Genomic DNA, 53630 nt, shown 5'->3' on the forward strand with positions numbered 1-53630 from the left:
AGTTCATGGACTTCACATCCAGCACTTCGGGGCTTTGCGCCTCGTGCGGGTGTTCACCGCCTGCGTAGACGCGCAGGTTGGTCATTTGCTTGCGGGCCAGACGGTTGCCGGGCAGCATGCGCTGAACGGCTTTCTGGACCACACGCTCGGGATGCGCGCCTTCGAGGATCTGTTGCTTGGTGCGGCTCTTGATGCCACCCGGGTAGCCGGTGTGCCAGTAGTAGTTTTCCTGACGCTTGTTGCCGGTTAGCTGGATCTTGTCCGCATTGATGACGATGACATTGTCACCCATGTCCATATGCGGAGTGAAGGACGGCTTGTGCTTGCCGCGCAGGCGGGTGGCGACGATCGAAGCGAGACGACCCAGAACGACGCCCTCTGCGTCGATCAGGATCCATTTCTTGTCGATGTCTGCCGGTGTTGCAGAATAGGTCTTCATCGTGGGATGTCCCTGACGTTTGATGTTGGTGCAGGGCGCAGCGCACCCCGAATATCCGATGCGCGGGTTATAAGGATTGCCAAATCGCAGTCAAGCGGCGTTTATCGTAATAAATTATGCAAAATCATATACTTCAAAATAAGGTATTAATATACCCCAATGCTTGCGAGGTCTTTTCACGCCGCCTCGAGGTCCAGTTTGCGGTAAACGAGGTATTTGTCGAGTTCTGGCGGGTTCCCATTGCCGTTGTAGCGCGGGGTTTCACCGAACCCGAGCCGGTCGTAAAGCGCAAGCATAGAGCTGTTGCCGCGCACGGTGTCGGCATAGATCGTGGTGGCGCCCATCTCTCGCGCTTTTTCGATGCGCATCTCGATCAGCTTGCGCCCCAGACCGAATCCGCGCGCTAGATCCCGCACATATAAACGTTTCAATTCCGCACGGTTCGCGTCGAGCATGCGCATGAAACCACAGCCCAGCAGGAAGCCCGAGCTATCCCGTGCGAGCAGGATTGCACCGTTGGGCGGCATGAACTGATCAAGTGCCGCGATGCTGGTTTTCACTTCTTTATCAATGGAAAGCCGCGGTCCGCCTACGTTCATCAGGCGTTCCTGAATCTGGGCATAATACTCGGTCAGAAGCTCGGACAACTCGTCCACGTCCGGCTTCGTGTCGGCAAATGTCAGGGACAGATCAATCGGCATAGGGCGGTTTCCGCGGTGAGTCGCGCGGCAAGCCTAGCAACGGTTCACGAACCCGGCGACAATTTTTTAATCAATGCGCGGAAAATCAGACACTTATCTGCTCTGGCGGGTGCTGAAGCAAATCCCGCAGCTCGTGCATGGCGGTTTCGAACTGCGCAAGCGGGAGCTGCGCGTTGACGGCAATCCGCACTGCATGCGGTGCGCGGCCTTCGCGCCCGACAAAATCTTCGGCCGGCCGGATCTTGATGTTCAGCGACTCCGCCGCTTGGCAGAAGGCCGACGCCCGCCAGCCCGATGGCAGCTTCAGCCAGAAGAACGGCACGTCCTCGCGCCAGCCCAGATCGAATTGCCCCAATGCGTTGACCGCCGCGCGGATATAGGGGCGCATATAGGCAATCACCTGATCGACAAGGTCATCGGCACGCGGATCGGTCAGCAATCGAGTCGTCAGGTCGGCCAACGGCGTGGCGAGGCCGAAAAAGCCATGCTCCGCCGCGCGGCGAAGTCCGGCACCCTGACCATGCGGGGCAACGGCATAGCCGATGCGCAATGCCGGTGTCAGGACTTTGGAGATGGACGAGACGTACCAGCCACGTTCATTCGCCAGCATCCGGTAGGTCGGGGCGCGCGCTGTGCCCATGCGATAGCAATCGTCCTCAAGCACTTGCAGATCGCAACGTCGGGCGACGTCGACGATCTCTCGCCGGCGCTCCAGCGGGGTAAATCCGGTGGTCGGGTTGTGCACCTCTGGGCTTGTGCAAAACACCTGCGCCGCGTGCGTCCGCGCCAGCTGTTCCAACGCGTCGGGCCTGACACCTTGGGCGTCCATCGGCACTGCCACGACCTTTGCACGCAGCAGTTCGGCGGCGCGGCGGAAGCCCGAATAGGCCAGTTCTTCCACAAGAATGACCGGTGACGGCCCGGTCAGCACCGTTTGCAACACCAGCCCGATTCCATTCTGGCCGCCATGGCTGAGCACGATGTCGTTCTCTTCGAGCGGCCCAAGTGGGGTTCCACGCAACCAGCGCACGACCGCTTCGCGCGCCGGACGGAAGGCGCGTCGGTTCGGGTAATGCATAAGGCCGGAAGGCGGGTTCTGCGCCACCTCTCCCATCAGTTGCCGGATCAGACGCGCCTGACCGACATTGGGCAGGGCCGGCGAGATCAGGTTGATGTCACTGATGCGCCCGTCGCTGCCATGCGGCACGCCATCCACTTCGATCGGGTCAGGGTCCCGCAACCGCTTGGGGTCGGCCACGAAGGTGCCGCGCCCGACCTCGGCCACCGCCTCGCGCGCATTGACCAAGAGCGTGTAGGCGCGCGCGACCGTTCCAGGAGTGATGCCAAGTGACCAGGCCAGTTCGCGCACCGGGGGCAGCTTGTCGCCAGGTGACAGGGCTCCGCTCGCGATGGCGGTCCGCAGTGCATCTGCGACGCGTTTGTATTTCGGACCTGGGCCAGCCTGAGGCAGCGCGACGATCTGATCTGCAGAAATTGTATCGGGCACAATCTTTCTCTGGATTGGATGTTCCGGCAAATGTATCGCTTTTTGTATTGCGATGCTTTGATATGTATCGTGATTCTATTGGATTGTGTCAATACATTTGAGGAGTACACCCATGACACACGCAACACATGCCCCCCAGATCGCCTATCTTGGTGCACAGTCCACGCTGTCCCCACTGGCCGTCGTGGCGTTGCGCGTCGCGGTGACCCTCACGAAATGGTCCGAACGCCGCCGCACCCGGCTACATCTTGCGCAGCTAGATGATCATCTTCTGCGCGATGTGGGACTGGATCGTCAGACGGCGTTCAAAGAGGCGAAGCGGCAATTCTGGCTGGTGTAAATCCCTGCGCCAGTCAGTGACTGGGGGCGCAAAGACCGGCTTTGCGCCCCTTTTTTGTTTGCGCGTCCGTCGGTCCATCGCATCGCACACAAAAAAAGCGGTAGCTTGCGCTACCGCTTGTCGTCGTCTCGAACCACATGAGGGACATGGGTGGTTTAGTTGAAAGAATAGACCAGTGAGACGCCGATTGTGTTGTCCGTATCCTTGAATCCGGGCTCTGGATCCGTGTGATATTCGGTCAGAATGCTTGTCCGAAGAGCCAGAGTATCCGTCATGGAAACGCTGATCGCGAGATCGTTGTAGATCACTGTGTCCGACGAAGAACCGACAATGTCAGTGTCGTTTGTCAAATACACAGTCTCAGTCAGTTTCTGCGAATAATCCGACGAGATGCCAAAGGCTTCTTCGTTGATGTCAGCCTTGCCGACGTCACTCAGCTCTGCGAAGCGGTATCCCGGTCCGGCCTGAACCGACCATTGCCGATTGGGGTCGTTGAAGATGCGGTAGCCCGCGCCCAGAAGAAGGAATGTATCGGTCTCGAATGCCGAGAATTCGTCCACTGACCCCTGCAGTTTGGCAAAGCCAAAAACGCGCGGATTGAAGTCACGGGTATACTCAAGGCCGTAGAACAGGCTTTCTTCGTTCTTTTCGCCGTCATCTTCGCCATAGCTGTAGCTAAGCTGAAGTTCGTAGCCATTGACGCCCTGCACGTAGTTCAGATCGGCGCCAACTCCCAGATCAAAGCTGTCGGTATTGCCGGTGTTCGCGATGCCGCGCACTGCAACCGAGCCGGTAAAGCCCTGTGGACGGCCCTCGTTGCCGAACCGGTCGATATCCCGCTCTGCGTCGTCTTCGATCGCTTCGATGAGGTCTTCGTTGCGGTCTTCGGCGACGTTGGTGCCTGCAAACACGTCTTGTGCAGAAGCCGCTGACGCAAGGACAGACATGATGGCGAACGCGCTGACAGCAGCGCGAAGAGATGTTTCCATTTTTATTTTCCCTAGAAGGTGTGCACAGAAACATTCTGTGTTGACAGGTAATTAGCACTCTTGGCGACCAGTGTACGAAGTACTTGCAGTTGCGGTACGCGTCGCCGCGAAACTGTGCAGCGCCATCACATAAGCGCGTCTTGGCCGACGAATTGTTGTGCAATAACAATGGCAGCCGTTGGAGCATGTCGCGCGCCAATCATTTTGTTGAAAAGGGCCTTGTAAAGCACCCCGGTACGACATGGATCCCAGGGGGTCTTTTCATGCTGAAAAACACCCCGATACGGGCGCCTGCTTGCGCGTTACACCGACATCGAATTCCCGCGTCCCCGCCGGAGATGCGCCTTATCTGGCGGGCGGAATGGAATAGGTCAGATTGGCCCGCGCCACCGGGTCGGGCGATCCTTCGGAGTAAAGCAAGACCTCTGTCACGCTTAGCGTTTTGCCGAGCTTCAAGAGTTTCGCATGCGCCACGACGTCGACCCCGGCTGCGGGCTTGCGCATGAAATCGATCGAACAATTGGTCGTCACCGCAAGCGCTTCCTTGCCGATCCGGGCCATTGTCGCGACATAGGCGGCCACGTCGGCAAGACTGAACATGGCCGGTCCCGAAACCGTGCCGCCCGGGCGAAGGTGCTGCTCCGAGGCGTGCAGGCGCATGACCAGCAGGTCTTCATCCAGCCGGTCGATCCCGAACATGCCTTTCACCTGCGGAAAGACCTCGTCCAGAAATTCTGCCATCTCGTCTGCCGGAACTTTGATTGGCATGCTTTCCTCCCCTGCCTGCAGCCGTTAGAGTTGCGCCAAGTCACTGGGAGGACAAGATGAAAATCTTGGAACGTCGCGACACAAACGCGGTCTGTCACCTGCACCTGAATGCGCCAGAGCGGCTGAACGCGCTGTCGGACGAGATGCTGGCCGCGCTGCAAGAGCAGATTGACGCCCTGCACGAGGACAAGAGCATTCGGGTTGTCGTCCTGTCCGGCGCAGGCAAGGCATTTTGCGCCGGGCATGACCTCAAACAGATGACGGCAGGTCGCCAGGCCGAGGATGGCGGCAAGGCCTATTTCAAGGACTTGTTCGACCGCTGCGCGCGCGTGATGACCGGCGTTCAGAAACTGCCGCAACCGGTGATCGCGCAGGTGCATGGCATCGCGACCGCCGCCGGGTGCCAGTTGGTTGCCTCTTGCGACATGGCTGTTGCGGCCGAAGGCACACGGTTCGGGGTGAACGGTGTGAATATCGGGCTGTTCTGTTCGACCCCGATGGTGGCCTTGTCGCGCAACATCCCGCGCAAGCAGGCGTTCGAGATGTTGGTCACCGGTCAGTTCATCGATGCCTCCCGGGCCGAGCAACTGGGCCTTATCAACAAGGTTGTGCCCGAAGCCGATCTTGCCGACGAAACACAAAAGCTGGCAGAGCTTGTCGCCGGGAAGCTGGGCGTCGCCGTGAAAATCGGCAAGCAGGCATTCTACGAACAGGCTCAGATGACGCTGACCGATGCCTATGCCTATACCGGCGACGTCATGGTCGAAAACATGCTCTACCGCGACACCGAGGAAGGAATCAGCGCGTTTCTGGAAAAGCGCCCGCCTGACTGGACGCAATAAATCACATGCATCATGCACGTCTCCCCCTGCGCCCCGGCATGGCGGTGGGTCTGCTCGGCGGGTCATTCGATCCGGCGCATGACGGGCATGTACACCTGACGAAAACCGCACTGACGCGCTTTGGCCTGGATCGGGTGATCTGGCTCGTGTCGCCGGGCAACCCGCTCAAGGCCAAGGGGCCAGCGCCGCTGTCCACCAGAGTGACGCACGCGCGGGACATCATGCAGGACCCCCGCGTGCTGGTCAGCGATTTCGAGGCGCAGGTGGGTACCCGCTATACCGCTGCCACACTGGATGTGCTGCTTTCCGCCTATCCCGGGGTTCGGTTTGTCTGGCTCATGGGCGCCGACAATCTGCAGCAATTTCATCGCTGGGACCGGTGGGAGGATATCCTGAACGCCGTGCCGCTTGGCGTCCTCGCGCGACCCGGCTGGCGGCAATCCGCGCTGCATTCGCGCGCCGCGCGGCAGTACAGGGCCTGCCGCATCCACGCGCAGGCGGCGCGCCTTCTGGCACACAGTAGCCCGCCGTCGTGGTGTTTCGTCAACATGCCGATGACGCCCGTCAGTTCCACGCAGATCCGGGAGAACGGTGGCTGGACGACAGCTTGATCCACTCTGCCGAATTCCGGGCCAACCTCACCAAACCGTGTCCTTGTCTCGCGCCGGATCGTGGAGTTAGATCAGGTCATGTCACGACCTCTTTCACGGCGCGCGCTCCTCGGTGGGTTGGCGGCTTTCGGGCTGGGGCAATCAGCCTTGGCGCAGTCCACGCTGGCGCCTTTGACGTCGCTGCGCCCGACCGGGCGTGGGACGGACCTTCTCAAGGCGTATCAGCCGCCGCTCTCTGAACTTGTTGCTGCGTCCGGCCTGCCCGGAAAAGTCAGCGTGCAGGTTGCAGATGTGAATACGGGGTTGGTTCTCGAATCGCACAATCCGCTGCGCGCGCTTCCCCCCGCCAGCGTCGCCAAGGCATTGACGGCCTGCTACGCGCTTGATGTGCTGGGGCCCGGTTATCATTTCGAAACCCGCCTTCTCGCGTCCGGTCCCGTCGAGAATGGCAGGTTGGACGGCGACCTGATCCTCGCAGGAGGAGGTGATCCCACGCTGGACACCGACGCTCTGGCCGATATGGCCAAGCGCTTGCGGGAAGAGGCAGGCATTACCGAGGTGATGGGGCGCTTCCTCATCTGGGACGGCGCTTTGCCGCTGGTTCGCGAGATCGACCCGGAACAACCCGTGCAGGTGGGGTACAACCCTGGGATTTCGGGCCTCAACCTGAACTTCAATCGCGTCCATTTCGAATGGAAACGCGCGGGCGAAGGGTACTCGGTCACGATGGATGCACGGTCGGAGTCGCTCCGCCCTGACGTGCGCACCGCGCGCATGCGGATCGAGCCGCGCAGGTTTCCGATCTATACCTACGCCGATGCAGGAACCCATGACGCCTGGACCGTGGCGCAGGGGGCTCTGGGAAAACAGGGCGCGCGATGGCTGCCGGTCCGGAAGCCCGCACTCTACGCTGCAGAGGTGTTTCAGACGCTCGCGCGGTCGAACGGGATCGTTCTGAAAACCGGCGAAAAGATCGACGCCATTCCAGAGGGCACGACGCCCCTTGTCACACACCAAAGCGCCCCACTCCGGATCATTCTGCGGGACATGTTGCGGTATTCGACCAACATCACAGCCGAATGCGTGGGCATGACGGCGACGAACGCACGGGCCGGGTCTGTCACGACGCTCAAAGGGTCGGCGGAGGCCATGAATGCTTGGGCGGTGGAAACGCTCGGCATGTCCGCACCCGCGCTTGAGGATCACTCGGGCCTTGGGGATGACAGCCGTCTTTCCGCTCGGGACATGGTCAAGGCGCTGATTGCGGCACGCAAGGCAATGGGCATCAAACCACTTCTCCGAACGCATCCCTTGCGAACCGAAGAGCGTGAGATCATTAAAGACCATCCGATGAAAGTGCAGGCCAAAACAGGGACACTGAATTTCGTCAGCGGCCTGGGCGGCTTCATCGATTTGCCGGACGGGACCGAACTCGCCTTCGCCTTTTTCTCAGCCGATTTGCCCAGCCGAGACGCCCTGAGCCGTGAAGAACGCGAACGCCCGCCGGGCGGCAAGACTTACAACACCCGTGCGCGGAAGTTGCAGCAACGCATGCTGGCACGCTGGGGCATCGTCTACAACAGCTGAGCCCCAATGGTTGCCATTCAATTCTCCAGAGCATCGGTAATGCGACCACTTTGAGATTGTTCTAAGTGTCGCGAAGCCAGGTCATACAGCAGGATATCTTGCGCGAAATGCACCGAGAGCCTTTGACGGAGGTCGTCATCTAGAAATGCGTCAGGCGACAGGGTTTGGGCATCGTCTAAATCTGATGGAAGCACGTCAGCGACACAGTCTCTTGCGGTATCTGAAGACGCATAGCGCGCCCGGTTTTTGTGAGGGAGGTCGATTCTCTGCCCAACGTGCACGTCCAGGTCGGATTTCAAAACAGCAAGGTGTTCCGTCGTATAAACATGGGTGAACGGAATAGCCTTCAGCTGCAGCGATTGCGGTCGCCAGTGCGGGTCCAGTCGCGCCGGGTTCTCGCGCAGGATGTCATTTGCAAACGCTCTGAAAGTGATGCCGCGTTCATAATCTGCCGCGGTCAGGTCCCACACCCCTAGACTGCGTAACATGACCGGGTCGATGGTGATCCCGGCCTCTTTCACCATACGGTTTTTGACGAATTTTTCGACGTACACGCTGACCAACCTATCAACCGGATGTCGCAATACGACAAAGCGCATCCATAACGGGTCGAACAGCCGTTCCATGATGTCTTTTTCGGAACGGTGCAGAAACAAGAGATCGGTCGTCTCGGTGTCCAGAAGCCGATGAATGTCTTCGCCGGGCCTCTGCTCGGTGAGCCCACCGAGTTTTGCCATCAGCGTTTTCAGCGAAGAGCACGCGTTTTTTGCAATCGGCATATATATGACCTTTACGGGGTCCGCGATCATCGCCTGCTTCAACGGAAATCGCTTGAAACGCGGTGTACTTGGCGGGTCCTCGAAATGGTAATAGCGCCACGTTTGACGTCGGCGGAGCCTGTCATGGGCGGTCTTCAGAAAGGACATGTATCTTTTTGCGATCCGTTGATGCGATCAAAGCCGCATGTGACGGGCCCGCGATCCGCGTTCGATGGCGGCGGCGTGCAGGCGGTCGATTTCCAGCTCGTACCGGACTTCTTCCAGAAGGCGCAGCTCGGTTTCTTTCAGCGTCCCGTCCGCTGCCGCAACGTCGCAGGCCAGCGCGTAGGCTGTCTCGAACAATCGCGTGGGCAGATTGTCCCGGATCAGTCCAAACAAAGCGTCAAGACCGTCTTCCTGCTCGAACAGATCGAAGACCAGAGCGGACATCGTCGGGATACGCCCCTCATCGTATTCGGCGAAAACCGGCAGATTGTTCACCGCTGACTGGATCTTGACGAGTTCGGCCGTGCCGATGCTCTCGTCAGAGGCAGATACGGCAATCATCAGGGCCACAAGGCAATCCTGCGGGCTGAGCGGGTGGGGATCGGTATCGGGCACGGGGATCGCTTTCCTGGTCTGGGGCCGGTTCCATCCAACTTATTGACGCTCCCGCGCCCCCGCAATAGGGAGTGCCCTTTGAACGCCCTGACAGGTGCGTGAGTCAAACATCCGGAGTGAATGAGCAATGTCCGATCTGCGCGAAGCTGCAATGACCTCAAAGGCGTGGCCCTTTGAAGAGGCGCGTCGGCTGCTCAAACGCTACGAGAAGGCTCCGCCCGAAAAGGGATACGTGCTGTTCGAGACGGGTTACGGTCCCTCCGGCCTGCCGCATATCGGGACGTTTGGTGAGGTGCTGCGCACCACGATGATCCGACACGCGTTCGAGGTGATCTCGGACATTCCGACCCGTCTGATCTGTTTCTCCGACGATCTGGACGGTATGCGAAAGGTGCCCGGCAACCTGCCGAACCAGGAAATGCTGGCCGAGCACTTGCAAATGCCGCTGACCTCGGTGCCCGATCCATTCGAAGAGTACGAAAGCTTCGGCCACCACAACAACGCGATGTTGCGCCGGTTCCTTGACACGTTTGGGTTCGAATACGAGTTCTACTCGGCGACCGAGTTCTACAGATCCGGCCAGTTCGACGAGATCCTCCTCCGCGCCTGCGAGAAGTACGACGACATCATGGCCGTCATGCTCAAGTCTCTGCGCGAGGAACGCCAGCAGACCTATTCGATCTTCCTGCCGATCCACCCGGAAACCGGCCGCGTGCTCTACGTGCCGATGAAGAACGTTGATGCCGCCAAGGGCGAGATCACCTTCGACGACGAAACGGGTCGCGAATGGACGCTGCCGGTCACCGGTGGCAACGTCAAATTCCAGTGGAAGCCCGATTTCGGCGCGCGCTGGGCAGCGCTCGGCGTCGATTTCGAGATGTACGGCAAGGACCATTCCACCAACACGCCGATCTACGACCAGATTTGCCGCATCCTTGGCCAGCCTGCGCCCGAACATTTCGTCTATGAGCTGTTCCTCGACGATCAGGGACAGAAGATCTCCAAATCGACCGGCAACGGGATCAGCATCGATGAATGGCTCAGCTACGCCTCGACCGAGTCGCTCAGCTATTTCATGTTCCAGAAGCCGAAGACGGCGAAGCGGCTCTATTTTGACGTGATCCCCAAGGCGGTGGATGAATACCACCAGCAACTGCGCGCCTATCCGACGCAGGATGCCAAGGCGCAGGCGGCGAACCCGGTCTGGCACATCCATTCCGGCGACGTGCCGGAGTCTAAGATGGTGGTGCCGTTCTCGATGCTGTTGAACCTCGCCTCAGCCGCGCACGCGGAAAACAAGGATGCGATGTGGGGCTTTATCCAGCGCTACGCGCCCGATGCGACGCCCGACACGCATCCCGATCTCGATCAGGCGGCGGGCTTTGCGGTGAAGTATTACGAAGACTTCGTGAAACCCACCAAAGTCTTCCGCGCGCCGGATGAAAAAGAGCGGGCGGCGATGGAGGATCTGGCATCGCGGCTAGAGGCGCATGAGGGTCCGACCGATGACGAGACTCTGCAATCGCTGGTCTTTGCGGTTGGCAAGGATCACGACTTCGATCCGCTCCGCGATTGGTTCAAGGCGCTGTACGAGGTGCTGCTCGGTCAGTCGCAGGGTCCGCGCTTCGGTGGTTTCATCGCGCTGTACGGCGTGAACGAGACCGTGGCGTTGATCCGCAAAGGACTGGCGGGCGAATTGTCGTGATAGAAAGGTCGGACATATTTGTCCGACCTGTCCCGCGCTCTACCTCCTCTTCAGGAGGATGGATCATGCGCACTATCATCACCGGGTTAACACTCGCCCTGACCATGACGGGCTCTCTCTGGGCGCAAGATGTCCTTGGCCGCGAACCAGCGATCGAGGAAACGATCCAGAGCCAGATCGACGCCTTCTTGCAGGATGATTTCGAAACCGCCTTCACCTTCGCCAGCCCAAACATCCGCAACATGTTCCGCACGCCGGAAAACTTCGGCCGGATGGTGCAGCAAGGCTACCCGATGGTGTGGCGGCCCGACACCGTAACCTATGGCGACCTCCGGTCCATTGCCGGTGGGCTCTACCAGATGGTGATCGTCAAGGATGTGGATGGCAATCTTCACTATCTCGATTACCGGATGCAGCAGATCGATGGTGAATGGCGGATTGCCGGTGTGCAGATCCTTCAGCCGCCAGAGGTGTCAGCCTGACACGACGCCCAATTGATCGCGATCAACCATCGTCCCGCTGGGGATCGTCGGGGTTGCTTGAAAACAAGGCGATCTTGTTGCCCTGCGGGTCGCGCAGGTAGCCCACGTAGAACTGAGGGCCGTAAGACGCACGGAAGCCCGGCGCGCCTTCGTTAACCCCGCCAGCCGCAATCGCCGCTGCGTGCAATGCACGGACCTGGGCCTGATTGCGTGCTTCGAACGCCACCATCATGCCATTCCCGACTGAGGCCGGCTGCCCGTTGAACGGTTTTTTGACATAGAAATCCGGAAGCGCCGGGGAAGCGCCCTCGTCCCGCGGCAAGACATAGCTCAGGTCGCCATGATACTCTTCGACCGAATAGCCCAACGTCGGCAAAAAGGCGGAATAGAACCGCCTTGCGCGCTCCATATCGTCAGCACCAATAGTGACATAGGCGATCATCTCGTCTCCTTCCTGACGTGGTCAGATCCCGGCAAACCCTCACCCAAATCGTCCGCCGTCAGCGTGTAAGCTTTGCCGAACCCGCCATTCAGGTGCGCGCCAAGCGGTGTAAAGCGCACCAGCGCGAAATCGGCAAACCCGATGTAGAGTTTCGCCTTGGGCTGCCGGGCCAGAAAGGCCTTCGCCAAAGGCGCGTGCTCGGCCGTTCCGTGCCGCACGAAGACGGCTTTTGCCCGCAGGCTAAGGCGCGGGTAGGTCAGCGGATCGCCTTTTGCGCCCGGCTCTCCGATCAAAAGGGAACACACAGGATTTTTCTGCAGCGCGGCACTGTGATGGCTCAGATCCGAAATCAGACTCAGAGGCTGTCCACCCGGTCCAGACACCAGAGCCACACGGCTGACCATAGGCGTGCCATCGCTTGGGTCGACGTAGGAAAGCGCCGCATATTTGGACGTTTCGATAAGGTTTCGCGCCAGTTCGCGCGCCTCGCCATCTGTGGGACGTATCGGTGATTTCATCGCATCAATTCTAATCGCAAAAGCCGGTGTGGCAATTTTTATGCTGCACCTGCAAAATAACCCCAGTACCTTCTGATCGAATCGGGGGAACGATAAGATGACCGGACAGGTAATCACAGTCGCGCAGCAAAAAGGTGGCTCGGGCAAGACGACCGTGTCGGCCAATCTCGCCACCGGCTTTCTGCGTCAAGGCAAGCGCGTCGCTTTGGTCGATATCGACCCGCAGGGCAGTCTGGGCCGCTGGTTCATGACCCGCATCGAAGAAGAAAGCGGCCCGGTTGATGCGCTTGAATTCGCAACATCCTCGGCCTGGGGCATCACCTACGAAGTGCGCAAGCTGTCTGACAGCCACGACATCGTCATTATCGACACACCGCCGAAGGCCGACAGCGATCTGCGCCCCGCCTTACGCGTGGCCGATCTTGTTGTCGTTCCGGTCAGCGTCAGCCATGTCGACCTCTGGGCCACCGAAGGTGTCCTCGACCTGGCCCGGCGCGAAGGCAAGGATGCCCTTGTCGTGCTCAACCGGGCGCGCAAGAACACGCGGCTTGGGTCCGAAGTGGCCGAAGCCGCCGAAAAGCTCATGGCCCGGATTGCGGAGACGCAATTGGCCAACCGCGTGATCTATGCCGAAGCCCTGGGGCAGGGGCGCGGCGCCGCCGAAGGGCGCAAGACGCCAGCACAGGCTGAGGTCGACGCGCTCACGTCAGAGGTGGCAGCGGCGCTGGCAAACGGGTAAAGCCAGGGCAGACTTGCCGGAGCCCGAGCCATGACCGACCTGACCGCACTCAAGGATGCCATCCGCGCCGATGGCGCGTCGCGCGGCCAGACCTTGTCCAAGCTCGGCTATTTCTGCGCGCCGTTCCGCCCGGCATCGGGGCCTTTGTCCGACAAGGTCATCAAGGTCTATCGCGGTTTGCGCGACGACGCGGCACTTGACCGTCTGGCGCGGTGCCATGACGATTACGTCGGGGCCCTGAAACGGGCAGGTGTTGACCTGCCCGAGACCGAGTTCCACCTGCTCGATATGGACGGCACCCGCATTCCAGTGATCGTGCAGCAGGCCCTCCCGTCCGACAGCATGATGCGCCCGCAAATGCAAACCGCGTCGCTGGACGATACGCTCACGATGATGGAGGCCGCAGGCGACGTCATTGCCACCTTCTGGAACAATGCCGACCAGTTCGACACGCGCATCGGCTTTCACCCGTCGATCCGCAATTTCGCGTATCTCGACGGACGCGCGTTGTTTTTCGATACCTTCCCGCCGCTGATCCATTATTCCCGCGACGAGATGGGCAAGATGCTGCTGCTTTTCTCGGACAAGGCGCTGATGCGCTGGGTCGGGCCGCTTCTGCAGTCAAAGGTCACCGGCATTCAGGACGAATGGTACTCCGCCCCGGAAACACTGGTGGGCCTTGTAGGGTCGGCCTGCCGCCTGCGTCCGAACGATGCTGAGGCCTATCTCGACTGGGGACGTGATTTCACGAGCCGCCGCATGTCGCGCTGGGCGGATGAAGCGTTGCCGCAGCTTCAGGACCCGCCCCGCCTGCCGGGGTACTGGACAGGGTTCCGGAAACTGCTTGGTTTGCAGGGCGAACCCAACGTGTCGTGATCCATCGCTGATCTGATGCGGATCAAGGTGCCCTGCCGCGCAGCGGTCTAAGCTGACCCCGAACTGAGAAATGGAGGGGTCTCATGTACACGAATATTCTGGTTCCCATCGCACTCGACGACGATGACGTCCGGGCGTCCAAATCCTTGGCTGTCGCCAAGACACTTGCGTCGGAAAACGCACGGATCACGCTACTGCATGTCATCGAGTCGATTCCGACCTACGCGATCAGCTATATCGCGGCGGATATGCTGGCAGAGACGCGTAAGGGCATCATCACCGAGATGAACCGCCTTGCCGACGAAGCCGGCGCAAAGGCCGTGGTCATCGACGGCCATTCCGGGGCGTCGATCCTCGACTACGCGGAAGAGCACGGGCCTGACCTGATCGTCCTGGCCTCGCATCGCCCCGGCATGCAGTCGCTGCTTCTAGGCTCGACCGCGACGCATGTTGTCCGCCATGCCAAGTGTTCGGTGCATGTCATTCGCTGATTGACTTCCGCGGTCCTTGGCGCACCTCTTCCTCGCAGGAGGTGCCCATGACGGACAATTTGGCCCTTGAGGTGCGCGACGGCTTGCCGGATGCATTGCGCGTTCTGCTCGAAGATTACCCGCGCGAGACGTGGGAAACGCATGACAACTTCGCCGGGCTGGTGGCCTTCTGGCTCGACCGGCACCTGATGTTTCGCAAACTCCTGACCGCGCTGCAGGATGACGCCGAACTGGCGATTGACGGCAAACTCGATGCGCAGACACATGCCGCGAAACTGTCCCGCTACGGGTCGACGCTGTTGCAAAACCTGCATGGCCATCACCAAATCGAGGACCACCACTATTTCCCGGTCCTCAGCGCCCGTGAGCCCGTGCTAGCCAAGGGGTTCACGCTTCTGGATTCCGATCATCATGCGATGGACGGGCTACTGGACCGGTTCGCCAAAGGGGCCAACGCGGTCATTCAGGGCCAGTCTGAACCGGGACCGTTCCGGGACGAGCTGATGGGGTTCGAGGCCCTGCTCAACCGGCATCTCATCGACGAAGAAGAGCTGATCGTCCCGGTGATCCTGAAACACGGACCGAACGGGCTCAGCTGACGCCTTTACTTGGCCCGGACAGCCATGCCACATCTGCCGCCAATCACGGACGGAGCCGCGCATGGACATCGACGATCTGGCCAAACGCATCCTGGCAGGAGAGCGCCGCGCTTTGGCCCGGGCCATCACGCTTGTCGAAAGTGGCCGGGCTGACCATCGCCAGGACACGCTGCGCCTTTTCGAGGCGCTGAAGGGCCACGGCAAAGAGGCTCTGCGCATCGGCCTGTCGGGCACGCCCGGCGTAGGCAAATCGACCTTCATCGAAGCTTTCGGCATGATGCTTACGCGGCAGGGGCTCAAGGTTGCCGTGCTGGCCGTCGATCCCAGCTCGACCCGTTCGGGCGGGTCCATCCTGGGTGACAAGACCCGGATGGAACGCCTCTCGCGTGACCCAAATGCCTTCATCCGCCCCAGCCCGTCGCAATCGCATCTGGGCGGGGTCGCCCGCCGCACGCGCGAGGCCATCGACCTCTGCGAGGCGGCAGGGTTCGACGTGGTTCTGATCGAGACGGTCGGGGTAGGGCAATCCGAAACCGTCGTGGCGGAATTGTCCGACCTGTTCCTGCTCCTCCTGGCCCCGGCGGGCGGCGACGAGTTGCAGGGCGTGAAGCGTGGCATCATGGAAATGGCCGACATCATCCTCGTCAACAAGGCCGATGGCGACCTCAAGACGACGGCCATCCGCACCTGCGCCGACTATGCCGGAGCGCTGCGGCTGCTGCGCAAACGTCCGCAGGACCCGGACGGTTTCCCCAAGGCGATGACGGTCTCCGCGCTCGAAGACACAGGTCTCGCCACCGCGTGGGACACCATGCAAGAGCTGGTCGACTGGCGGCGGGACAACGGGCATTTCGACGCGCGCCGCGCCGCGCAGGCCCGCTACTGGTTCGAGGCCGAACTCCGCCAGTCCCTTCTGTCGCGTCTTGAACGCGAGCCCATGAAGGGACTTGTTACGGCCGCAGGGCGTGACGTCGAAAACGGCACGCAAACCCCCAGTCAAGCCGCCGAACAGGTGCTCGCACGGCTTGAAGGCCGCCTTTCCTGAACGGGAAGGCCACACAAGTAGGTGCGTTGCCCCTCTGACGCCTTTGGCGTCATTCACCCCAAGGTATTTTCGAAACAGAGAAGTAGCAGTCTGTTTACCAAATCAGGCGATGCTCGGCGGGCGGTACAGGCGGAGGCGCCGATGGCCGTAAACGGAGAAGCCCCTTGCCACCGTGCAAGGGGTGGACCGGCCAGCCCTTCTCTGTTTCCAAAATACCTCGGGGGAGGCGCGCGCAGCGCGACGGGGGCAGAGCCCCCACATGTCGGATTGCCGAAGGCAATTCGAAACATGCCGAGTTTCTGCATTTCGTGAACACCTGTACTTGACGCCTTTCCCGCATCCCTCTAAGGACAGCCAACGAGATTCCGGGCGCTGCCAGACGGCGCCCTTTCATATTGGTGGAGGGCTTGGGCCTCCCCTTTGACAAGACGAGGATGAACCCATGTCGCGTGTTTGCGAACTGACCGGTAAAGGCCCGATGACTGGCAACAATGTCAGCCACGCCAACAACAAGACCAAGCGGCGCTTCCTGCCGAACCTGAACGATGTGACGCTGCAGTCCGAAACGCTCGGTCGCGGCATCAAGATGCGCATCACGGCCGCGGCGCTGCGCAGCGTCGATCACCGTGGCGGGCTGGACAAGTTCCTGGCCAAGGCAAAGGACACTGAATTGTCCGCCAACGCCCTGAAGGTGAAGAAGGAAATCGCCAAGGCGCAGGCCGCGCAGGCGTAACACCCTTTTCCCAACCGGATTGATCAGCCCCGTCGGACGCTCCGGCGGGGCTGTTTCCATTTGTCACCTTGCGGTCGAACGACCCGGGCGTAGATCGGACACATGCAACGGCTTTCGCGTCAGATCACATCGCTACTGCTGGCACTGGTGATTGCGGTCACCAGCGTCCAGTTCGCCGCGGCGCGGGGTGACTCCACCGCCGTCGCGACGATGGTGATCTGCACCGGAAGTGGTCCCGTCCATATTCTGGTCGACGAAAACGGCGAACCGACAGGCAAGTTCATTGTCTGCCCCGATTACGCGACCGCATTCTATGCCAATGTCTGGACACCCCTGCCGGACGCTCTGCGGCATGGGCAATGGCGGGACATCTGGCTGTCGCGAACGGTCGGTCAGCTGTCTCAGGCCCTTGGTGTCCCGACACATGCCCGCGATCCACCACCTTTTGTTTGACGTCTCACGCACTGACATCAAACGAAAGATATCCAAATGTTGAAAAAACCTCTTCTCAGCGGGGCATTGGCCCTTCTTCTGGCCACGCCCGCCTTTGCGGAGATCAAGATCGAAGACGCCTACGCGCGTTCGGCCTCACCCATGGCGAAATCCGGCGCCGCCTTTCTGGTCATCAGCAATGAAGGCGGCACAGCCGATCGCCTTCTCGGTGCCCGTTCCGAGATTGCCGCAAGAACTGAATTGCACACGCACCTGTCCGGCGACGGCGGCGTGATGCGCATGGTGCATGTCGAAGAGGGATTCGAACTGCCCGCCGACGGCACGATCACCATGCAGCGGGGCGGCAAGCACGTGATGCTCATGGGATTGACGGAGCCGATGGAGCATGGCGCAACTGTCACGCTGACACTGACCTTCGAACAGGCGGGTGATCTCGTGGTTGAAGTGCCGGTCGATCTGGAGCGTCAGGATCACGGTGCCACGATGAAGGGCGATCAGGGCAGCTGATCGCGACCAGTCATGCCAGCAGACGGTCGACCCACGCGGGCACCGTCTTGCTGGCCGGACCGATGATATGCTCGTCGAACGCAAAACTCGTGTCGCTGTCCCGCAGGTTCAGCTCTATTGTCGCGGCGCCGGCCATCCGGGCTTCCTCGACAAACCCCGCCGCCGGATAGACCTGTCCCGAGGTGCCGATCGCCGCGAACAGGTCGCAGGACTGCAGCGCGTCGGCGATGCGCTCCATGTGGTAGGGGAACTCGCCGAACCACACCACGTCCGGGCGCGCCGCACCGATCCCACACGCCGGGCAAACCTCTCCGGTCTCCATGACGAGCGGTGCGTCCCAGCGGTGGTCACATGCGGCGCAGAGGGCCCGGGACAGCTCTCCATGCATATGGATCACCGACGCCCCGGCTTTCTCATGCAGCCCGTCGACATTCTGGGTCACCAGCGTGATCAGGCCGCGCCACGCCGCCTGCAACCGTGCCAGCGCCTCATGGGCGGCATTCGGTGCCGCCGCATGCGCCTGTTCCCGCCGGGCGTTGTAAAAACGGTGGACCAGCGCAGGATCACGGGCAAAGGCCTCGGGCGTGGCGACATCCTCGATCCGGTGCTGCGCCCATAGTCCGCCTTCATCGCGAAACGTGCCCAGACCGCTTTCTGCCGATATGCCGGCGCCGGTCAGGATCACGATGTTGTCTGTTCGGCGCATCTTGCCCCTTTTCTTCACGGAAACCCTGCGTTTAGGTGCAGTATGACGCACCGCATCCTCTTTGTCTGTCTCGGAAACATCTGTCGCTCCCCCACGGCCGAAGCCGTCATGCGCGCGAAGGCTGCGTCACTTGGCATCCCGGTTCAACTGGACAGCGCGGGAACGGCGTCCTGGCACACGGGGAAGCCGCCCTATGGTCCGATGCAGGTGGCGGCGCAGGCGCGGGGGTATGATATGTCGGCTTTGCGCGCGCGGCAGGTCCAGCCCTCGGATGCCAAGGGCTTCGACCTGATCGTGGCCATGGACGAAGAGAACCGGCGCGATTTGGCGCATCTGTCACGGCCCGTGACGCTCTTTACCGACTACGCACCGCATCTCGCGGCGACCGAGGTACCGGATCCGTATTACACGCGGGATTTTGACGGGGCCTTGGCCCTGATCGAAGCCTGTGCCGACGGGCTGCTCGCATCACTCAAACCGGGCTGACCTGCTCCGCAACCAAAACAAGACGCGTGCGTTCAAAAAATGGGGCAAGCCTCGGACGATCCGAGCCTGCCCCATATGGGTGGTTGTCAGTGCGTCACGCTCCCCGCGCGCACCTCCGGCATAACGCCGCTTCAGGCACCGCAACCAACCGTTCGTCCGAAATCGTCTCCCCACATTTCGGACAAATGCCATATGTTCCCTCTTCGATCCGTGCGAGCGCCGCATCGATCTTGCGCAGCTCCTCCAATTCGACGTTCCCAAGCGCCTCCAGAACCTCGTCGCCCTGCCGCTCCGACGCCCGGTCTTCCCAATCCTTCGGCATCGGATCGTCGAGCTTGTCCTCGATCTCCAACAGGTCGCCGGCCAGCTCGGCCCGGCGTTTCAGCAGGATGTCCTTGAAGTCTTGTGGCGTCACCAGTTCCCTCCTCGCATTGAACTTATGTCAAAGATGGCATGTGTTGCGGCACAGCACTTTGATTTGGCTCAAGCGAAATTGGCAACACTTCGGGGGGCGGTGCGGGCGGACTCGTGACCAGAGGCACACCAGATCATGCAGGGTACTACAGCCCATGGTGGCATCTGTGCCACTTTGGTCAAAATCTTGGGGCGGTGTTGCACGCGCACTTGATCGGGCTGCATCCCAGCGCTACCTCACCGGCATTAGGTGCATAGACGCGGTATGCAATTCTGACGCACGGGGCCAGGGCTGAGGGATCAGCGTCTGGCCTCGTCTTTTTCGAACAGGGAAAAAGTAGAAGACGTCAGGTGCTCAGACGCGGTCTTTGCAATATGGCCGAAGCCACAATCCTGACGCCTTCCGGAACATCCGGACCCGAAAGCCCTTCCGTTCGTTTGCCTCCACTCCGAAGAGCGTCGAGCATAGCGGGATCGACCCTTGCGGACCGTCCCCCCTACCGACCCCGGCTTGCACCGGTTCCGGCCACACGAGGGCTTTATGCGCTGCCTTCCCGGTTTTGCTTCAAAGAAGCGCGCCGTTTCGACCTGCGTCCTGACACTCTCAACACGGGGTCCGTTTGACTTGCGCCGCCCTTCTCCCGCTCCAGCCCCAGAAGACCTTCGCGTCCCGCTCCGGGTCTTGCGACCCCTTGCGTTAAGAAGAGGCTCACCCAGACACCCCGAGTCGCGCAACAGAAATTTCGCGGCTTCGTGACATTTCTTGGGGAGGAAATTGTTGATAAGTCTCAGGAAATTCTGTGTGCCGCACAGGTTTTGCGCGGTTTATGAACGGGTTAGGGGGGATGCCGCAGCGCCGCGTCGCGCAATTGGTGCGTGAGATCACGCACCCTACGGCACGGCTCGGAACTCGGGCAGAGGATGGCCGCGGACTGCCGCTCCAACCTTTGGTCACTGCACTTTATGGCAGCCAAATCCGAACATCCTCAACCGTCGCGCAGGTGTCCCCAAAGCGGCTGGCCGGGGGGCAGCCATCCGCTGCCCGAGGGCGCCTCGCGCTGTTCCTCGAGCGGTTTTCGCTGAACAAAACAGGTGTCAGGCAGCCGAGTCCGTCGCGCCGCGACCGTTCAGCAAAGCGGGGACCGAGATGTCCTCATCCAAACTCGGCCAATGCAGGCCGAATGCGCTGATCTCAAAATCCGCGCGTTGTTCCGGCGTTGCCTCTGCAAGGCGGGGGAACCACGCCAAGGGCACGCCAAGGACCCGCCCATCCTCCAGTGTCACCCACATCTTCGCCGAGTCGAACGTGATCTCAGTCGCCAAAGTGCTCATTCCACGCCTCCTCGATCCGTTCGGCTTTGTCCTCCACGATCCGCATAAGCGTTCGCAGCGTTCGAAAATCAAACCCATGATACCGCGCGGTCTTCACCGGATGAAGCCAGATCTTTGCTTCGCCGCCACCGCCCGTGACATGAATGTGAATGGGTTCGCGCGGGTCTCCCTCGTTCGAATAGAAGAAAAAGCGATACCCTTGCTGGCGGAAGACTGTTGGCATGGACCTGTGTGGCTCGAAGCGAACCGGCACCATCGCGCAATTTGGTAATCAATCCGTTAAGGAGTGGAGAGGGGTAGATTAAGTGAGGGCGCAGCCCCCTACGGCATAGCCCTGAACTCGGGCAGGTGAGGGCCGCGGACTGCCGATCCAACCCATGGCCACCGCACTTTATGGCAGCCAAATCCGAACACCCTTAACCGTCGCGCAGGTGTCCCCAAAGCGGCTGGCCGGGGGGCGGCCATCCGCTACCCGAGCGCGCCACGCCGCCTAAATCCAAGATTCTACATTTTCGGTATACCGGATTTGGCATCAGAATCGTTCGATATGACAACGAACTACAACCGACTGATACCAATTTTATAAGTATTTTTCTCGGTGTTTGTTTGAAATAGCTCCAAACGACTGGAGTATCTTTCTATAACCGATGTGCGGACATCCTTATCCATACGCAAACCAAGTATCATGCCTTTCAACTCAATCGAAGGAACATGGTAATACGCGGAACCGTCTTCAGACTTATGCTGAATCCGCCATTCCTTCTCATACTCCCAAACACATGGCTTCTGACGCACAAGAGCATCAAAAATTCGGTCCCTGTCTTCGTCAAACTTGCCCTTGAGTTCATCTTGGTTTGTAAACTTTATTACATCAATTGTTGTAATTTCGGGTCGATCATCTGAGTATATGATGCTCATAGGAAGATATTCATTTGCGAAATGATCATCTTGGTCTGTGACGCCAAAGATCAGGCAAACGCCGCTGTGACTGTCTGCATAATGACTCCACATCAAAATATTGTCGTTAATTTCGCTAAAGCATGCTATGAGTGTCTTTTGTCTTTCAAGTTCAAGCATCTTCTCGATGATTTTGTTCTCTAGTTGTCTGTTTTTATAGCTCCATTTAAACCATTTCTTTTCCCTCTGGCGTTGTTTTCGAGGAAGATTTCCAAATTTCTTCTCGAATGATTTTTCAGAAACAACCAGCTTGCGCTTTAGATGATCTTCTTCAAACTTCTTTATGTCGCGAACTTTGCTCGTGTTGTAGTAGGGAAAGCAGTCAAAAGGGTCGTTTTGAGCGACGATTGGACTCAGAAAGAGATTGCTATTTAGAGCATTGTCAATTTCATCAAAGAAGTAGGGAGTTGAAGCCGAGCGATACCTAAATATTGACCTTGGAATATCCATATTGTTACGATAACCATTGAGCGTATTTGGTCAATCAACTTCAGTTACAGTAAGCTCTATTCAACTATCCATCTTCAAGGCCGAAATAAACGCCTCTTGCGGGATATCGACCCGCCCAAACTGGCGCATCTTTTTCTTACCGGCTTTCTGCTTTTCCAGCAGCTTCTTCTTCCGGGTGGCATCCCCGCCATAACACTTGGCCGTCACGTCCTTGCGCAACGCCGCCAGGGTCTCACGTGCGATGACCTTGCCGCCAATCGCTGCCTGGATCGGGATCTTGAACATGTGGCGCGGGATCAGGTCTTTTAGCTTCTCGCACATCGCGCGGCCCCGCATCTCGGCGCGATCCCGGTGGACCATCGTTGACAAGGCATCCACCGGTTCGTCGTTCACGAGGATCTGCATCTTCACGAGATTGTCCTCGCGGTAGCCGATCATCTGATAATCAAACGACGCATAGCCCTTCGTCACCGATTTCAGCCGGTCGTAGAAATCGAACACAACCTCGTTGAGCGGCAGGTCGTAAACCACCATCGCACGGCTGCCGGCATAGGTCAGGTCGAGCTGGATGCCGCGGCGGTCCTGGCAGAGCTTCAGCACGTCGCCAAGGAAATCGTCCGGCACCAGAATCGTCGCCTTGATGCGCGGCTCCTCAAGGTGATCGACCTTCGACAGGTCGGGCATGTCGGCCGGGTTGTGCAGCTCGATCATCTCGCCGTCTTTCATGTAGACGTGATAGATCACGCTCGGCGCGGTGGTGATGAGCTCGATGTCATACTCGCGCTCGATCCGGTCGCGCACCACTTCGAGGTGCAAGAGCCCCAAGAACCCGCAGCGGAAACCGAAGCCCAATGCGGCGGAGCTTTCCATCTCGTACGAGAAGGACGCATCGTTCAGCGCCAGTTTGTCGATGGCCTCGCGCAGGTCTTCGAATTCGGCGGAATCGACCGGGAACAGTCCGCAGAACACCACCGGGACGGAGGGTTTGAAACCGGGCAGGGGCGTTTCGGTCTGACGCTTCTCATGTGTGATGGTGTCACCGACGCGGGTGTCGCGCACCTGCTTGATCGACGCGTTGAGGTAGCCGATCTCGCCCGGTCCAAGCGACTCTACCGATGTCATCGCCGGGCGGTAGACGCCCACATCGTCCACGTCATAGGTGCCGCCCGTCTTCATCATGCGGATGCGGTCGCCCTTTTTGAGCGTGCCCTCGATGATCCGCACGATACAGATCACGCCCAAGTACTGGTCGTACTTGCTGTCCACCAGCATCGCCTTGAGCGGCGCGTTGGGGTCACCCTGTTTCGGCGCGGGCAGACGGTGCACAATGGCTTCCAGCACGTCCGGAATGCCCAGACCTGTCTTCGCGCTGATCTCGACCGCGTCATGCGCTTCGATCCCGATCACGTCCTCGATCTGCTCGCGCACACGGTCGGGTTCGGCGGCCGGCAGGTCCACCTTGTTCAGAACCGGCACGATCTCGTGGTCGGCGTCGATGGCCTGATACACGTTCGCCAGCGTTTGCGCCTCGACGCCCTGGCTCGCGTCCACCACCAGAAGCGATCCCTCGACCGCCTGCATCGACCGGCTGACCTCGTAGCCGAAATCCACATGCCCCGGCGTGTCGATGAGGTTCAGAACGTAGGTCTCACCATCCTGCGCCTTGTATTCAATGCGCACGGTGTTGGCCTTGATCGTGATGCCGCGCTCGCGCTCGATATCCATGCTGTCGAGCAGTTGCTCTTTCATGTCCCGGTCCGCGACCGTGTTGGTCGATTGAATCAAGCGGTCGGCCAGGGTGGATTTCCCGTGGTCGATATGGGCAACGATGGAGAAGTTGCGGATGCGCGAAAGCTCTGTCATGGGGCGGATATGATGCGGTTTTGGGGTCCGGTCAAGGTGGCGCGTCAGCCGCGCATCGATTGACAAAAGGTGATTTGAAAAGCCGCGTCGTTTGCGGCATGCTCCCGGCATCGTTGTTCCGCAAAACCTGGGCGTCAGACCCGCACGCGGAACGTTGCAAAGCGAGCAGGCGGCATGAAACTCTTACTTGCGATGATGGTCTTGGCCTTGGCGGCGGGATGTGGCGGCTCCCGGTTCGACGGGGGCGACAGCGGTACCGTGACGCGGTTGTCCAGCGGTCCGATCAGCCGGGCCTGTCTCACATCGGATCGAAAGGCGCGCAATTCGCGCCTGTGCGGGTGCATTCAGACCGTGGCGGACCGGTCCCTGTCGGGCGCGGATCAGCGCAAGGCGGCGCGGTTCTTCCGCGACCCGCAGCGCGCGATGGACGTCAAGATGTCGAAAACCCCATCAGACGACGCCTTCTGGGAGCGCTACACTGCGTTCGCGACGCGATCCGAGACGTCCTGCCGCGGCTACTGACCCGCATCGAGAAACGCCCGAACGGAGGCCTCGAACGCGCGCGGGTTTTCCGCGTGCAGCCAGTGCCCGGCGTCCGGCATCTTGGCAAAGCGCGCTTTAGGAAACAGCGCGCGGATCACCGGGCGATGCTCGGGCAGGACATAGTCCGACTTGCCGCCCGACAGAAAAAGTGTCGGTTTCTCGAATGTGCGATCAATTTGCGGGAAGCCCAGGACCTTGGGCATTTCAGCCGCCAGCGCATCGAGGTTCAGCTTCCACCGCTTCTCTTTGAGGTCCAGCGATTGCGTGAAGAACGCCTGAAGCGCCGGGTCTTCCACCGTCGCGGCCAACTGCGCGGAGGCGTCAGAGCGTTTTTCGACCTTGGACAGATCGACAGCCTTCATCGCGTTGATGAAGTGCGCCTGTGAATGCGAGTAGGTCACCGGTGCAATGTCGGCGACCAGCAAACGGTTGACCAGATCGGGTCGCGTGAGCGCGAGCATCATCGCCGCCTTGCCCCCCATGGAATGGCCGACCACGTCCATCGGCGCGCTATGCGCCGCGATGACGTCGGCCAGATCCTCAGCCATATCCGGGTAGCTGTGACTGTCCGACCAGAAACTGTCGCCGTGGTTGCGCATGTCGACCGCGATGACCGGGCCGCGATCCGACAGTCGCTTGCCGATCACACCCCAGTTTCGGCCGGAGCCGAACAGGCCGTGTACGATCAACACCGGGGTGGACGAACCGTCCGACGGGTTTGTGAGCGTGTGCAACATGCCCGCCTCTTACTGCGCGTGTGTGGTCTTGAGCAAGACGAAGCGGCGGCTTAGGACTGACGCATGGACCGGAACGAAACCATAGCGACGCAAGCGGACAGCCTGAGGGACCTGATGGCAAACCGCCTCGGGCTAAAGCGCGGGACGCTTGCGCACCGCGCGGCCAAGGCGGGACGGCGCCTGCCAATCGGAGTTCGCAACGACATTGCGAGCGTGGCGCGGGCCGAGGCGATGGCGGACAACCCCAAACTTGGATTGCGGATGGATCCGAAGGCCACACATGCGGCCTATGAGAGAGCCGCGGCCTTCCTCCGCGCCATCGACGTAAAGGACCGCCGCAAAGGCGTGGCCCTGTCGATCCTGGGCAGCGTCGCATTGAATATCCTCGCGGTGATTGGGCTGCTTATCCTTGTCCTGCGCTGGCGCGGCTTCGTCTGAGCCGTTGACCCGCCCCGGCGCAAGCCTAGTTGGCGGGGTCATGGAAAACGCACTTATCATCGGAAGCAGCGGCGGGATCGGTTCTGCCATGAGCGCGGCCCTGGCGGAGCGCGGTGTCACTGTCACCGGCTTGTCCCGGAGCGAACACGGGCTCGACGTGACGGACGAGGCCAGCGTCGCGTCCCACCTTGGCGCTCTGGAAGGCCCGTTCGACCTGATCTTCGTGGCCAGCGGTGCGCTCGAGATCAACGGGGCCGAACCGGAAAAGACGCTCCGGCATGTAACCGCAGACGCGATGCTGGACCAGTTCAAGCTGAACACCATCGGCCCATCGCTGGTGCTCAAACACAGTCTGAAACACTTGCCAAGAAAGGGCCGGTCGGTGTTCGCGGCCCTGTCCGCGCGCGTCGGGTCCATCGGCGACAACCGTCTTGGCGGATGGTACAGCTACCGCACATCGAAGGCGGCGTTGAACCAGATGATCCACGGCGCCGCGATCGAAATCGCGCGGACGCATAAAGACACGATCTGCGTGGCGCTGCATCCCGGAACCGTGGCCACGAAGTTCACCGAGAAATACGCCGATCAGCATCCGACCGTGCCGCCGGACGAGGCGGCGGCGAATTTGTTAAGCGTCATTAACGAGTTAACAGTTGACAACTCAGGCGGCTTCTTCGACTGGCAAGGCAAAGAGGTGCCGTGGTGAGCCGCCTTGTTTTGGTGCTTGGGGACCAGCTGACAGACACCGTGGCGGCACTTGCCGCGTCGGACAAGGACTCCGACATCGTGGTCATGGCCGAGGTCTCGGACGAGGCCACCTATGTACAGCACCACCCCAAGAAGATCGCTTTCATCTTCGCCGCGATGCGCAAGTTTGCCAAGCGCTTGCGCGACGACGGTTGGGACGTGCGGTATACCCAATTGGACGACTCCGAAAACGCCGGGTCCATCCCCGGCGAACTGTTGCGTCGCGCGGAGGAAACCGGCGCGTCAGAAGTGATCGCCACCCAACCCGGCGAATGGCGGTTGATCGAAGCGCTCGAGGACATGCCGCTCAGGCTGACGATGTTGCCCGACGACCGGTTCGTCAGCACGCAAGAGGAATTCGACGCCTGGGCCGAGGGCCGCAAAGCGCTGCGGATGGAGTATTTCTACCGCGATATGCGCCGCAAGACGGGCCTTCTGATGGACGGAGATCAGCCGGAAGGCGGCAAGTGGAACTACGACGCCGAAAACCGCAAACCCGCGCCGGAGGACATCGCCTTCTCTGGTCCGATGCAATTCACGCCGGATGACACGGTAGAGGAGGTGCTCGACCTCGTTGAAGCACGCTTCGGCAACAGCTTTGGCCAACTGCGCCCGTTCTGGTTCGCCACCGATCAGACCCAGGCGCGTCGCGCCTTGACGCATTTCATCACCTACGCCCTGCCGCGCTTTGGCGATTTTCAGGACGCGATGATGAACGACAATCGCTTCCTCTATCACGCGCTGATTTCGCCCTACCTCAATGTCGGTCTGCTCGACCCGATGGAGGTTTGCCGCGCCGCCGAGGAGGCTTACAAGGACGGGCACGCGCCGCTCAACGCGGTGGAAGGCTTCATCCGCCAGATCATTGGCTGGCGCGAATACGTGCGTCGCATCTACTTCCGCGAAGGCCCCGACTACCCGCGCCGCAACGCGCTCAATCACCAGCGCAAGCTGCCCGAGTTCTACTGGACCGGCGAGACCGACATGAATTGCCTGTCGAAAGCCATCACCCAGACGGCGGAAGAGGCGTATGCCCACCATATCCAGCGCCTGATGGTGACCGGCAATTTCGCCCTGCTCGCCGGGATCAATCCGCATGAGGTGCACGAGTGGTATCTTCGCGTCTACATCGACGCCTTTGAATGGGTCGAGGCGCCCAACGTCATCGGCATGAGCCAGTTCGCCGATGACGGGATCATCGCGTCGAAACCCTATGTGTCATCCGGGGCTTACATCAACCGCATGTCGGATTACTGCAAATCCTGCCGTTACAAGGTAAATGACAAGACTGGCCCGGATGCCTGCCCGTTCAACCTGCTTTACTGGCAATTCCTCGATCGGCATTCCGAAAAGTTCAGCGGCAACCAACGAATGAACCAGATCTACGCGAACTGGCGGAGGATGGATGAGGACCGGAAAAAAACCATCTTGTCCGAGGCCGAGGCGTTTCTCGAAAACCTGAGCTAGCGTTTCGGTCCCCCGAAACGCAGCCCTCCCGCGCGGGAGGGCGACCCCCGGCAGAGCCGGGGCGTGTTTCGATGGATCGAAACCGGCCCTCCGGTGACGGAGGGCCTACCCATAGCGCGCGACCGGTGTCCCGGCGATCGCGGCCATGTTCAGCAATCCGCGCGGCGTGATCCCCGGCGTGACCACATGCACGCGATTGCCCATGCCCATGAGGATCGGACCGACCTCGAGCCCGCCCGCTTTCATCTTGAGGATGTTCCGCGTGGCCGACGCCGCATCCGCATGACCGAAGATCAGCACATTCGCGCTACCCTGCATCCGATTGGCGGGCAGCAGACGTTCGCGCAGCTCGGGATCGAGGGCGGCGTCGACGTTCATCTCGCCCTCGTAACAGAAGTCGCGCGGTTTGGAATCCAGAAGCTCGATCGCCGCCCGCAGGCGCTTGCCGGATCCTTCGGCCTGATTGCCGAATTGCGACTGCGAACAGAAGGCGATGTTGGGCGTCAGGCCGAACCGTCGCACATGCCGCGCCGCGCCGATCGCGCTGAGGGCCAGCTCTTCTGGCGTGGGCAGGGAATGGACATGGGTGTCGGCGATGAACAGCGGGCCGTCCTCGAGGATCATCATGCTCAGCGCGCCGTGCGGCGCGAAACGCTCGTTGCCCAAAACCTGGTTCACATAGCTCAGATGCCAGCGGTATTCCCCAAAGGTGCCGCAGATCAGGCTGTCGGCCTCTTCGCGGTACACCATCACTGCGCCGATGGCGGTGGTGTTGGTCCGCATGATCGCACGGGCCAGGTCCGGGGTGACGCCGCGCCGCGCCATGATCTGGTGATAGGTGCCCCAGTAATCGCGGTAGCGTGGGTCGTTTTCCGGGTTCACGATGGTGAAATCGCGGTCGGGCCGGATCTCCAGCCCCAATCGTTCACAGCGCGACGCGATCACCTCGGGACGGCCGATCAGGATTGGCGTTTCCGTGGTTTCCTCAAGGATCGCCTGCGCCGCGCGCAGCACGCGCTCGTCCTCGCCTTCGGCAAAGACGATCCGGCGCGATCCGGTCGCGGCCGCCTCGAACACCGGTCGCATCAGAAGCGCGGATTTGTAGACGCTGGCGTCGAGCCGCGCCTTGTAGGCCTTGAGGTCATCCAGGGGCCGCAGGGCGACGCCCGACTCCATGGCGGCCTTTGCCACCGCCGTGGACACGACGCCCGACAGGCGCGGGTCAAACGGTTTGGGGATCAGGTACTCCGGCCCAAAGGTGAGCTGCTCACCCCGATAGGCCGCCGCGGCTTCGGCGCTTGTGGTCGCGCGGGCCAGCTTGGCGATGCCCTCGACGCACGCAACTTCCATCTCGTCGTTGATTTCGGTCGCGCCCACATCGAGCGCACCCCGGAAGATGAACGGGAAGCACAAGACGTTGTTGACCTGATTGGGATAGTCGCTGCGGCCCGTGGCAATGATCGCCTTTGGGGCCACCTTTCGGACCACATCGGGCTCAATCTCCGGGTTCGGATTGGCCAGCGCGAAGATGATCGGCTCGTCCGCCATCTTCGCGACCATCTCGGGCTTCAGGACGTTGGGACCGCTCAGCCCCAGAAACAAGTCGGCGCCGTCGATCACATCATCCAGCGTGCGCAGGTCTGTTTTCTGCGCGAAAGCGGCCTTCTGCGGGTTCATGTCCTCGGTCCGACCCTCGTAGACCAGACCGTGAATATCGCAGAGCCAGATGTTTTCGCGCTTCACCCCCAGCTTGAGCAGCATGTTCAAGCAGGCAATCCCGGCAGCACCCCCGCCCGTGGACACGATCTTGATGTCTTCAAAGGACTTTTTCGTGACGTACAGAGCGTTCGTGGCCGCCGCGCCCACGACAATGGCGGTGCCGTGCTGATCGTCGTGGAAGACCGGGATGCCCATCCGTTCGCGGCAGAGCTTTTCGACCACGAAACAATCCGGGGCTTTGATGTCCTCGAGGTTGATCGCCCCAAAGGTCGGTTCAAGTGCACAGACGATGTCGGCCAGTTTTTCGGGGTCGCTTTCGTTCACCTCGATATCGAAGCAGTCGATATTGGCGAATTTCTTGAATAGGACCGCCTTGCCCTCCATCACTGGCTTCGACGCGAGCGCCCCGATATCGCCGAGGCCGAGCACAGCCGAGCCGTTTGAAACCACGGCAACCAAGTTGCCGCGCGAGGTGTAGCGCGCCGCATTTCCAGGATCCGCCTTGATTTCAAGGCAGGCCTCGGCGACGCCCGGGCTGTAGGCGCGCGCAAGATCGCGCCCGTTGGCCAGCGGTTTGGTGGCGCGGATTTCCAGTTTTCCGGGCTTAGGGTGTTCGTGATAAAAGAGCGCTGCCTGACGCAGCGCTTCGTTGCCAGTCTCTGACATGTGAAGCTCCCCGAAAATTTGGTTTAGTATTAAACCACATATTCGGAAAGGAAAAGAGCGCACCGTAGCGCGCTCCTTTCAAGCAACCTCTGCTTAGTTCAGATATTCTTCCAGATAGGCGATCCGCCGCGCGGCCTGACGTTCGGTCAGGCTTCCGTCGAACGGTTCATCGGCGCGCTCGGCCAACTCGCGAAGCTTGACCTTCTGTTTCTCGGTCATTTCTGTCTCAGGGTCCGGGCCCAATCCAGCGGATGGATCAAGCACAACACTATTTTGCATCGGCATGAGGTACCTCCTTCATTGCGCAATCAACGCGACGGGAGCGCGGACGGTTCCACCAGCCCCTTGCAATCAGGCGTCCAGCCTCGCAATCATGACGCCTACCAGAGCAGGGGGCGAGGATGGATCTCAAGAGTTCGGCACGGGCGGTTCGCGAAAACGCCCATGCGCCTTATTCGAATTTCAAGGTCGGAGCCGCCCTGCGCTCGATATCCGGCGCGGTATACGTCGGCTGCAACGTGGAAAACGTGGCCTATCCCGAAGGCACCTGCGCCGAGGCTGGTGCGATTGCGGCCATGATCGCCGCCGGCGATCGCGAGATTGCTGAAGCCTATATCGTCGCGGACAGCCCGGAGCCGGTGCCGCCTTGCGGCGGATGCCGGCAAAAGCTTGCGGAATTCGCGGAGAGTTCAGTGCCGGTGACCTTGGCAACCGTCGACGGTGCCGAGTTTCAAACCACCGTCGGTGACTTGCTGCCCGGTGCATTCGATGCCGGTCACATGGAGCGCCGCTGATGGATGCGCGGGCCGTCAATGCGACGCTGAGAAAGCGGCAGACGCCCAGTGCAGAGGCGCTCGCGTGGTTTGCACAAGGATTGGCCGACGGTACGGTAAGCGATGCGCAGGCCGGGGCGTTTGCCATGGGCGTCTGCCTGAACGGGCTGGACGACACCGGACGCGCCGCGTTGACCATCGCCATGCGTGACAGCGGCGACGTGATGCAATGGGCGCTCGATGCGCCGGTGCTCGACAAGCATTCAACAGGCGGGGTGGGTGACTGCGTAAGCCTCATTCTCGCGCCCGCTCTGGCCGTGTGCGGTGTCTATGTGCCGATGATCTCTGGCCGTGGGCTGGGCCATACCGGTGGCACTCTGGACAAGCTCGAAGCGATCCCGGGCTATCGCACAGGTCTTTCGGAAGACCAGCTCAAGGACGTGGTCAAGCGGGTCGGCTGTGCCATCGTCAGTGCGAGCGCCGACATCGCCCCGGCGGACAAGCGCCTCTACGCGATCCGCGATGTGACGGGAACCGTCGAAAGCCTTGACCTAATCACAGCGTCCATCCTGTCGAAAAAGCTCGCTGCCGGGTTGGAAGGTCTGGTGCTCGACGTCAAGTGTGGCTCTGGCGCGTTCATGAAATCGCAGGAAGATGCACGCGCGCTGGCGCAGGCTTTGGTCGACACGTCCAACGCGGCGGGCTGCCCGACCTCTGCTCTCATCACAGACATGTCCCAACCCTTGGTGCCGAGCCTCGGTAACGCTTTGGAGGTGGTCGAGGTGATGCGCGTCCTCACAGGTGTGCAGACCGGTCGCGTTCTGGACCTGACCGTTGAGTTGGGCGGCGCGTTGCTGGCGCAGGCGGGCATTGATGATGGCGCGTCCAAGATCGCCGAAAGTATCCAATCCGGGACGGCGGCAGAGAAGTTCGGCGAGATGGTCTACGCGTTGGGCGGGCCTGTCCGGTTTGTCGAGGATTGGATGCGGTTCCTTCCCGAAGCGCCCGTGATTCATGAAGTGCTCGCGCCCTCCGGTGGCACGGTGTCTGCCATTGACGGCGAAACGCTTGGTCTAGCGGTGGTCGGCCTGGGCGGAGGGCGACAGGTCGAGACGGATGTCGTCGATCCTGCCGTCGGTCTGAGCGATGTGGTGGCCTTGGGCGCGACGGTTAGCAAGGGGCAACCGCTCGCCCGCATTCACGCCGCGCGCGAAGCGATGGCGGATGAAGCCGAGGCGCAGGTGTTGGATGCCATCTCTTTCGGAGAAGCCCCAAAGGACACACCGCTGATCCTGGAGCGCATCCCATGAGCCGCGCGTTTCTGATCGTGATGGACTCGGTCGGGATCGGCGGCGCACCCGACGCGGGCGCGTTTTTCAATAACGGCACCCCCGACACCGGAGCCAACACGGTTCTGCACATCGCCGAAGCCTGCGCAAAGGGACACGCGGAAGAAGGTCGAAGCGGCCCCCTGAGCGTGCCGACCCTGGACCGCCTTGGTCTGGGACGCGCCGTCGCCCTTGCCACCGGGGCGGAAGCGCCGGGGCTGGACGCGACGCCCACCGGGCGCTGGGCCGCCGCGACCGAAGTGTCCAAGGGCAAGGACACGCCGTCAGGACACTGGGAAATCGCCGGACTGCCCGTCCCATGGGACTGGACCTACCTGCCGAACGCAATCCCGTCGTTCCCCGAAGACATCACGGCGCGCATCTGTGCACTGGCGGGGGTGGATCGCATCCTTGGCAACTGCCATTCGAACGGCATCAAGGTGATCGAGGACTTCGGCGCGGAACACCTGCGCACCGGATATCCGATCTGTTACACCTCGGCCGACAGCGTTCTGCAGATCGCCGCGCATGAAGAGACGTTCGGATTGGAGCGACTGCTGAATCTCTGCAAAGAACTTGCGCCGATGTGCCATGACCGCAGGATTGGGCGGGTGATCGCGCGTCCCTTCGTCGGGACCGAGGGCAACTTCGAACGCACGACGAACCGCAAGGATTACGCCATTGCTCCCCCAGCACCCGTGCTCACCAATTGGGTGCAGGACGCGGGGCAGCGGGTGATCGCGATTGGCAAAATCGGCGATATCTTCTCGATGTCCGGGATCGACGAGGTGCACAAAGGTTCTGACGCCGATCTCATGACACACCTCGCGCATCAGATCGACACTGCGCCGGACGGCGCTCTGGTCTTTGCGAATTTTGTGGAGTTCGACAGCAAATACGGCCACCGCCGCGATGTGTCGGGCTATGCCCGCGCGCTGGAGTGGTTCGACGCCGAGATCGGCAAGCTGCTTCCCAACCTTCGGTCAGATGACCTGTTGCTCATCACCGCCGATCATGGCAACGACCCGACATGGACGGGCACCGATCACACCCGGGAACGCGTGCCGGTTCTGATCGCGGGTGCCGGAACCGGAGAGGTCGGGCATATCGGATTTGTCGATGTCGGCGCTTCCATAGCGGCGCATCTTCACGTGGCGTCTGAAGGACCAGGGCAGAGCTTTCTATGATGGACGAAGACCAGCTTGACCGCATCAGACGCCTGCCCAAGGTCGAGCTTCACCTGCACCACGAAGGGGCCGCACCACCCGCCTTCATCAAAGGGCTGGCGCAGGAAAAATCCGTCAATCTCGACGGCGTGTTCACACCCGATGGCAGCTATGCCTTCCGCGATTTCGTCCATTTCCTGAGCGTCTACGAAGCCGCCACGAGCGTGCTCAAAACGCCCGAGGATTACGCCCGCCTGACCAAAGCCGTGCTTGAGGAAAGCGCGGCAAACGACGTTGTCTATTCGGAAACCTTCCTGTCACCGGATTTCTGCGGCGGCGGCGATGTGGGTGCGTGGCGCGAATACCTGCACGCGATCATCGAAGCGGCGAACGAGGCAGAGCGCGATAGCGGGATCATCCTGCGCGGCATTGTCACCTGCATCCGTCATTTCGGACCCGAAAAGGCCAAGGCGGCGGCGCTCTGCGCGGCTGAAACGGCGGGAGATTGGATCACCGGGTTCGGCATCGCAGGTGACGAGATGAAGGGCAAGCCCAAAGACTTCGCCTACAGCTTTGACATGGCGCGCGAAGCGGGTCTGCGCCTGACCGCCCATGCGGGCGAGTGGGGCGGCGCGCAATCGGTGGCGGCCTCGATCCGCGACCTGCGCGTCGAACGCATCGGCCACGGCGTTCACGCCATCAACGATCTCGCACTGGTGGACGAGATCATCGAGAGCGGGATCACGCTCGAAGTGTGCCCCGGATCGAACGTGACCTTGGGCGTCTACCCGAGCCTTGCCAAACATCCCATCGAACACCTGCGGGACCGCGGTGTGAAGGTGACCGTCTCGACCGACGATCCGCCCTTCTTTCACACCACGATGCGCGACGAATACCTCAACCTCGCCCGGACCTTCGGCTGGGATGAGGAGGTGTTCGGCGACATCAACGAAACAGCGGCCAAAGCCGCCTTTTGCGACGAGGACACGCGCGACCGTGTCCTGAAACGACTGGAGCGCACATGACCGACCACCTGACCATCGTCGACCACCCGCTTGTTCAGCACAAGCTGAGCCTGATGCGCGAGAAAGACACGTCCACCAAGTCGTTCCGGCAGTTGCTGCGTGAAATCAGTCACTTGCTGGCCTACGAGGTGACGCGCAATCTGCCTCTCACGACGAAGCGCATCGAAACACCGCTCTGCGAGATGGACGCACCCGTGATCGAGGGCAAAAAGCTCGCCCTGATCTCGATCCTGCGCGCGGGCAACGGCCTGCTCGACGGTATCCTCGAACTGATCCCGGCGGCGCGAGTGGGCTTCGTCGGCCTTTACCGCGACGAGGAAACGCTGAAACCGGTGCAGTACTACTTCAAGGTGCCCGCCGAACTCGAAGACCGCGTGACCATTATCGTCGACCCGATGCTCGCCACCGGCAACAGCTCTGTCGCCGCGATCGATCTGGTCAAGGGCGCCGGGGCGAAGAACATCATCTTCCTCTGCCTGCTCGCCGCACCCGAAGGCGTCGCCCGCATGAAAGAAGCCCACCCCGACGTGCCCATCGTCACAGCGGCGCTGGACAGCCACCTGAACGAGCTTGGCTATATCGTCCCGGGCCTCGGCGATGCCGGGGACCGGATGTTCGGGACGAAATAGCGGCCTTATGTATCAAGCGCACCAACAATCTAGCGGATCTTCTGCCCCGTGTGAATCATCATGCGGGGTATGATTAAGAAGTTGAAAATCGGCAGGCACAGCGACGAGACAATCAATATCTCGCTGTACTACCTACGCGCTCAAATCATCCGCAATGATGCTGATGGGCTAGAGCATGTCGAAGCCATCATGAGGCTACGCGGGCTTGCTCTGGACGCTTTGTCAGTGCCTGAGAAGCGCAACAGGCGGTTTCGCAAGGGTCAGCTACGGCAGGCGATACTTGATGAACTCCGCAAGGGTCCGCTCACGTCACGCCAGATCGCAGAGGCGATAGGGCACGAGCGGAACAACTTTGCTCACACGCTGCAAGCGCTCAAGGCGCGTGGTGTGGTGCAGCGGGATGGACGGGTGTGGAGGTTAATTGCGGGAAGCCACTATATCGCTGATCCTGCTAAGGACATAAGACCCAAGCATGAAAATTAAGCCTGTGGCCGTCAAATATGCTGCCGTTTCTCCCCAATAGGCACTGTCAAGAAAGATAGACATGACACCGCCAATCAACAGCAATGCCCACGGCACAATTGCACCGAAGAACACGCATACCGCGCAAATTGCATTAATGTGGTCGTCATTCATTCTTCGTCTCCCGACTCACGGCAAAAAGCCTCAAGCCCCCATAAGATCGCAAGTATCGTACCACAGACGATCCAAAAGGTACCTGTGGCAAAAAGATATTTCTCTAAGTTCTCAGCGCAAGCCACTAAAGCTATGAAGCCTGCGCCGCCACAACCCAACACCTTGGAAATACACTTGCGAATCGGGGGCTTACTCAAGCTATCAACAGTCCGTTAACAAATCGTAACGCGAACAATGCACGTTACACCGCCCGTTGCCAATACCCTTTCCAGTTGCGTGAAACCCGTGCGCCCATCGCATTGCTGACCAGCGTGTGTGCCAGAGTGCCGTTATCGGTGCGGCGGTTGTCTTCCAGCCATGCAGAGTGGTTCGCGTACTGGTGAAGGTACTGCGGGCTGACGTGGTGGTGTTGACCAACGACCATGCGGCGCAGGCGCGAGAAATAGCTTTCGACCATGTTGGTGTGCTTGCCGTGGTCGCTGTAGATTTCGCTATGGTTCACGCGCTCGACATCCCAACCCGCGTGCAGCAAGTCCCAATGGCTTGCTTCGTCTGCCGACAGAGTAGCCATGCGGTCAACATTCTCGTTCACCAGAGCAACGCCTTCCCCCTCAGTGCGGGTAACAAACGGAAGAACGCGGCCTTGACGCTCACGCAGGGCAACAACGACGCGGCGCTTGTCCGAGCGGTTCTCTTTCAAACGGCGGTCCTTGCGGTCCGCTTTGGCGTTCTCAGGGCGAACGTGACCGCCAAAGTATGCGCCATCAACTTCGACGTGACCGCCAAGCACAACGCCTGTCTGGACCTCTTGCGCCATCGCCTCACGGAGTTTGTGGGCCAGCACGAAGGCTGTCTTGTAATGGCAGTCCAGATCGCGGGAAAGCTGGATCATGCTGACGCCCTTGGAGGCGTTGACCATAATGCAGATCGCGGCCAGCAGGTCCACAAAGTCCATCTTGCGGCTGGCAAAGATGGTGCCGGATGTAACGCTGAACTGGTGCGCACATGCCTTGCACTTAAACTTGCGGCGCGTGGTGATCTTGTAGGTTTCGTCATGGCTGCAACGCGGGCAAACCGCTTCGCCATTAGTCTCAGGCCAGCGCATTTCGCAGAACGTCTGGTAAGCCGCTTCTTCACCAGCCTTGTAGATCGCACGAAGGCTGAGAGTGCGGGACGCTGCGGAGAGAAGGAAGTGCTGTGCCATTTTATACTGTATCCGTTATCTACATATCGAACATAGTATAGTGACATACTGCTTGCAATAGGTTATATATCGTAAATGTTAGGTTTTACATCATAGGTGATATATGCCAGATCAGAACGAGTGGGAAAAGATGGCCGCAGGGCTGCTCAAAGCAGAGTTGAAACGTAAGGGGGTGACTTACGCTCAACTTGTTGAAAGGCTTGCTGATATTGGAATCAGTGAGAAAGAGGTGAACGTCGCCAACAAGCTGTCCAGAGGGAAGTTTTCAGCGGCGTTTATGTTGGCATGTTTAAAAGCCGTTGGAGTAACGGATTTGCGAGTGGGCTAGTCGTTTGCCTTTGTGTCGCTGCGTTTGCGCTTGCAGTTGCGACCGTAGGACACGACAGCGCTAGCGCAATTTCCAATAACCCAAACCAAGGAGCCTACAATTCCAATCAGTGCGGCAATGGGAATGAGCCAGTATGGGGGCCATGGTTTGGGTTGTGCTTCGGACTTTACGACAGTTTGGCACAATGGATCATGATGGCCTTCACGGTAATCGCTGCCGGGCTGCTTCTCGGAACACTCTACGAAGCCAACAAAACGAACCTTGCCGTACTGCGCGCGAATGAAATCATGATTTCGGAGCAGCGGCCTTGGCTCTCGTGTGAGATTGACCTTTTTGGCTTTAAAGATGACCGAGGAATCGAGACCGTTTGCGACTACACCATTTACAATCACGGCAAGAGACCCGGCTTTGACGCGATGATCATTGTCCGGCCAGTTCAGTACTATACATGGCAAGATGTCAGAAATGTAATCAAAGAAATGAAGCACGGCCTTAACATGGAGCGCCGTGCGGACTTGCCCGTTGTTTATCCAGGCGTGCCTTTGGTCAAGCCGCAGACCCACAGGCAAATTGGTGGTATGCTGGGACACAGCGGGCCAAATCTCGCGTTGATTTCTGTTTTGGCATATCGCGTCACGCCCGAGAGCAAAAGTAGAGATGGCATGGAAATCAGAGCTTACGATGTCCTTCGCAAGAGTGACACTCCTAACGGGCATAGTGGCAGGGTAGAGCAGCACGAGGACGGATTTGTCTTGTGAAATTATTGCAAGCGCCAGAGCCAACGCCTTAATCACCGCTCAACCCTCCGAAGTGGGCTGGTGCGTTTGATACATAAGGCCGCGAAATAGCGCTTTACACTCAAGGGGCTGGCGGGCAGTCTTTCCCCACATCTGTGGGGACAGAGATATGCCGATTATCAGAGTGACCGCGCTGGCCGTGTTGGCGGCGATGAGCCTTTTTGCCTCGGGGGCAACCGCGCAAAGCATCAACCGTGTCGGGCCGCCTGCAGAAACGCCGCCTGCGAGCTTCGACGGGCGGCAGTTCGTGGACAGCCGTGGCTGCGTCTTCGTGCGCGCCGGTGTCGATGGGGCCGTCAATTGGGTGCCGCGTGTGTCCCGTGATCGGCAGCCGATCTGCGGGCAGACACCGACTTTCCAGACCCGGACGGTCACCGTCGCCGAAGCCGCGCCGGTCATCATCACGCCGCAGGCCGTCGCTCCGCAACGCACGGTGCGCTCGGTCCCCAACCGGACCGTGTCGAACCAGAAATACACGCCCCGACAGGTCGTCCGGGAAGAGCGGATCGTCCCGAAACATGTCTACGATGCGCAAGGTGACACGCTTCCGCCAGTGCCCAAGGGGTATCGGCGCGCGTGGGAGGATGACCGCCTCAATCCGCACCGCGCACACCAGACGCGCCAGGGCTACCGCGCCACACAGCAGGTCTGGAGCAACACCGTCCCACGCCGCCTTCTGAACGCACCGCAAGAGATCAAGGAACCGGTGATCGTGGGGCGCGGCAAGGGTCTCGGCCACTGAGCGCCGAACGCGGGCCTTATTCGCCGCAAATGCCCTGCAGCCGCAACCAGTCTGCGTCGCTTAGCACGGGCCTTGGATCGCGCCCCGTCATCGGGTCCGCCTCGATCAGGGGCAGGGTCGTTTCGCCCGTGATATCAACCGCATAAGCATAAGGCGTCGACCGCAATTCCGCCGTCTCGAAGGCCGCAAGGACCACGTCGTCGGACAGCGGCATAGGCTCTTTGCTGAGAAGGTATTCGCTGTAGCGCTCAAGATCGGTGTCGCGCAATTCTCCGGTCGTCAGCAGGCGCAGGCTGGACCAGAGGCCGGTTTCGATCAGCATCTCTTCCAGCGGGTCCTGTGTGAGCGCGCGCAGCCGTTCAGTCAGAATGTAGCCCGCCGTGACGTCAGGCTCTTCCGGGTCTTCGACCAGCGCCTTGTTCAACAGGATCCGTCCGCCCGGCAGGTGCGCGGTGGTCCTGACACCGGCAGGCAGAACAACCAAGGCACCGCGCTGACCCGGCCCAAGCACACGCGAGGATAGGCGACGCAGTGGCTCACGCGCATCCCGTGTCATGCAGGCCTGTCCCGAAATCCGCGTGATCCTCGACAGAAGCGCGTCGCCGATCTCTGCCCGTTTGACGGCTGGCACAACCTGCACCGTGTGCCGCAACAACGCGTCCGGAAGCCAGAACACGATCCCCGCAATCACCGCAGCGCCCAGCGCGCCGGTGATCCAGAGCCGCAGTTTTCCGGGCTTCGGTCGGGTTCTGTCAATCGCCGTGCGGAGCTGTTCGATCGCGTCGATCATCTCGACCCCGTTGTCATCCAGCTCAAGGGTCTCGCCGGGATCTCCGTCGGGATGGTAGATCGCCGGACGCTGCCCCTTGTTCGCACGCGCGACGGCCGCAATCGACCAATGGGCCAGCACGTTTTCCCGCAGATCAAGAATGGTGAGAGAGGCGTCGCCCAGCGAAACGATCACGTCCTTACGCTGGTCAGCGGGCGTCGCACGCCAGACACCGGCGGCTTCGAGCCGTTGAAATTCCTTCAGCGCGGTCATGCGGGCTGCTCTGCCTCATTGATTGACGTAAAGCGTACACCCGAGCAGGATTTCGCGCAATGCGACAGAGACTGAGGCCTTGTCCTCTCAAATACGCCTTCAGGTGCTCCGAGCCAAAGCCCCGGGTCCATGGGTCCGTTGGTGCCTGAGCTGGTTCGATTGTCTGTTTTGCGGGACGAAGCGGTGGTCCATCTTCTTTAAGTCGAGTTCTGCTCGTGACCTTTTGCCGACATCCACCAATGGCATCGGCAGTTGTCTTCTGTTGAACTGAGCAGCGCGGTGAATAGTCCGCAGGCAAATCCAGGCTTCAGCCCGAAAGCTCTTGTGCGAGAAACTCGAACACTGCCCGCACGCGACGCGGCAAATGGCGGCCTTCGGGATAGACCAGCGAAATCGGTGGTCCAATTGCTGTGTAGTCTGAGAGGACATGAACCAGTGTTCCGGCCTTGAGGTCGGCGGCCACATTGAAGCTCAGATCCTGAACAATGGCGAGGCCCGACCGGGCGACGGCTAGATAGGCGTTGCCATCGTTCACGCAGAGATGTTGGGGCGGCTCAAACTGTAGCGACCCATGCTCCGAAGCAAACCGCCATTGGAACGGGCGACCCGATCCCTTGAAGATATATGTCGCACATTCATGGTGATGCAGGTCGTTCGGTTCCTTCGGCATGCCGCGTGCTTCGATGTATGCAGGCGCTGCGCAGGTGATCCATCTTGTCTCCATCACCTTTCGAGCTCGTAAGCTGGAATCTGTCAGCTCTCCGATCCGAAGCGCGAGGTCGACACCCTGTTCAACCAAGTCGCTGAACTGGTCATTGAAGCGCATGTCCAGATCGACGCCGGGGTTTGCGCGTTTGAAGTCGAGCAGGAGTGGAACGATGCACAACTGTCCAAGCATCGAAGGCATATCGATCCGCACCCGACCGCGCAGGTCAACCTGACTGTCCTGTACCTCCGTTTCGGCCTCGGCGATATCGTCGAGTATTGATCGCGCGCGCGTGTAAAAGCGTTCGCCTTCTTCGGTGAGTGCGACTCGGCGAGTGGTGCGCGTGAACAGTCGCACCCCAAGCCGCGCCTCAAGACGCCCGACACTTTTTGATGTCCCAGACGAGGTAACACCCAACCGCTGCGCGGCCGCTGTGAAGCTGCTGGTTTCGGCAACGGCGACGAAAACAGAGAGATCGTTCAGTTGGTCCATAGGAGATTATGGACCTAGTGTTGATAATAATTCAACGCAGAACTGGATTATCATCGGCCTAAATCTTGGCCATCTTCCCTTCATCGAAACGCGGAACGCTCCGCTCAAACGAAAGAGAACAGCCATGAAAGACACAATCGAAACCACCGACCCGATCACCATCGCGGTTCAGTTCAAGACCAAGCCAGGTCAACAAGATGAAGCCAAGGCGGTCGTCAACCGTATCCTGCGTGATGTTCTGGCAGAGGACGGCAACGTGCATGTGCAGATGTTCCAGGACCCCGAAGACCCGACGAAGTTCCTCTTCATCGAGACCTTCGTGAACAAGGCCGCTGAAACGGCTCATACGCAAACTCCCTACATGCAGCGCTTCTACCAGGAGATCGCGGCTCCGCTCGATGGGGAATCGACCCTCGCCTATTGGAAGCCTTACGGGCTCTTTGACGGTGCCGGTGCGAAGGCCGTGTCCTTCGATCTGCCCAACTGACCCTCGCTCAAATCTGGAGAATACCATGTCTAGCTTTATCAAATCCCTTGCCATCGCCGCTGCGACCAGCACGGTTCTCATCACCAGCGCTGTTGCCCAAGATGTCCCACCCACCTCTGATGTTGCCGATCACCATGCCGTCACCGACGCGCTGATCCGTTTCACCAACGGGATGGACACCGACAATGGCGCGCTCATCGCATCCGCCTTTGCCGAAGCCGGCATCGCCGACTTCACCCCGGCCGCTGCTCGCGTGGGCATGCAGTTCCCGGTTCTGGAAGGGCGCGAGAACATCGTTTCGGCTTTGGTGCCCTTTGCCTCAAGCTTCACCACGTCTCATTCCGTCACAAACGCACGGGTGGATGTACAAGGTGATACGACCACGCTCTATGCCCTGGTCGAGGCGCAGCACCTGCCGACGGACGACGGGTCGCGCAATTTCATGATGATGAACCAGTACCGGATCGACCTGGTTCGCGAAGGCGATCAATGGGTCATGTCCCGCATGACCATCGACAACCTTTGGTCCGAAGGCGACCTCGCCGTGATGACCGGCGGCTGACGCCCAGTTCACCCACACAACCGACAGCGAGACCGATGGAGACCCACCGGTCTTGCTCCTCGATCACTTCCAGATTGGATAAACTATGCCGCTCGATCTTTCCACGTCACCCCTTGCTGCCCGCTGGCCCTCGCACCATCCTGACTTCATTCAGCTCTACACCGAACACACGCCCAACGGGGCCAAGGTGTCGATCGCACTTGAAGAGCTGGGCCTTCCTTATGAGGTCCACCACGTTTCCCTTGCCGCCAAAGAGCAGAAGACACAGGAGTTTCTCCACCTTAATCTTAATGGCAAAATCCCGGCCATCATTGATCCCGATGGGCCAGGCGGTGCCCCGACGGGCATCTTCGAAAGCGGCGCGATCCTGTTCTACCTTGCGGAAAAGACTGGACGCCTCATGCCGAGTGATGCCGCGGGCCGTCTTGAGACACTACAATGGTTGATGTTCCAGATGGCAAGCATCGGTCCGATGTTCGGCCAGTTCGGGCACTTCTACAAAGTGATGGCTGGCAAACTGGCTGATCCTTATCCCGTCGAGAAGTATGCCGCAGAGACTCGCAGGCTCTACTCTGTGATCGACACGCGCCTTGATGGCCGCGATTGGCTTGTGGGCGATAGCTTAGGCATTGCAGATATCGCCGTCGCGCCTTGGATCTGGTGTATGGAAGAGATCTATCGCGGCGGAGATCTTATCGAAGCTCAGGGCTTCGCAAACCTTCGCCGTTGGTACGACGCGATCACCCGGTTGCCATCTTGGGAGAGGGGCCTTTTTGTCGGCAAGTGAAGCGAATGTCGGTTCAGCGCGCAGTTCTGGCATTCGTGCACACCGCAGCAACGAGAAGTTTGGGCTCCTAGCCGACCTTCGCCGATCACAGTGCCTTCGCGCGCTCCCGGAGCTGGAACTTCTGGATCTTCCCGGTCGAGGTTTTGGGCAATTCCTCGAACACCACCTTTTTCGGTGTCTTGAACCCGGCGAGTTTCGTCCGTGCAAAGGCGATGAGGTCGGCCTCGGACACCGAATGATTGTCCTTCAACTCTACAAAGGCACAGGGCACTTCGCCCCATGTGTCGTCGGGCTTGGCGACCACGGCACACAGAAGCACCGCGTCATGGGCCATCAGACATCCCTCGACTTCGACGGATGAGATGTTCTCGCCGCCCGAGATGATGATGTCCTTCGCCCGGTCCGCGATCTGCACGTAGTTGTCCGGATGCATGATCGCGATGTCGCCGGAGTGGAAATGCCCGCCTTCGAAGGATTCGGCGGTGGCTTCGGGGTTCTTGAGATACCCTTTCATCACGGAATTGCCCCGCATGACGATTTCGCCCTGGGTTTTCCCATCGCGCGGGACGGGGACGTTCTTGTCGTCTACCACGTCAAGCTTTTCCATCATCGGGAAGGCCACACCCTGACGCGCCTTGATCGCGGCCTGGTCGTCCTGGCTCAACCCGTCCCACGCCTCGCCATTCCACACGCACTCGGTGACATGCCCGTAGGTTTCGGTCAGCCCGTAGACTTGCATCACGCTGAAGCCCATGTCGCCGATCTTGGCGAGTGTTGCCGGGGCCGGGGGTGCGCCAGCGGTGTAGACCTGCACATCGTGGTCGAATGTCCGCCGGTCGGACGGATCGGAATTGACGATCATGTTGAGGACAATCGGCGCGCCTCCGAAATGGGTGACGCCTTCGTCCGCAATCGCGTCATAGATCGCCTTCGCGGTGATATCGCGGCAGCACACCACCGTGCCGCCGAGAAGCGGCATCATCCAGGTGTGGTTCCAGCCGTTGCAGTGGAAGAGCGGCACAATCGTCAGATACTTGGGCCGCAACGTCAGTTGCCAACTCACCACCGTGCCCATGGTCATCAGATACGCGCCCCGGTGGTGGTACACCACGCCTTTGGGTCGTCCAGTCGTGCCTGACGTGTAATTGAGCGCAAGGCTCTCCCACTCGTCCTCGGGCATGATCCATTCGAAGTCCGGATCACCCCCTGCCAAGACCTCTTCGTATTCGGGGTAGTCACTGGTCGCGGCGACACCTTCATGCGGATCGGCCACCTCGATCACCTTCGGGGCGGCGCCGTCCATCTGCTCCATCGCTTGCGCAAGCACCGACATGAATTGCGGATCGCACAACACTACCTTCGCCTCGCCGTGATCGAGGATGTAGGCAATCGTGTCCACATCCAGCCGCGTGTTGATCGTGTTGAGCACCGCACCGCAGGCGGGGACGCCGAAATGCGCTTCTGCCTGCGCCGGGATGTTGGGCAGGATCGTCGCGACCACGTCGCCCGGTTTCACACCCATGTCCACCAAAGCCGATGCGAGGCGCGACACGCGCTCATGGTATTCGCGATAGGTCTTGCGGTGGGGTCCGTGCACGACGGCCAGCGTGTCGGGAAACACCTCTGCCGCGCGTCTGAGATGTGACAAGGGTGTCAGGGGAACATAGTTCGCCGCACGCTTCTCCAGACCGGTCTCATCGCGCATCCAACCCATCGTCGTCACTCCCCAGTGGAATTCGTGTCCTGTGACATAGCGCAGGGATCGTGCGGAGGAAAAGCAATTCCTTGCGCGTTGCCATTCTCAATGGCACCTCTGGCGCATGATCATTTCGCCGGGCCGCAAATTCATCTTCGTGCACATTCCCAAGACGGGCGGCACATCCGTGGCATTGGCGCTTGAAGACCGCGCGCATCGGGACGACATCCTGATCGGTGACACGCCAAAGGCGCAGAAGCGAAAAGGGCGGTTGAAAGGTCTCAAGGCTCAAGGCCGGCTGTGGAAGCACAGCACTCTGGCGGATATCGGCGGCGTGTTGCCGCCCGAAGAGCTCTCGCGGATGTTCGTCTTCACGCTGGTGCGCAATCCCTGGGACCGCATGGTGAGCTACTACCACTGGCTACGCGCCCAAAACTTCGATCATCCGGCGGTGCGGCTGGCTAAACAAAGCGATTTCGACCGCTTTGTCTGCGCCGACGAAACCCGCGCGAGTTTTGAGGCGGCCTCCTTTGCCAGCTACGTCACGGACACTGAGGGTGCGGAGCGGTGCAATGCTTTTGTGCGGCTGGAAAGGCTGGAAGAAGACCTTGCCCCGGTCTGGGATCATTTGGGGTTCACGCTGCCGATCCCTCATGCAAACGCGTCAGACCGGCCCCGCGACTATCGTTCGGCCTACACGGACCTTACCGCCGACGCCGTGGCGCAGATGTGCGCTCAGGATATCGCCCGATTCGACTACCATTTTTCCGCCTAATTTTTGGGCTATTGTGAAAGATGTGCCGCAGATATCGGCGAAACACAGGCTTATGCTGCAGTGCAGCAATTCGTCGGTGCACAAATAGGAGTTTTGCGGCACGGTATTTTTGACCGTCCGTAAGAGACGGCTTTCACGCAAGGGAGGACACTTGAAAAAGGAGTACTCTCATGTGTCTGACTGCCGAAGCTCTCGCCCTGTTTCTCAACATGATCGCGGTTCCGGAAATCTCGATGGAACCGGGCCGCATTGTCGTCCACGCGGAAACCCGCGACGCGCATTGGGTCGCGGTTGAAGACGAATGGTGTACTATGGCGCCACAGATCGACCGGATGGACCGGTTCGCGTCCCTGCGCGCCGAGTGAATGGTGCGTCGGCCGGGCTCAAACCCGGCGCCTGAAAAGAAATAAGCCGGGCAAGTGCCCGGCCTACATGTTCTGTCCTTCTGCGTCGGCCGGGCGTTAGCCCGGCACACAGATCACGCCGCTTTCGCCTCCGGCGCGAAACGTCCGTAGAAGGTCTGACCCTTCGACGCCATGTCGCGCAGCAATTCGGGGCAGGCGAAGCGGTCGCCAAAGGCTTCCGTCAGCTCGTCACAGCGGGCGGCCGCGTATTCCGCGCCCAGCATGTCGAGCCAGGAGAGCGGACCGCCGGACCACGGCGCAAAGCCCCAGCCAAGGATCGCGCCCACGTCGCCTTCGCGAATATCCATCAGAACGCCATCTTCCAACGCGCGGACCGCCTCCAACGACTGCGCGAAGAGCAGACGATGCTGCACATCGACCAAGTCCGGCTGATCTTCGGCCTGCGGGTACTGCGCCGCGACAACCTCGGACAGACCCTGACGCTTGCCCTTCTCGTCGTAGTCGTAGAAACCCGCCGCCGATTTCCGGCCCAGACGGCCTTCGCCTTCCATCCAGAAGATGACCTCGTCGACGGCCTCGTCCGGATAGGCATCGCCCATCGCGGCCTTGGTCGCACGCGCGATCTTCGCCCCAAGATCAATCGATGTCTCATCGACCAGCTGCAGCGGGCCAAGTGGCATTCCCACCATCTTCGCCGCGTTCTCGATTAGCGCAGGCGCCACACCTTCCTTCACCATACGAATGCCTTCGTTGATGTAAGGAATGATGCAGCGGTTGGCGTAGAAGAACCGCGCGTCGTTCACGACAATTGGCGTTTTCCGGATCTGGCGCACGAAGTCCAAGGCCTTCGCCACGGCACGATCGCCCGTCGCCTCACCCTTGATGATCTCCACCAGCATCATCTTCTCGACCGGTGAGAAGAAGTGGATGCCGATGAACTGCTCTGGCCGCTTCGACGCCTTCGCAAGTTCGGTGATCGGCAGGGTCGAGGTGTTGGTGGCAAAGATGCAATCTTCACCGATCACCTCTTCGACCTTCGCGGTCACCTCTGCCTTGATCTTCGGATCCTCGAACACCGCTTCGACGATCAGGTCACAGCCCGCAAGTGCCGCATAATCCGTGGTCGCGGTGATCCGACCCAGCATCGCGTCCGCCTTGTCCTGTGTGATCTTTTTCCGGCTGACACCCTTGGCAGTGTAATCGGCCACATAGGCCTTACCTTTGTCCGCCGCCGCCTGTTCGCGGTCCAGGAGCACAACTTCGATGCCCGCCTGCGCCGACACCAGTGCGATGCCCGCACCCATCATGCCAGCACCCAGAACACCGACCTTCTTCACCGCCTGGTCATCAACATCCGCCGGACGCACCGCGCCCTTTTCAAGCGCTTGCTTGTTGATGAAGAGCGACCGGATCATCGCGGACGAGGACGGATTCATCAGCACATTCGTGAACCAGCGCGCCTCGATCTGCAGCGCCGTGTCGAAGGGCACCAACGCGCCTTCGTAGACCGCCGAGAGCAACGCCTTGGCCGCCGGATAGACACCCTTGGTCTTGCCATGCACCATCGCCGACGCGCCGACAAAGGTCATGAACCCTGCAGGGTGATAAGGCGCGCCGCCGGGCATCTTGTACCCCTTGGCATCCCAAGGCTTCACGATATCCGCGTCCTTGGCGTTCAACACCCACTCGCGCGCCGCCGCGACCGGATCGTCCACCACCTCATCAATCAGGCCCGCGGCCTTGGCTTTCTTCGGATCGCTGAGCTTACCTTCCAGCAGGAACGGCGAAGCCGCCATCGCGCCCATCTTGCGCACGAGACGTGTCGTGCCGCCCGCGCCCGGGAAGATGCCCACGAGGATCTCGGGCAGGCCGATCTTGGCCTTCGGATTGTCGGCGGCGAAAATCCGGTGAGTGGCCAGCGGCACTTCGAGCCCGATGCCCAAGGCTGTCCCCGGCAGTGCCGCCGCAATCGGCTTGCCACCTTTGAGCGTCTTCGGGTCCATGCCCGCCCGCTCGATCTTGCGCAGCATCTTGTGGCCGTTCATCGTGAAATCGAACAGCGCCTGTGCCGGGTTGTCACCGGCCTCTGCCCGGATTGTCGCCAGCACGTTGAGGTCCATCCCGCCCGCGAAATCGGGCTTGCCCGAGGTGATGACGATGCCTTTCACCGCGTCGTCCGCCAGCGCGTCGTCAATCAGATCGTTGAGCACGACCATCGAGTCGCGGCTCATGACGTTCATGGATTTCCCAGGCACATCCCAGGTGATGATCGCGACGCCATCGGCGTCTTTCTGCATCGTGAAGTCAGTCATTCTTGGTCTCCTTTTCGGACCATCACATCTCGGCCCGAGGCGCGGCGTGTGAGGCTGAAGTCTGTTGTTTTTCCTTCGGCAACATCGCGGCCGCATGGGCCGGGTCTTCGCCGATGGCGTAATTGCTGGCCGTGATCTTCCAGGCTCCGTCGCGACGTTCGAGGGTGGACAGCACCGGGTAGGGTGGCCGGATCCGATGCGAGCCGGAAAACATGTGCGACTCGTGCGTCGACAGGATCTTGTCCGGGGTCTGGTAATCGGCGGCGACACAGAAGCGGATGATCCGCGTCACTCCGATCTGTCGGAAATGCCGGCGCACCTGATCGTAGACACTGCGGATGTCGGCAAGGTCCGTGATCTCGACGGTCGCATCGAACGTGTCATGACGGTAGGGCAGGGCAAACGCGTCGGCGAAAAGATCGAAATCCCCGCTGTCCAGACCGCGCCCGGTCCGGTCCAGCAGCTCTTCCGCAATCTCGATCGCCGGACGCGTCGTCATGGCTTACACCCGCTCGATGATCGTGGCCGCGCCCATGCCGGACGCGATGCAGAGCGTAGCAAGGCCGGTGCCTTTGCCGGTCCGCTCCAGCTCGTCCAGCAACGTGCCGATGATGATCGCGCCGGTCGCGCCCAGCGGGTGACCCATCGCGATGGAGCCCCCGTTCACGTTGACCACGCTGTCATCCACAGCAAACGCCTGCATGAAGCGCAGAACGACCGACGCGAAGGCTTCGTTCACCTCGAAAAGGTCGATATCACTGATGCTCATGCCGGTATCAGCGAGGATCTTCTCGGTGACTGGTACAGGCCCGGTAAGCATGATGGTCGGATCGGTGCCGATCTTCGCCGTCGCCTTGATCCGCGCGCGGGGTTTCAGGCCCCACTTCTCGCCAAATTCCTTGTTACCGATCAGCACACCCGCGGCACCGTCTACGATGCCCGAGGAATTGCCCGCATGGTGAATGTGATTGATCCGTTCCAGATGCGGGTACTTCATCAGCGCCACCGCATCAAAGCCCGGCATGACCTCGCCCATTTGCTGAAACGAGGGGTTCAGCGACCCGAGGCTCTGCATATCCGTGCCGGGGCGCATGTATTCGTCGTGATCAAGGATGCTCAGACCGTTCTGGTCCTTTACCTCGATCATCGACTTGGCAAACCGCTTGTCGTCCCATGCCGCCTTCGCGCGCTTCTGGCTTTCAACGGCAAGGCTGTCCGCATCGTCGCGGCTGAAGCCATACTCTGTCGCGATGATGTCCGCAGAAATGCCCTGCGGTACGAAATACGTGTCCATCGCAATCGACGGATCGACGGCAATCGCCGCGCCGTCCGAGCCCATCGCCACGCGGCCCATCATTTCGACACCGCCCGCGATATAGGCGTCGCCTGCACCGCCCTTGACCTGGTTCGCGGCAAGGTTCACCGCTTCCATGCCCGAGGCACAAAACCGGTTGATGGCAAGACCGGGGATCGACTCGTCGAGGTTGGACGCAAGCACTGCGGTCCGCGCGAGGCAGCCGCCCTGTTCGCCAACCTGGGTGACATTGCCCCAGATCACGTCCTCAACCGCATGGCCGTCGAGCCCGTTGCGATCCTTCACCGCGTTCAGAACCTGCGCCGACAGGCGCGCGCTCGTGACCTCGTGCAAGCTGCCGTCCTTGCGGCCCTTGCCGCGCGGTGTGCGCACCGCGTCGTAAATATAGGCTTCCGTCATGTTTTTCTCCGTCTCAGGCCCAATCCGCAGGGGATCCGGGCATCAAATCGTAAGGGTGCTTCCAGCCGGGTATCGCTTGGATATTGGACAGCCAGCGGTCGATATTGGGCCAATCCGCCCGGTCGAAACCGAACGGTTCGGGGTAGAAAAGATAGCCACAGCAGGTCAGGTCCGCGTTGGTGACAGCATCCCCGACAATCCAGTCGCGCCCCTCAAGATGCGCGTCGAGTACGCCGTAGGCGGCTTTCATCCGGCCTTGCATAAAGGCGATGACCTCGGCCGGGCGCTTGTCTTCCGGCAGGAAGTTCATCAGGAACCGCAAAGGTCCCGACGTGCCGCTGAATTTCTGGTTGTCCCAGATGATCCAGCGCAGGATTTCAAGCTTCTCCGCCGCGTCTTGGCCGCCGAACTTGCCATAGGTGTCCGACAGATAGGTCTGGATCACTCCCGACTGTGACAGCTTGACGTCCCCGTCCACCAACACAGGCGCTTCGCCCATTTCGTTGACATTGGCGCGGTAATCGGGCGTGCGCGTCTCGCCGTTGAAGAAATCGACCTTCACGGGCTCCCAATCCAGCCCCGCCAGTTCCAGCGCCAGCGCCGCCTTGTAGGAATGCCCGCTTTCGCCAAAGCAGTAGAGTTGGATCGTCATATGGTCTGCTCCTCAACAGGCTGTGCATACCGGATGGGCTGGGATGCCTCCGGCGGGAGTTTATTTGGCAAGATGAAGCGGGAAGCGGCCTCTTCTTTACCGCCCGTTAAGGTTAACCGCCCCAAAATGTGTGCGCATGGCAGGCTGGAGAGCTGAGCCATGTGCAAGGTGAAGCCCCGGCGATGGTGCCTGACACCGCGTGGTAAAAAGGCCGACTGCCGGGGTGGAGCTTGCCTTACTCCTTCATCTTGCGGGATAAACTCCCGCCGGAGGCATCCCGCACTCTCCAACTGCATGACGGTCGGGCGCATCAGAGCGTCCTCGCAATCAGTTCTTTCATGATCTCGTTGGTACCGCCATAGATGCGCTGCACCCGCGCGTCGGCCCACATCTCGGCGACCGCGTATTCCAACATGTAGCCGTAGCCGCCATGCAGCTGGACGCACTCATCAAGCACTTCGCCTTGCGTATCCGACAACCAGTATTTCGCCATCGCGGCCTTTTCGACGGTCAGCTTGCCCTGCAGGTGCTCAACCATGCAGTCATCGAGGAACGCGCGTGCGACCGTGGTTTTCGTTTTGCACTCTGCCAGCTTGAACCGCGTGTTCTGGAACTGCGTCAGCGGCCCACCGAAGGCCTCGCGCTCCTTGCAGTAGGCGATGGTGCGTTCAACCGCGCCTTCCATAGCGCCCACGGCGCCACACCCGATGATCAGCCGTTCCTGCGGCAGCTGCTGCATCATCTGGTAGAAACCCTTGCCTTCCTCGCCGCCCAGCAGGTTCTCGGGCGCGATCTCGACATTGTCGAAGAACAGCTCTGACGTATCCGCCGCGTGACACCCGATCTTTTCGAGGTTCCGACCGCGCGAGAAGCCCTCTGCGCCGTCGGTTTCCACAATGACCAAAGACGTTCCTTTCGATCCCTGAGACGGGTCGGTCTTGGCCGCCACGATGATCAGGTTCGCATGCTGGCCATTGGTGATGAACGTCTTTTGCCCCGACAGGCGGTAGGCGTTGCCGTCCCGCACAGCGCGCGTCTTGATGCCCTGCACGTCCGATCCGCCCGACGGTTCGGTCATGGCCAAGGCACCGACCAGCTCACCTGTCACCATCTTCGGCAGCCAACGCTGCTTCTGGTCTTCGGTTCCGTATTCCAGAATGTAATGCGCCACGATGCCGGAATGGATGCCATGGCCCCAGCTTGCCAGATTGGCGCGGCCGGCTTCCATCAGGATCACCGCCTCGTGGCCGAAATCACCGCCGACGCCGCCGTATTCCTCCGGAACGGACGGGCAAAGAAGCCCAAGCTCCCCCGCCTGCTGCCAGATCTCGGGATCCATCTGACCCTGTTTGCGCCACTTGTCGTAAAGCGGTTGCCATTCGGTTTCGATGAATTTCGCAGTCATCTCGGCGAGCATCTCGTGCTCGTCGGTCATCCAACTTGATCGCATGGCTCCCCCCAAATCCCGCATTATCGTTTGCGCGCCTCAAGCTCGGCATTGAAGAGCCTGAGCCGGTGTGTCAGCGCCTCGTCATCCGTGACGCTGTCGAAGTTCTCGAACAGGAAAGACAGCGCTTCACCTTCGTCCAGACCCGCCTCGGCCGCGAATTTCTTCAGGCGGCGGAAGCCGTCCTCGGTCATCGCAACCGGAAAGCGGCGGGTCAGGCGAAAGCGTTTGGGCATCTGTCCTCCGTAGTGTGGGTTTGTCACCCACCGCGCTTAGAAATTGGCGGCCTCCAGCGCCATCACCGGCTCGGCCCCTGTTTCGATACGCGCAAGGTGCATCTTCGTCGCCGGAAGCTGACGCGCCATGTAGTAGCGCCCCGTGGCCAGCTTGGTCTCGTAGAACTCGGTATCCGACGCACCGTCTTTCAGCGCCTTCGACGCCGCAAGTCCCATCCGCGCCCACATGTAGCCAAGGCAGACATGGCCGAACATGTGCATGAAGTCATACGACCCGGCGAGGGCGTTGTTCGGGTTCTTCATGCCGTTCTGCATGAAATACATCGCTGCTGCCTGAAGGTCCTTGGACGCCGCTTTCAGGGGCTCAAGGAAGTCGCGGTCGAATGCTTCGTCCTGGCCTTTGGTCTCGGACGCAAACGTCTTGATCATGTCGAAGAACGCCATGACGTGCTTGCCGCCATCCTGCGCCAGCTTCCGGCCCACGAGGTCAAGCGCCTGAATACCGTTTGCGCCTTCGTAGATCATGGCGATCCGCGCGTCGCGGGCAAACTGCGACATGCCCCATTCTTCGATATAGCCATGCCCGCCATAGACCTGCTGGGCGTTCACCGCCATCTCGAAGCCCTTGTCGGTCTGGAAACCCTTGATAATTGGGGTCAGCAGGGAAATCAGACCATCCGCGTCCGCATCAGAATTCTTGTGCGCCCGGTCGATAAGGTACGCGCCCCAGTAGGTGAACGCGCGCGCGCCTTCGGTGAAGGACTTCTGATCCATAAGGTTGCGGCGGATATCCGGGTGCACGATGATCGGGTCTGCGGACTTCTCGGGTGCCTTGGCGCCTGTCACGTCGCGTCCCTGAAGACGGTCATTCGCGTAAGCCACGGCGTTCTGATAGGCCACTTCGGCCTGTGCATAGCCTTGAAGGCCCACACCCAGACGCGCTTCGTTCATCATGGTGAACATCGCGCGCATGCCCTTGTGCATCTCGCCAACAAGATACCCGGTTGCGTCGTCGTAATTCATCACGCAGGTGGCGTTGCCGTGGATGCCCATCTTCTCTTCAAGCTTGCCGACGGACACACCATTACGTTCGCCCAAAGAGCCGTCTTCCTTCACGATGAACTTCGGCACGATGAAGAGTGACACGCCCTTGATTCCGTCCGGACCACCGGGGATCTTCGCCAGAACAAGGTGAATGACGTTTTCCGCCATGTCGTGGTCGCCGGCCGAGATAAAGATCTTCTGACCGGAGATCTTGTAGCTGCTATCGTCCTGCGGCACCGCCTTGGTGCGCATCAGGCCAAGGTCCGTGCCGCAATGCGGCTCGGTCAGGTTCATGGTGCCGGTCCATTCGCAGGTGGTCATCTTCGGCAGGTAGGTCTGTTTCTGCTCGTCCGAGCCGTGGAAGTAGATCGCCGAATAGGCCCCGTGGGTCAGACCCTGGTACATAT

Annotated in this window: 62 protein-coding genes (2 of these 62 cut by a window edge); 33 read left to right on the forward strand and 29 right to left on the reverse strand. The window is 60.4% G+C overall.

Going from position 1 to position 53630, the window contains the following annotated elements; all coding sequences use genetic code 11:
• From rplM to BUA42_RS03685, 3 genes are all read right to left on the reverse strand, one after another.
• On the reverse strand, nucleotides 1-439 hold the 5' portion of the coding sequence (rplM, locus tag BUA42_RS03675; RefSeq protein WP_072776312.1) for a 50S ribosomal protein L13. 26 nt of this gene lie to the left of the window's left edge; only the first 439 of its 465 coding nucleotides appear in the window; its start codon is at nucleotides 437-439; its stop codon lies beyond the left edge, outside the window.
• A gap of 176 nt (nucleotides 440-615) precedes the next feature.
• Nucleotides 616-1140: a GNAT family N-acetyltransferase gene (locus BUA42_RS03680; RefSeq protein WP_072776313.1), complete on the reverse strand. Its 525-nt coding sequence runs from the start codon at nucleotides 1138-1140 to the stop codon at nucleotides 616-618.
• A gap of 85 nt (nucleotides 1141-1225) precedes the next feature.
• On the reverse strand, nucleotides 1226-2647 hold the full coding sequence (locus BUA42_RS03685; RefSeq protein ID WP_072776314.1) for an aminotransferase-like domain-containing protein: 1422 nt from the start codon (nucleotides 2645-2647) through the stop codon (nucleotides 1226-1228).
• Nucleotides 2648-2759: 112 nt separating this feature from the next.
• Between BUA42_RS03685 and BUA42_RS03690 the strand changes: the two genes are divergently transcribed.
• On the forward strand, nucleotides 2760-2987 hold the full coding sequence (locus BUA42_RS03690) for a DUF1127 domain-containing protein (protein ID WP_072776315.1): 228 nt from the start codon (nucleotides 2760-2762) through the stop codon (nucleotides 2985-2987).
• 155 nt (nucleotides 2988-3142) lie between these two features.
• Here BUA42_RS03690 and BUA42_RS03695 read toward each other — a convergent pair whose 3' ends face one another.
• On the reverse strand, nucleotides 3143-3976 hold the full coding sequence (locus tag BUA42_RS03695) for a DUF481 domain-containing protein (protein ID WP_072776316.1): 834 nt from the start codon (nucleotides 3974-3976) through the stop codon (nucleotides 3143-3145).
• Between the two features lie 345 nt (nucleotides 3977-4321).
• Nucleotides 4322-4744, reverse strand: a complete 423-nt coding sequence (locus BUA42_RS03700) for a PaaI family thioesterase (protein WP_072776317.1) — start codon at nucleotides 4742-4744, stop codon at nucleotides 4322-4324.
• A gap of 56 nt (nucleotides 4745-4800) precedes the next feature.
• On the opposite strand from BUA42_RS03700, the gene BUA42_RS03705 reads away from it, so the two are divergent.
• From BUA42_RS03705 to dacB, 3 genes are all read left to right on the forward strand, one after another.
• A complete protein-coding gene (locus BUA42_RS03705) occupies nucleotides 4801-5586 on the forward strand; it encodes an enoyl-CoA hydratase (protein ID WP_072776318.1) in 786 nt (261 codons plus the stop codon).
• A gap of 5 nt (nucleotides 5587-5591) precedes the next feature.
• Nucleotides 5592-6197 (forward strand): nicotinate-nucleotide adenylyltransferase, encoded by a 606-nt coding sequence (locus BUA42_RS03710; RefSeq protein ID WP_072776319.1) that lies wholly within the window; start codon nucleotides 5592-5594, stop codon nucleotides 6195-6197.
• A gap of 78 nt (nucleotides 6198-6275) precedes the next feature.
• Nucleotides 6276-7784 carry a D-alanyl-D-alanine carboxypeptidase/D-alanyl-D-alanine endopeptidase gene (dacB, locus tag BUA42_RS03715; protein WP_072776320.1) on the forward strand — a complete coding sequence of 503 codons (1509 nt, stop codon included), beginning with the start codon at nucleotides 6276-6278 and terminating at the stop codon, nucleotides 7782-7784.
• A 17-nt stretch (nucleotides 7785-7801) separates the two neighbouring features.
• On the opposite strand, the gene BUA42_RS03720 is transcribed toward dacB, so the two are convergent.
• Together BUA42_RS03720 and BUA42_RS03725 are read right to left on the reverse strand one after the other, a co-directional pair.
• Nucleotides 7802-8710: a sulfotransferase family 2 domain-containing protein gene (locus BUA42_RS03720; protein ID WP_072776321.1), complete on the reverse strand. Its 909-nt coding sequence runs from the start codon at nucleotides 8708-8710 to the stop codon at nucleotides 7802-7804.
• Nucleotides 8711-8737: 27 nt separating this feature from the next.
• The gene (locus BUA42_RS03725) at nucleotides 8738-9109 is read right to left on the reverse strand and encodes a tellurite resistance TerB family protein (protein ID WP_425435024.1); all 372 of its coding nucleotides are present in this window, start codon (nucleotides 9107-9109) and stop codon (nucleotides 8738-8740) included.
• A 181-nt stretch (nucleotides 9110-9290) separates the two neighbouring features.
• On the opposite strand from BUA42_RS03725, the gene BUA42_RS03730 reads away from it, so the two are divergent.
• Nucleotides 9291-10868, forward strand: coding sequence for a lysine--tRNA ligase (locus tag BUA42_RS03730; protein ID WP_072776323.1), 1578 nt, complete (start codon nucleotides 9291-9293; stop codon nucleotides 10866-10868).
• A 65-nt stretch (nucleotides 10869-10933) separates the two neighbouring features.
• Nucleotides 10934-11350 (forward strand): DUF4864 domain-containing protein, encoded by a 417-nt coding sequence (locus BUA42_RS03735; RefSeq protein WP_072776324.1) that lies wholly within the window; start codon nucleotides 10934-10936, stop codon nucleotides 11348-11350.
• Nucleotides 11351-11372: 22 nt separating this feature from the next.
• On the opposite strand, the gene BUA42_RS03740 is transcribed toward BUA42_RS03735, so the two are convergent.
• Both BUA42_RS03740 and BUA42_RS03745 read right to left on the reverse strand, forming a co-directional pair.
• Nucleotides 11373-11792 carry a VOC family protein gene (locus tag BUA42_RS03740; protein WP_072776325.1) on the reverse strand — a complete coding sequence of 140 codons (420 nt, stop codon included), beginning with the start codon at nucleotides 11790-11792 and terminating at the stop codon, nucleotides 11373-11375.
• On the reverse strand, nucleotides 11789-12310 hold the full coding sequence (locus BUA42_RS03745) for a HugZ family pyridoxamine 5'-phosphate oxidase (RefSeq protein WP_072776326.1): 522 nt from the start codon (nucleotides 12308-12310) through the stop codon (nucleotides 11789-11791). The genes BUA42_RS03740 and BUA42_RS03745 overlap by 4 nt, the downstream gene beginning before the upstream one ends.
• Nucleotides 12311-12407: 97 nt before the next feature.
• Between BUA42_RS03745 and parA the strand changes: the two genes are divergently transcribed.
• The 8 genes from parA (at nucleotide 12408) to BUA42_RS03785 (ending at nucleotide 17753) form a co-directional block, all read left to right on the forward strand.
• On the forward strand, nucleotides 12408-13049 hold the full coding sequence (gene parA, locus BUA42_RS03750) for a ParA family partition ATPase (RefSeq protein ID WP_072776327.1): 642 nt from the start codon (nucleotides 12408-12410) through the stop codon (nucleotides 13047-13049).
• 30 nt (nucleotides 13050-13079) lie between these two features.
• Nucleotides 13080-13925, forward strand: a complete 846-nt coding sequence (locus BUA42_RS03755) for a DUF6206 family protein (protein WP_072776328.1) — start codon at nucleotides 13080-13082, stop codon at nucleotides 13923-13925.
• Nucleotides 13926-14008: 83 nt separating this feature from the next.
• Entirely contained in the window at nucleotides 14009-14416 is a 408-nt protein-coding gene (locus BUA42_RS03760) for a universal stress protein (RefSeq protein ID WP_072776329.1), read from the forward strand.
• A 47-nt stretch (nucleotides 14417-14463) separates the two neighbouring features.
• Entirely contained in the window at nucleotides 14464-15015 is a 552-nt protein-coding gene (locus BUA42_RS03765) for a hemerythrin domain-containing protein (protein ID WP_072776330.1), read from the forward strand.
• A gap of 61 nt (nucleotides 15016-15076) precedes the next feature.
• On the forward strand, nucleotides 15077-16060 hold the full coding sequence (meaB, locus tag BUA42_RS03770; protein ID WP_072776331.1) for a methylmalonyl Co-A mutase-associated GTPase MeaB: 984 nt from the start codon (nucleotides 15077-15079) through the stop codon (nucleotides 16058-16060).
• Between the two features lie 442 nt (nucleotides 16061-16502).
• Nucleotides 16503-16793 carry a 50S ribosomal protein L28 gene (gene rpmB, locus BUA42_RS03775; protein ID WP_072776332.1) on the forward strand — a complete coding sequence of 97 codons (291 nt, stop codon included), beginning with the start codon at nucleotides 16503-16505 and terminating at the stop codon, nucleotides 16791-16793.
• A 102-nt stretch (nucleotides 16794-16895) separates the two neighbouring features.
• Entirely contained in the window at nucleotides 16896-17246 is a 351-nt protein-coding gene (locus tag BUA42_RS03780; protein ID WP_072776333.1) for a hypothetical protein, read from the forward strand.
• Between the two features lie 36 nt (nucleotides 17247-17282).
• On the forward strand, nucleotides 17283-17753 hold the full coding sequence (locus BUA42_RS03785) for a copper chaperone PCu(A)C (RefSeq protein ID WP_072776334.1): 471 nt from the start codon (nucleotides 17283-17285) through the stop codon (nucleotides 17751-17753).
• Between the two features lie 10 nt (nucleotides 17754-17763).
• Here BUA42_RS03785 and BUA42_RS03790 read toward each other — a convergent pair whose 3' ends face one another.
• The gene (locus tag BUA42_RS03790) at nucleotides 17764-18459 is read right to left on the reverse strand and encodes an NAD-dependent deacylase (RefSeq protein ID WP_072776335.1); all 696 of its coding nucleotides are present in this window, start codon (nucleotides 18457-18459) and stop codon (nucleotides 17764-17766) included.
• A 42-nt stretch (nucleotides 18460-18501) separates the two neighbouring features.
• On the opposite strand from BUA42_RS03790, the gene BUA42_RS03795 reads away from it, so the two are divergent.
• Entirely contained in the window at nucleotides 18502-18945 is a 444-nt protein-coding gene (locus BUA42_RS03795) for a low molecular weight protein-tyrosine-phosphatase (RefSeq protein ID WP_072776336.1), read from the forward strand.
• A gap of 94 nt (nucleotides 18946-19039) precedes the next feature.
• Here BUA42_RS03795 and BUA42_RS03800 read toward each other — a convergent pair whose 3' ends face one another.
• The 5 genes from BUA42_RS03800 to lepA form a co-directional block, all read right to left on the reverse strand.
• Nucleotides 19040-19360, reverse strand: a complete 321-nt coding sequence (locus BUA42_RS03800) for a TraR/DksA family transcriptional regulator (protein ID WP_072776337.1) — start codon at nucleotides 19358-19360, stop codon at nucleotides 19040-19042.
• A gap of 1094 nt (nucleotides 19361-20454) precedes the next feature.
• Nucleotides 20455-20691, reverse strand: a complete 237-nt coding sequence (locus tag BUA42_RS03805) for a DUF2442 domain-containing protein (RefSeq protein ID WP_072776338.1) — start codon at nucleotides 20689-20691, stop codon at nucleotides 20455-20457.
• The gene (locus BUA42_RS03810) at nucleotides 20672-20914 is read right to left on the reverse strand and encodes a DUF4160 domain-containing protein (RefSeq protein WP_072776339.1); all 243 of its coding nucleotides are present in this window, start codon (nucleotides 20912-20914) and stop codon (nucleotides 20672-20674) included. The genes BUA42_RS03805 and BUA42_RS03810 overlap by 20 nt, the downstream gene beginning before the upstream one ends.
• 335 nt (nucleotides 20915-21249) lie before the next feature.
• Complete coding sequence (locus BUA42_RS03815) at nucleotides 21250-22098, reverse strand: DUF2971 domain-containing protein (protein ID WP_072776340.1); 849 nt, start codon at nucleotides 22096-22098, stop codon at nucleotides 21250-21252.
• A gap of 60 nt (nucleotides 22099-22158) precedes the next feature.
• A complete protein-coding gene (gene lepA, locus BUA42_RS03820; protein WP_072776726.1) occupies nucleotides 22159-23961 on the reverse strand; it encodes a translation elongation factor 4 in 1803 nt (600 codons plus the stop codon).
• Between the two features lie 174 nt (nucleotides 23962-24135).
• Here lepA and BUA42_RS03825 point away from each other — a divergent pair, with 174 nt between their 5' ends.
• Nucleotides 24136-24483, forward strand: a complete 348-nt coding sequence (locus BUA42_RS03825; RefSeq protein ID WP_072776341.1) for a hypothetical protein — start codon at nucleotides 24136-24138, stop codon at nucleotides 24481-24483.
• Here the strand turns inward: BUA42_RS03825 and BUA42_RS03830 are convergent.
• Nucleotides 24477-25241, reverse strand: coding sequence for an alpha/beta fold hydrolase (locus BUA42_RS03830; RefSeq protein ID WP_072776342.1), 765 nt, complete (start codon nucleotides 25239-25241; stop codon nucleotides 24477-24479). The two genes, BUA42_RS03825 and BUA42_RS03830, sit on opposite strands and share 7 nt — an antisense overlap.
• Nucleotides 25242-25304: 63 nt before the next feature.
• Here BUA42_RS03830 and BUA42_RS03835 point away from each other — a divergent pair, with 63 nt between their 5' ends.
• The 3 genes from BUA42_RS03835 to BUA42_RS03845 are packed head-to-tail and all read left to right on the forward strand — an operon-like array spanning nucleotide 25305 to nucleotide 27893.
• Nucleotides 25305-25679 (forward strand): hypothetical protein, encoded by a 375-nt coding sequence (locus tag BUA42_RS03835; RefSeq protein WP_072776343.1) that lies wholly within the window; start codon nucleotides 25305-25307, stop codon nucleotides 25677-25679.
• Nucleotides 25680-25719: 40 nt separating this feature from the next.
• Entirely contained in the window at nucleotides 25720-26385 is a 666-nt protein-coding gene (locus BUA42_RS03840) for an SDR family NAD(P)-dependent oxidoreductase (protein ID WP_072776344.1), read from the forward strand.
• On the forward strand, nucleotides 26379-27893 hold the full coding sequence (locus BUA42_RS03845; protein WP_072776345.1) for a cryptochrome/photolyase family protein: 1515 nt from the start codon (nucleotides 26379-26381) through the stop codon (nucleotides 27891-27893). Before BUA42_RS03840 ends, BUA42_RS03845 begins: the two co-directional genes overlap by 7 nt.
• A gap of 105 nt (nucleotides 27894-27998) precedes the next feature.
• Here BUA42_RS03845 and BUA42_RS03850 read toward each other — a convergent pair whose 3' ends face one another.
• Together BUA42_RS03850 and BUA42_RS03855 are read right to left on the reverse strand one after the other, a co-directional pair.
• Nucleotides 27999-30278: an NADP-dependent malic enzyme gene (locus BUA42_RS03850; protein WP_072776346.1), complete on the reverse strand. Its 2280-nt coding sequence runs from the start codon at nucleotides 30276-30278 to the stop codon at nucleotides 27999-28001.
• A 93-nt stretch (nucleotides 30279-30371) separates the two neighbouring features.
• Nucleotides 30372-30563, reverse strand: a complete 192-nt coding sequence (locus BUA42_RS03855) for a DUF3072 domain-containing protein (RefSeq protein WP_072776347.1) — start codon at nucleotides 30561-30563, stop codon at nucleotides 30372-30374.
• 116 nt (nucleotides 30564-30679) lie between these two features.
• Between BUA42_RS03855 and BUA42_RS03860 the strand changes: the two genes are divergently transcribed.
• The 6 genes from BUA42_RS03860 to BUA42_RS03885 all read left to right on the forward strand — a co-directional run bounded on the left by BUA42_RS03860 (nucleotide 30680) and on the right by BUA42_RS03885 (nucleotide 35682).
• Nucleotides 30680-31072, forward strand: coding sequence for a cytidine deaminase (locus tag BUA42_RS03860; protein ID WP_072776348.1), 393 nt, complete (start codon nucleotides 30680-30682; stop codon nucleotides 31070-31072).
• Nucleotides 31072-32361: a thymidine phosphorylase gene (locus BUA42_RS03865; protein WP_072776349.1), complete on the forward strand. Its 1290-nt coding sequence runs from the start codon at nucleotides 31072-31074 to the stop codon at nucleotides 32359-32361. The genes BUA42_RS03860 and BUA42_RS03865 overlap by 1 nt, the downstream gene beginning before the upstream one ends.
• Nucleotides 32358-33566: a phosphopentomutase gene (locus tag BUA42_RS03870; protein WP_072776350.1), complete on the forward strand. Its 1209-nt coding sequence runs from the start codon at nucleotides 32358-32360 to the stop codon at nucleotides 33564-33566. The genes BUA42_RS03865 and BUA42_RS03870 overlap by 4 nt, the downstream gene beginning before the upstream one ends.
• Entirely contained in the window at nucleotides 33563-34570 is a 1008-nt protein-coding gene (locus BUA42_RS03875; RefSeq protein ID WP_425435018.1) for an adenosine deaminase, read from the forward strand. Before BUA42_RS03870 ends, BUA42_RS03875 begins: the two co-directional genes overlap by 4 nt.
• Nucleotides 34567-35199, forward strand: a complete 633-nt coding sequence (gene upp, locus BUA42_RS03880; RefSeq protein ID WP_072776351.1) for a uracil phosphoribosyltransferase — start codon at nucleotides 34567-34569, stop codon at nucleotides 35197-35199. Before BUA42_RS03875 ends, upp begins: the two co-directional genes overlap by 4 nt.
• Before the next feature lie 69 nt (nucleotides 35200-35268).
• Entirely contained in the window at nucleotides 35269-35682 is a 414-nt protein-coding gene (locus tag BUA42_RS03885) for a hypothetical protein (protein ID WP_143152607.1), read from the forward strand.
• Nucleotides 35683-36076: 394 nt separating this feature from the next.
• Here BUA42_RS03885 and BUA42_RS03890 read toward each other — a convergent pair whose 3' ends face one another.
• Complete coding sequence (locus BUA42_RS03890) at nucleotides 36077-37039, reverse strand: IS1595 family transposase (RefSeq protein WP_072776353.1); 963 nt, start codon at nucleotides 37037-37039, stop codon at nucleotides 36077-36079.
• Nucleotides 37040-37142: 103 nt separating this feature from the next.
• Between BUA42_RS03890 and BUA42_RS03895 the strand changes: the two genes are divergently transcribed.
• From BUA42_RS03895 to BUA42_RS03905, 3 genes are all read left to right on the forward strand, one after another.
• Entirely contained in the window at nucleotides 37143-37367 is a 225-nt protein-coding gene (locus BUA42_RS03895; RefSeq protein WP_072776354.1) for a DUF6471 domain-containing protein, read from the forward strand.
• Nucleotides 37368-37543: 176 nt separating this feature from the next.
• A complete protein-coding gene (locus BUA42_RS03900; protein WP_218588607.1) occupies nucleotides 37544-38125 on the forward strand; it encodes a hypothetical protein in 582 nt (193 codons plus the stop codon).
• A 148-nt stretch (nucleotides 38126-38273) separates the two neighbouring features.
• Nucleotides 38274-38906: a hypothetical protein gene (locus BUA42_RS03905; RefSeq protein WP_072776356.1), complete on the forward strand. Its 633-nt coding sequence runs from the start codon at nucleotides 38274-38276 to the stop codon at nucleotides 38904-38906.
• A gap of 16 nt (nucleotides 38907-38922) precedes the next feature.
• On the opposite strand, the gene BUA42_RS03910 is transcribed toward BUA42_RS03905, so the two are convergent.
• Together BUA42_RS03910 and BUA42_RS03915 are read right to left on the reverse strand one after the other, a co-directional pair.
• Nucleotides 38923-39948, reverse strand: a complete 1026-nt coding sequence (locus BUA42_RS03910; protein WP_072776357.1) for a hypothetical protein — start codon at nucleotides 39946-39948, stop codon at nucleotides 38923-38925.
• Between the two features lie 307 nt (nucleotides 39949-40255).
• Nucleotides 40256-41146, reverse strand: a complete 891-nt coding sequence (locus tag BUA42_RS03915) for a LysR family transcriptional regulator (protein ID WP_072776358.1) — start codon at nucleotides 41144-41146, stop codon at nucleotides 40256-40258.
• 124 nt (nucleotides 41147-41270) lie between these two features.
• Here BUA42_RS03915 and BUA42_RS03920 point away from each other — a divergent pair, with 124 nt between their 5' ends.
• The 3 genes from BUA42_RS03920 to BUA42_RS03930 all read left to right on the forward strand — a co-directional run bounded on the left by BUA42_RS03920 (nucleotide 41271) and on the right by BUA42_RS03930 (nucleotide 42982).
• The gene (locus tag BUA42_RS03920; protein ID WP_072776359.1) at nucleotides 41271-41633 is read left to right on the forward strand and encodes a putative quinol monooxygenase; all 363 of its coding nucleotides are present in this window, start codon (nucleotides 41271-41273) and stop codon (nucleotides 41631-41633) included.
• 25 nt (nucleotides 41634-41658) lie between these two features.
• A complete protein-coding gene (locus tag BUA42_RS03925; RefSeq protein WP_084066101.1) occupies nucleotides 41659-42195 on the forward strand; it encodes a nuclear transport factor 2 family protein in 537 nt (178 codons plus the stop codon).
• 85 nt (nucleotides 42196-42280) lie between these two features.
• Nucleotides 42281-42982, forward strand: coding sequence for a glutathione S-transferase family protein (locus BUA42_RS03930; RefSeq protein WP_072776360.1), 702 nt, complete (start codon nucleotides 42281-42283; stop codon nucleotides 42980-42982).
• Nucleotides 42983-43067: 85 nt separating this feature from the next.
• On the opposite strand, the gene BUA42_RS03935 is transcribed toward BUA42_RS03930, so the two are convergent.
• A complete protein-coding gene (locus BUA42_RS03935; RefSeq protein ID WP_072776361.1) occupies nucleotides 43068-44696 on the reverse strand; it encodes an AMP-binding protein in 1629 nt (542 codons plus the stop codon).
• A gap of 106 nt (nucleotides 44697-44802) precedes the next feature.
• Between BUA42_RS03935 and BUA42_RS03940 the strand changes: the two genes are divergently transcribed.
• The gene (locus tag BUA42_RS03940) at nucleotides 44803-45453 is read left to right on the forward strand and encodes a sulfotransferase family 2 domain-containing protein (protein ID WP_072776362.1); all 651 of its coding nucleotides are present in this window, start codon (nucleotides 44803-44805) and stop codon (nucleotides 45451-45453) included.
• Between the two features lie 170 nt (nucleotides 45454-45623).
• Nucleotides 45624-45818, forward strand: a complete 195-nt coding sequence (locus BUA42_RS03945; protein ID WP_072776363.1) for a hypothetical protein — start codon at nucleotides 45624-45626, stop codon at nucleotides 45816-45818.
• Between the two features lie 113 nt (nucleotides 45819-45931).
• Here BUA42_RS03945 and BUA42_RS03950 read toward each other — a convergent pair whose 3' ends face one another.
• The 7 genes from BUA42_RS03950 to BUA42_RS03985 form a co-directional block, all read right to left on the reverse strand.
• Nucleotides 45932-48130, reverse strand: coding sequence for a 3-hydroxyacyl-CoA dehydrogenase NAD-binding domain-containing protein (locus BUA42_RS03950; RefSeq protein WP_072776364.1), 2199 nt, complete (start codon nucleotides 48128-48130; stop codon nucleotides 45932-45934).
• A 22-nt stretch (nucleotides 48131-48152) separates the two neighbouring features.
• Complete coding sequence (locus BUA42_RS03955) at nucleotides 48153-48629, reverse strand: hypothetical protein (protein WP_072776365.1); 477 nt, start codon at nucleotides 48627-48629, stop codon at nucleotides 48153-48155.
• Nucleotides 48630-48632: 3 nt separating this feature from the next.
• Entirely contained in the window at nucleotides 48633-49844 is a 1212-nt protein-coding gene (locus BUA42_RS03960; RefSeq protein ID WP_072776366.1) for an acetyl-CoA C-acetyltransferase, read from the reverse strand.
• A gap of 13 nt (nucleotides 49845-49857) precedes the next feature.
• Complete coding sequence (locus BUA42_RS03965; RefSeq protein ID WP_072776367.1) at nucleotides 49858-50496, reverse strand: glutathione S-transferase family protein; 639 nt, start codon at nucleotides 50494-50496, stop codon at nucleotides 49858-49860.
• 310 nt (nucleotides 50497-50806) lie between these two features.
• Nucleotides 50807-51946 (reverse strand): acyl-CoA dehydrogenase family protein, encoded by a 1140-nt coding sequence (locus tag BUA42_RS03975; RefSeq protein ID WP_072776729.1) that lies wholly within the window; start codon nucleotides 51944-51946, stop codon nucleotides 50807-50809.
• Nucleotides 51947-51966: 20 nt separating this feature from the next.
• Nucleotides 51967-52179 carry a hypothetical protein gene (locus tag BUA42_RS03980; protein WP_072776369.1) on the reverse strand — a complete coding sequence of 71 codons (213 nt, stop codon included), beginning with the start codon at nucleotides 52177-52179 and terminating at the stop codon, nucleotides 51967-51969.
• A 36-nt stretch (nucleotides 52180-52215) separates the two neighbouring features.
• A protein-coding gene (locus BUA42_RS03985) for an acyl-CoA dehydrogenase C-terminal domain-containing protein (protein WP_072776370.1) crosses the window boundary here: on the reverse strand, nucleotides 52216-53630 show its 3' portion. Its footprint extends 367 nt past the window's final position; the window shows 1415 of its 1782 coding nt (coding positions 368-1782); its start codon lies off the right edge, out of view; the stop codon is at nucleotides 52216-52218.

The organism is Marivita hallyeonensis (assembly GCF_900129875.1).
GTDB lineage: Bacteria > Pseudomonadota > Alphaproteobacteria > Rhodobacterales > Rhodobacteraceae > Marivita > Marivita hallyeonensis.

What these genes read in the sequence shown, in the direction of transcription:
- lepA (WP_072776726.1), bottom strand. Translation starts at nt 23,961, where the DNA reads ATGACAGAGCTTTCGCGCATCCGCAACTTCTCCATCGTTGCCCATATC.
- BUA42_RS03730 (WP_072776323.1), top strand. Translation starts at nt 9,291, where the DNA reads ATGTCCGATCTGCGCGAAGCTGCAATGACCTCAAAGGCGTGGCCCTTT.
- BUA42_RS03725 (WP_425435024.1), bottom strand. Translation starts at nt 9,109, where the DNA reads ATGATTGCCGTATCTGCCTCTGACGAGAGCATCGGCACGGCCGAACTC.
- BUA42_RS03760 (WP_072776329.1), top strand. Translation starts at nt 14,009, where the DNA reads ATGTACACGAATATTCTGGTTCCCATCGCACTCGACGACGATGACGTC.
- BUA42_RS03945 (WP_072776363.1), top strand. Translation starts at nt 45,624, where the DNA reads ATGTGTCTGACTGCCGAAGCTCTCGCCCTGTTTCTCAACATGATCGCG.
- BUA42_RS03980 (WP_072776369.1), bottom strand. Translation starts at nt 52,179, where the DNA reads ATGCCCAAACGCTTTCGCCTGACCCGCCGCTTTCCGGTTGCGATGACC.
- BUA42_RS03815 (WP_072776340.1), bottom strand. Translation starts at nt 22,098, where the DNA reads ATGGATATTCCAAGGTCAATATTTAGGTATCGCTCGGCTTCAACTCCC.
- BUA42_RS03850 (WP_072776346.1), bottom strand. Translation starts at nt 30,278, where the DNA reads ATGTCAGAGACTGGCAACGAAGCGCTGCGTCAGGCAGCGCTCTTTTAT.
- BUA42_RS03955 (WP_072776365.1), bottom strand. Translation starts at nt 48,629, where the DNA reads ATGACGACGCGTCCGGCGATCGAGATTGCGGAAGAGCTGCTGGACCGG.
- BUA42_RS03745 (WP_072776326.1), bottom strand. Translation starts at nt 12,310, where the DNA reads ATGAAATCACCGATACGTCCCACAGATGGCGAGGCGCGCGAACTGGCG.
- BUA42_RS03860 (WP_072776348.1), top strand. Translation starts at nt 30,680, where the DNA reads ATGGATCTCAAGAGTTCGGCACGGGCGGTTCGCGAAAACGCCCATGCG.
- BUA42_RS03935 (WP_072776361.1), bottom strand. Translation starts at nt 44,696, where the DNA reads ATGGGTTGGATGCGCGATGAGACCGGTCTGGAGAAGCGTGCGGCGAAC.
- BUA42_RS03875 (WP_425435018.1), top strand. Translation starts at nt 33,563, where the DNA reads ATGATGGACGAAGACCAGCTTGACCGCATCAGACGCCTGCCCAAGGTC.
- BUA42_RS03940 (WP_072776362.1), top strand. Translation starts at nt 44,803, where the DNA reads ATGATCATTTCGCCGGGCCGCAAATTCATCTTCGTGCACATTCCCAAG.
- BUA42_RS03700 (WP_072776317.1), bottom strand. Translation starts at nt 4,744, where the DNA reads ATGCCAATCAAAGTTCCGGCAGACGAGATGGCAGAATTTCTGGACGAG.
- BUA42_RS03695 (WP_072776316.1), bottom strand. Translation starts at nt 3,976, where the DNA reads ATGGAAACATCTCTTCGCGCTGCTGTCAGCGCGTTCGCCATCATGTCT.
- BUA42_RS03810 (WP_072776339.1), bottom strand. Translation starts at nt 20,914, where the DNA reads ATGCCAACAGTCTTCCGCCAGCAAGGGTATCGCTTTTTCTTCTATTCG.
- BUA42_RS03885 (WP_143152607.1), top strand. Translation starts at nt 35,269, where the DNA reads ATGATTAAGAAGTTGAAAATCGGCAGGCACAGCGACGAGACAATCAAT.
- dacB (WP_072776320.1), top strand. Translation starts at nt 6,276, where the DNA reads ATGTCACGACCTCTTTCACGGCGCGCGCTCCTCGGTGGGTTGGCGGCT.
- BUA42_RS03890 (WP_072776353.1), bottom strand. Translation starts at nt 37,039, where the DNA reads ATGGCACAGCACTTCCTTCTCTCCGCAGCGTCCCGCACTCTCAGCCTT.
- BUA42_RS03795 (WP_072776336.1), top strand. Translation starts at nt 18,502, where the DNA reads ATGACGCACCGCATCCTCTTTGTCTGTCTCGGAAACATCTGTCGCTCC.
- BUA42_RS03865 (WP_072776349.1), top strand. Translation starts at nt 31,072, where the DNA reads ATGGATGCGCGGGCCGTCAATGCGACGCTGAGAAAGCGGCAGACGCCC.
- BUA42_RS03910 (WP_072776357.1), bottom strand. Translation starts at nt 39,948, where the DNA reads ATGACCGCGCTGAAGGAATTTCAACGGCTCGAAGCCGCCGGTGTCTGG.
- BUA42_RS03895 (WP_072776354.1), top strand. Translation starts at nt 37,143, where the DNA reads ATGCCAGATCAGAACGAGTGGGAAAAGATGGCCGCAGGGCTGCTCAAA.
- BUA42_RS03925 (WP_084066101.1), top strand. Translation starts at nt 41,659, where the DNA reads ATGTCTAGCTTTATCAAATCCCTTGCCATCGCCGCTGCGACCAGCACG.
- BUA42_RS03680 (WP_072776313.1), bottom strand. Translation starts at nt 1,140, where the DNA reads ATGCCGATTGATCTGTCCCTGACATTTGCCGACACGAAGCCGGACGTG.
- BUA42_RS03840 (WP_072776344.1), top strand. Translation starts at nt 25,720, where the DNA reads ATGGAAAACGCACTTATCATCGGAAGCAGCGGCGGGATCGGTTCTGCC.
- BUA42_RS03950 (WP_072776364.1), bottom strand. Translation starts at nt 48,130, where the DNA reads ATGACTGACTTCACGATGCAGAAAGACGCCGATGGCGTCGCGATCATC.
- BUA42_RS03825 (WP_072776341.1), top strand. Translation starts at nt 24,136, where the DNA reads ATGAAACTCTTACTTGCGATGATGGTCTTGGCCTTGGCGGCGGGATGT.
- BUA42_RS03805 (WP_072776338.1), bottom strand. Translation starts at nt 20,691, where the DNA reads ATGAGCACTTTGGCGACTGAGATCACGTTCGACTCGGCGAAGATGTGG.
- BUA42_RS03975 (WP_072776729.1), bottom strand. Translation starts at nt 51,946, where the DNA reads ATGCGATCAAGTTGGATGACCGACGAGCACGAGATGCTCGCCGAGATG.
- upp (WP_072776351.1), top strand. Translation starts at nt 34,567, where the DNA reads ATGACCGACCACCTGACCATCGTCGACCACCCGCTTGTTCAGCACAAG.
- BUA42_RS03870 (WP_072776350.1), top strand. Translation starts at nt 32,358, where the DNA reads ATGAGCCGCGCGTTTCTGATCGTGATGGACTCGGTCGGGATCGGCGGC.
- BUA42_RS03920 (WP_072776359.1), top strand. Translation starts at nt 41,271, where the DNA reads ATGAAAGACACAATCGAAACCACCGACCCGATCACCATCGCGGTTCAG.
- BUA42_RS03960 (WP_072776366.1), bottom strand. Translation starts at nt 49,844, where the DNA reads ATGACGGAAGCCTATATTTACGACGCGGTGCGCACACCGCGCGGCAAG.
- BUA42_RS03965 (WP_072776367.1), bottom strand. Translation starts at nt 50,496, where the DNA reads ATGACGATCCAACTCTACTGCTTTGGCGAAAGCGGGCATTCCTACAAG.
- BUA42_RS03720 (WP_072776321.1), bottom strand. Translation starts at nt 8,710, where the DNA reads ATGTCCTTTCTGAAGACCGCCCATGACAGGCTCCGCCGACGTCAAACG.
- BUA42_RS03740 (WP_072776325.1), bottom strand. Translation starts at nt 11,792, where the DNA reads ATGATCGCCTATGTCACTATTGGTGCTGACGATATGGAGCGCGCAAGG.
- BUA42_RS03855 (WP_072776347.1), bottom strand. Translation starts at nt 30,563, where the DNA reads ATGCCGATGCAAAATAGTGTTGTGCTTGATCCATCCGCTGGATTGGGC.
- BUA42_RS03930 (WP_072776360.1), top strand. Translation starts at nt 42,281, where the DNA reads ATGCCGCTCGATCTTTCCACGTCACCCCTTGCTGCCCGCTGGCCCTCG.
- BUA42_RS03765 (WP_072776330.1), top strand. Translation starts at nt 14,464, where the DNA reads ATGACGGACAATTTGGCCCTTGAGGTGCGCGACGGCTTGCCGGATGCA.
- BUA42_RS03905 (WP_072776356.1), top strand. Translation starts at nt 38,274, where the DNA reads ATGCCGATTATCAGAGTGACCGCGCTGGCCGTGTTGGCGGCGATGAGC.
- BUA42_RS03835 (WP_072776343.1), top strand. Translation starts at nt 25,305, where the DNA reads ATGGACCGGAACGAAACCATAGCGACGCAAGCGGACAGCCTGAGGGAC.
- meaB (WP_072776331.1), top strand. Translation starts at nt 15,077, where the DNA reads ATGGACATCGACGATCTGGCCAAACGCATCCTGGCAGGAGAGCGCCGC.
- BUA42_RS03690 (WP_072776315.1), top strand. Translation starts at nt 2,760, where the DNA reads ATGACACACGCAACACATGCCCCCCAGATCGCCTATCTTGGTGCACAG.
- rpmB (WP_072776332.1), top strand. Translation starts at nt 16,503, where the DNA reads ATGTCGCGTGTTTGCGAACTGACCGGTAAAGGCCCGATGACTGGCAAC.
- BUA42_RS03705 (WP_072776318.1), top strand. Translation starts at nt 4,801, where the DNA reads ATGAAAATCTTGGAACGTCGCGACACAAACGCGGTCTGTCACCTGCAC.
- BUA42_RS03710 (WP_072776319.1), top strand. Translation starts at nt 5,592, where the DNA reads ATGCATCATGCACGTCTCCCCCTGCGCCCCGGCATGGCGGTGGGTCTG.
- BUA42_RS03785 (WP_072776334.1), top strand. Translation starts at nt 17,283, where the DNA reads ATGTTGAAAAAACCTCTTCTCAGCGGGGCATTGGCCCTTCTTCTGGCC.
- BUA42_RS03755 (WP_072776328.1), top strand. Translation starts at nt 13,080, where the DNA reads ATGACCGACCTGACCGCACTCAAGGATGCCATCCGCGCCGATGGCGCG.
- BUA42_RS03790 (WP_072776335.1), bottom strand. Translation starts at nt 18,459, where the DNA reads ATGCGCCGAACAGACAACATCGTGATCCTGACCGGCGCCGGCATATCG.
- BUA42_RS03915 (WP_072776358.1), bottom strand. Translation starts at nt 41,146, where the DNA reads ATGGACCAACTGAACGATCTCTCTGTTTTCGTCGCCGTTGCCGAAACC.
- parA (WP_072776327.1), top strand. Translation starts at nt 12,408, where the DNA reads ATGACCGGACAGGTAATCACAGTCGCGCAGCAAAAAGGTGGCTCGGGC.
- BUA42_RS03735 (WP_072776324.1), top strand. Translation starts at nt 10,934, where the DNA reads ATGCGCACTATCATCACCGGGTTAACACTCGCCCTGACCATGACGGGC.
- BUA42_RS03830 (WP_072776342.1), bottom strand. Translation starts at nt 25,241, where the DNA reads ATGTTGCACACGCTCACAAACCCGTCGGACGGTTCGTCCACCCCGGTG.
- BUA42_RS03780 (WP_072776333.1), top strand. Translation starts at nt 16,896, where the DNA reads ATGCAACGGCTTTCGCGTCAGATCACATCGCTACTGCTGGCACTGGTG.